This window comes from Mucilaginibacter sp. (assembly GCF_041663085.1).
Lineage (GTDB): Bacteria > Bacteroidota > Bacteroidia > Sphingobacteriales > Sphingobacteriaceae > Mucilaginibacter.
Genome location: NZ_JBAZRC010000007.1, coordinates 1 through 57671 on the forward strand (window position 1 = coordinate 1; position 57671 = coordinate 57671).

58 protein-coding genes, 1 tRNA gene and 1 pseudogene (1 of these 60 running past the window's edge) are annotated in these 57671 nt (G+C 42.5%); 33 read left to right on the forward strand and 27 right to left on the reverse strand.

What is annotated here, in order from left to right; all coding sequences use genetic code 11:
* Positions 1-341 (reverse strand): lipocalin family protein (locus WC615_RS03400; RefSeq protein WP_372976739.1); only part of this gene is annotated, 341 nt, incomplete at its 3' end.
* A gap of 232 nt (positions 342-573) precedes the next feature.
* Between WC615_RS03400 and WC615_RS03405 the strand changes: the two genes are divergently transcribed.
* The 3 genes from WC615_RS03405 to WC615_RS03415 are packed head-to-tail and all read left to right on the forward strand — an operon-like array spanning position 574 to position 2896.
* A complete protein-coding gene (locus tag WC615_RS03405) occupies positions 574-1242 on the forward strand; it encodes a hypothetical protein (RefSeq protein WP_372976740.1) in 669 nt (222 codons plus the stop codon).
* Between the two features lie 37 nt (positions 1243-1279).
* Positions 1280-1756 carry a hypothetical protein gene (locus tag WC615_RS03410; RefSeq protein WP_372976741.1) on the forward strand — a complete coding sequence of 159 codons (477 nt, stop codon included), beginning with the start codon at positions 1280-1282 and terminating at the stop codon, positions 1754-1756.
* 48 nt (positions 1757-1804) lie between these two features.
* Positions 1805-2896, forward strand: a complete 1092-nt coding sequence (locus WC615_RS03415) for a metallophosphoesterase (RefSeq protein WP_372976742.1) — start codon at positions 1805-1807, stop codon at positions 2894-2896.
* An 86-nt stretch (positions 2897-2982) separates the two neighbouring features.
* Here the strand turns inward: WC615_RS03415 and WC615_RS03420 are convergent, their stop codons facing one another.
* From WC615_RS03420 to rsfS, 3 genes are all read right to left on the reverse strand, one after another.
* Positions 2983-3621 carry a lactate utilization protein C gene (locus WC615_RS03420; RefSeq protein ID WP_372976743.1) on the reverse strand — a complete coding sequence of 213 codons (639 nt, stop codon included), beginning with the start codon at positions 3619-3621 and terminating at the stop codon, positions 2983-2985.
* Positions 3622-3697: 76 nt separating this feature from the next.
* Complete coding sequence (ftsH, locus tag WC615_RS03425) at positions 3698-5809, reverse strand: ATP-dependent zinc metalloprotease FtsH (protein ID WP_372976744.1); 2112 nt, start codon at positions 5807-5809, stop codon at positions 3698-3700.
* A gap of 60 nt (positions 5810-5869) precedes the next feature.
* The gene (gene rsfS / locus WC615_RS03430; RefSeq protein WP_372976745.1) at positions 5870-6244 is read right to left on the reverse strand and encodes a ribosome silencing factor; all 375 of its coding nucleotides are present in this window, start codon (positions 6242-6244) and stop codon (positions 5870-5872) included.
* Positions 6245-6336: 92 nt separating this feature from the next.
* On the opposite strand from rsfS, the gene WC615_RS03435 reads away from it, so the two are divergent.
* From WC615_RS03435 to pfkA, 4 genes are all read left to right on the forward strand, one after another.
* Positions 6337-7062, forward strand: a complete 726-nt coding sequence (locus WC615_RS03435) for a biotin--[acetyl-CoA-carboxylase] ligase (RefSeq protein ID WP_372976746.1) — start codon at positions 6337-6339, stop codon at positions 7060-7062.
* Position 7063: 1 nt separating this feature from the next.
* On the forward strand, positions 7064-7516 hold the full coding sequence (locus WC615_RS03440) for a protein-disulfide reductase DsbD N-terminal domain-containing protein (RefSeq protein ID WP_372976747.1): 453 nt from the start codon (positions 7064-7066) through the stop codon (positions 7514-7516).
* Between the two features lie 5 nt (positions 7517-7521).
* Positions 7522-9264: a protein-disulfide reductase DsbD family protein gene (locus WC615_RS03445; protein WP_372976748.1), complete on the forward strand. Its 1743-nt coding sequence runs from the start codon at positions 7522-7524 to the stop codon at positions 9262-9264.
* A gap of 118 nt (positions 9265-9382) precedes the next feature.
* Positions 9383-10360: a 6-phosphofructokinase gene (gene pfkA, locus WC615_RS03450; RefSeq protein ID WP_372976749.1), complete on the forward strand. Its 978-nt coding sequence runs from the start codon at positions 9383-9385 to the stop codon at positions 10358-10360.
* Between the two features lie 250 nt (positions 10361-10610).
* Here pfkA and WC615_RS03455 read toward each other — a convergent pair whose 3' ends face one another.
* Positions 10611-12506 carry an SPFH domain-containing protein gene (locus WC615_RS03455; RefSeq protein ID WP_372976750.1) on the reverse strand — a complete coding sequence of 632 codons (1896 nt, stop codon included), beginning with the start codon at positions 12504-12506 and terminating at the stop codon, positions 10611-10613.
* Between the two features lie 273 nt (positions 12507-12779).
* Positions 12780-13136, reverse strand: coding sequence for an endonuclease domain-containing protein (locus WC615_RS03460; protein WP_372976751.1), 357 nt, complete (start codon positions 13134-13136; stop codon positions 12780-12782).
* Between the two features lie 278 nt (positions 13137-13414).
* Here WC615_RS03460 and WC615_RS03465 point away from each other — a divergent pair, with 278 nt between their 5' ends.
* The 8 genes from WC615_RS03465 to rplS all read left to right on the forward strand — a co-directional run bounded on the left by WC615_RS03465 (position 13415) and on the right by rplS (position 18061).
* Positions 13415-13963 (forward strand): 30S ribosomal protein S16, encoded by a 549-nt coding sequence (locus WC615_RS03465; RefSeq protein WP_191175155.1) that lies wholly within the window; start codon positions 13415-13417, stop codon positions 13961-13963.
* A gap of 77 nt (positions 13964-14040) precedes the next feature.
* On the forward strand, positions 14041-14568 hold the full coding sequence (gene rimM / locus WC615_RS03470) for a ribosome maturation factor RimM (RefSeq protein ID WP_372976752.1): 528 nt from the start codon (positions 14041-14043) through the stop codon (positions 14566-14568).
* Between the two features lie 193 nt (positions 14569-14761).
* Complete coding sequence (locus WC615_RS03475) at positions 14762-15205, forward strand: hypothetical protein (protein ID WP_372976753.1); 444 nt, start codon at positions 14762-14764, stop codon at positions 15203-15205.
* A gap of 27 nt (positions 15206-15232) precedes the next feature.
* Positions 15233-16129, forward strand: a complete 897-nt coding sequence (locus WC615_RS03480; protein ID WP_372976754.1) for a hypothetical protein — start codon at positions 15233-15235, stop codon at positions 16127-16129.
* Positions 16130-16139: 10 nt separating this feature from the next.
* Positions 16140-16340: a helix-turn-helix transcriptional regulator gene (locus WC615_RS03485; protein ID WP_372976755.1), complete on the forward strand. Its 201-nt coding sequence runs from the start codon at positions 16140-16142 to the stop codon at positions 16338-16340.
* A gap of 23 nt (positions 16341-16363) precedes the next feature.
* Complete coding sequence (locus WC615_RS03490; protein WP_372976756.1) at positions 16364-16747, forward strand: VOC family protein; 384 nt, start codon at positions 16364-16366, stop codon at positions 16745-16747.
* A gap of 90 nt (positions 16748-16837) precedes the next feature.
* Positions 16838-17512: a tRNA (guanosine(37)-N1)-methyltransferase TrmD gene (gene trmD / locus WC615_RS03495; protein WP_372976757.1), complete on the forward strand. Its 675-nt coding sequence runs from the start codon at positions 16838-16840 to the stop codon at positions 17510-17512.
* A gap of 201 nt (positions 17513-17713) precedes the next feature.
* Positions 17714-18061 (forward strand): 50S ribosomal protein L19, encoded by a 348-nt coding sequence (gene rplS / locus WC615_RS03500; protein ID WP_191175150.1) that lies wholly within the window; start codon positions 17714-17716, stop codon positions 18059-18061.
* 284 nt (positions 18062-18345) lie between these two features.
* Here the strand turns inward: rplS and WC615_RS03505 are convergent, their stop codons facing one another.
* The 5 genes and pseudogenes from WC615_RS03505 to WC615_RS03525 form a co-directional block, all read right to left on the reverse strand.
* Complete coding sequence (locus WC615_RS03505; RefSeq protein ID WP_372976758.1) at positions 18346-18537, reverse strand: hypothetical protein; 192 nt, start codon at positions 18535-18537, stop codon at positions 18346-18348.
* A gap of 248 nt (positions 18538-18785) precedes the next feature.
* A pseudogene (locus tag WC615_RS03510) lies at positions 18786-19439 on the reverse strand (phosphatidylserine decarboxylase family protein); the annotation flags it as partial.
* A gap of 27 nt (positions 19440-19466) precedes the next feature.
* Entirely contained in the window at positions 19467-20306 is an 840-nt protein-coding gene (locus WC615_RS03515; protein ID WP_372976759.1) for a phosphatidate cytidylyltransferase, read from the reverse strand.
* Positions 20303-20515: a hypothetical protein gene (locus WC615_RS03520; protein ID WP_067056593.1), complete on the reverse strand. Its 213-nt coding sequence runs from the start codon at positions 20513-20515 to the stop codon at positions 20303-20305. The genes WC615_RS03515 and WC615_RS03520 overlap by 4 nt, the downstream gene beginning before the upstream one ends.
* On the reverse strand, positions 20496-21413 hold the full coding sequence (locus tag WC615_RS03525) for a lysostaphin resistance A-like protein (protein ID WP_372976760.1): 918 nt from the start codon (positions 21411-21413) through the stop codon (positions 20496-20498). Before WC615_RS03525 ends, WC615_RS03520 begins: the two co-directional genes overlap by 20 nt.
* 62 nt (positions 21414-21475) lie before the next feature.
* Between WC615_RS03525 and dusB the strand changes: the two genes are divergently transcribed.
* The 4 genes from dusB to WC615_RS03545 all read left to right on the forward strand — a co-directional run bounded on the left by dusB (position 21476) and on the right by WC615_RS03545 (position 24508).
* Positions 21476-22468, forward strand: a complete 993-nt coding sequence (dusB, locus tag WC615_RS03530) for a tRNA dihydrouridine synthase DusB (RefSeq protein WP_191175147.1) — start codon at positions 21476-21478, stop codon at positions 22466-22468.
* 48 nt (positions 22469-22516) lie between these two features.
* The gene (gene apaG / locus WC615_RS03535; protein ID WP_191175146.1) at positions 22517-22903 is read left to right on the forward strand and encodes a Co2+/Mg2+ efflux protein ApaG; all 387 of its coding nucleotides are present in this window, start codon (positions 22517-22519) and stop codon (positions 22901-22903) included.
* Between the two features lie 74 nt (positions 22904-22977).
* Entirely contained in the window at positions 22978-23961 is a 984-nt protein-coding gene (locus WC615_RS03540; protein WP_372976761.1) for a DNA cytosine methyltransferase, read from the forward strand.
* Complete coding sequence (locus tag WC615_RS03545; RefSeq protein ID WP_372976762.1) at positions 23912-24508, forward strand: HNH endonuclease; 597 nt, start codon at positions 23912-23914, stop codon at positions 24506-24508. The genes WC615_RS03540 and WC615_RS03545 overlap by 50 nt, the downstream gene beginning before the upstream one ends.
* A 250-nt stretch (positions 24509-24758) precedes the next feature.
* On the opposite strand, the gene WC615_RS03550 is transcribed toward WC615_RS03545, so the two are convergent.
* On the reverse strand, positions 24759-25418 hold the full coding sequence (locus WC615_RS03550) for a hypothetical protein (RefSeq protein ID WP_372976763.1): 660 nt from the start codon (positions 25416-25418) through the stop codon (positions 24759-24761).
* A 105-nt stretch (positions 25419-25523) separates the two neighbouring features.
* The gene (locus WC615_RS03555) at positions 25524-26240 is read right to left on the reverse strand and encodes a zinc metallopeptidase (RefSeq protein ID WP_372976764.1); all 717 of its coding nucleotides are present in this window, start codon (positions 26238-26240) and stop codon (positions 25524-25526) included.
* Positions 26241-26370: 130 nt separating this feature from the next.
* Here WC615_RS03555 and WC615_RS03560 point away from each other — a divergent pair, with 130 nt between their 5' ends.
* Positions 26371-27534: an NAD(P)/FAD-dependent oxidoreductase gene (locus WC615_RS03560; protein ID WP_372976765.1), complete on the forward strand. Its 1164-nt coding sequence runs from the start codon at positions 26371-26373 to the stop codon at positions 27532-27534.
* On the opposite strand, the gene WC615_RS03565 is transcribed toward WC615_RS03560, so the two are convergent.
* The 4 genes from WC615_RS03565 to recQ form a co-directional block, all read right to left on the reverse strand.
* Entirely contained in the window at positions 27503-27724 is a 222-nt protein-coding gene (locus tag WC615_RS03565) for a Txe/YoeB family addiction module toxin (RefSeq protein WP_372976766.1), read from the reverse strand. The two genes, WC615_RS03560 and WC615_RS03565, sit on opposite strands and share 32 nt — an antisense overlap.
* Before the next feature lie 28 nt (positions 27725-27752).
* Positions 27753-27965, reverse strand: a complete 213-nt coding sequence (locus WC615_RS03570; protein WP_372976767.1) for a DUF2683 family protein — start codon at positions 27963-27965, stop codon at positions 27753-27755.
* A 507-nt stretch (positions 27966-28472) separates the two neighbouring features.
* Positions 28473-29801 carry a UDP-N-acetylmuramoyl-tripeptide--D-alanyl-D-alanine ligase gene (murF, locus tag WC615_RS03575; RefSeq protein ID WP_372976768.1) on the reverse strand — a complete coding sequence of 443 codons (1329 nt, stop codon included), beginning with the start codon at positions 29799-29801 and terminating at the stop codon, positions 28473-28475.
* 22 nt (positions 29802-29823) lie between these two features.
* On the reverse strand, positions 29824-31965 hold the full coding sequence (recQ, locus tag WC615_RS03580) for a DNA helicase RecQ (protein WP_372976769.1): 2142 nt from the start codon (positions 31963-31965) through the stop codon (positions 29824-29826).
* Between the two features lie 97 nt (positions 31966-32062).
* Here recQ and WC615_RS03585 point away from each other — a divergent pair, with 97 nt between their 5' ends.
* Positions 32063-34564: a M14 metallopeptidase family protein gene (locus WC615_RS03585; RefSeq protein WP_372976770.1), complete on the forward strand. Its 2502-nt coding sequence runs from the start codon at positions 32063-32065 to the stop codon at positions 34562-34564.
* Positions 34565-34694: 130 nt separating this feature from the next.
* Here the strand turns inward: WC615_RS03585 and WC615_RS03590 are convergent, their stop codons facing one another.
* The 4 genes from WC615_RS03590 to WC615_RS03605 form a co-directional block, all read right to left on the reverse strand.
* Positions 34695-37139, reverse strand: coding sequence for a TonB-dependent receptor domain-containing protein (locus WC615_RS03590; protein ID WP_372976771.1), 2445 nt, complete (start codon positions 37137-37139; stop codon positions 34695-34697).
* 227 nt (positions 37140-37366) lie between these two features.
* The gene (locus WC615_RS03595) at positions 37367-37579 is read right to left on the reverse strand and encodes a hypothetical protein (RefSeq protein WP_372976772.1); all 213 of its coding nucleotides are present in this window, start codon (positions 37577-37579) and stop codon (positions 37367-37369) included.
* Positions 37579-39252, reverse strand: coding sequence for a PspC domain-containing protein (locus WC615_RS03600; protein WP_372976773.1), 1674 nt, complete (start codon positions 39250-39252; stop codon positions 37579-37581). The genes WC615_RS03595 and WC615_RS03600 overlap by 1 nt, the downstream gene beginning before the upstream one ends.
* 23 nt (positions 39253-39275) lie before the next feature.
* Entirely contained in the window at positions 39276-39611 is a 336-nt protein-coding gene (locus WC615_RS03605) for a PadR family transcriptional regulator (RefSeq protein WP_372976774.1), read from the reverse strand.
* Between the two features lie 185 nt (positions 39612-39796).
* On the opposite strand from WC615_RS03605, the gene WC615_RS03610 reads away from it, so the two are divergent.
* From WC615_RS03610 to WC615_RS03625, 4 genes are all read left to right on the forward strand, one after another.
* Positions 39797-42907, forward strand: coding sequence for a SusC/RagA family TonB-linked outer membrane protein (locus tag WC615_RS03610; RefSeq protein WP_372976775.1), 3111 nt, complete (start codon positions 39797-39799; stop codon positions 42905-42907).
* Positions 42908-42926: 19 nt separating this feature from the next.
* Positions 42927-44717, forward strand: a complete 1791-nt coding sequence (locus WC615_RS03615) for a SusD/RagB family nutrient-binding outer membrane lipoprotein (RefSeq protein WP_372976776.1) — start codon at positions 42927-42929, stop codon at positions 44715-44717.
* Positions 44718-44739: 22 nt separating this feature from the next.
* Positions 44740-45612, forward strand: coding sequence for a DUF1735 domain-containing protein (locus tag WC615_RS03620; protein WP_372976777.1), 873 nt, complete (start codon positions 44740-44742; stop codon positions 45610-45612).
* A 126-nt stretch (positions 45613-45738) separates the two neighbouring features.
* The gene (locus WC615_RS03625) at positions 45739-46074 is read left to right on the forward strand and encodes a hypothetical protein (RefSeq protein ID WP_372976778.1); all 336 of its coding nucleotides are present in this window, start codon (positions 45739-45741) and stop codon (positions 46072-46074) included.
* A 32-nt stretch (positions 46075-46106) separates the two neighbouring features.
* Here the strand turns inward: WC615_RS03625 and WC615_RS03630 are convergent, their stop codons facing one another.
* Both WC615_RS03630 and WC615_RS03635 read right to left on the reverse strand, forming a co-directional pair.
* Positions 46107-46514 (reverse strand): DoxX family protein, encoded by a 408-nt coding sequence (locus WC615_RS03630; RefSeq protein WP_372976779.1) that lies wholly within the window; start codon positions 46512-46514, stop codon positions 46107-46109.
* Positions 46515-46516: 2 nt separating this feature from the next.
* A complete protein-coding gene (locus WC615_RS03635; RefSeq protein WP_372976780.1) occupies positions 46517-47434 on the reverse strand; it encodes an LD-carboxypeptidase in 918 nt (305 codons plus the stop codon).
* A gap of 132 nt (positions 47435-47566) precedes the next feature.
* On the opposite strand from WC615_RS03635, the gene metG reads away from it, so the two are divergent.
* From metG to WC615_RS03655, 4 genes are all read left to right on the forward strand, one after another.
* On the forward strand, positions 47567-49633 hold the full coding sequence (metG, locus tag WC615_RS03640; protein ID WP_372976781.1) for a methionine--tRNA ligase: 2067 nt from the start codon (positions 47567-47569) through the stop codon (positions 49631-49633).
* Between the two features lie 75 nt (positions 49634-49708).
* Positions 49709-50554, forward strand: coding sequence for a hypothetical protein (locus WC615_RS03645; RefSeq protein WP_372976782.1), 846 nt, complete (start codon positions 49709-49711; stop codon positions 50552-50554).
* A gap of 71 nt (positions 50555-50625) precedes the next feature.
* Positions 50626-50697, forward strand: a tRNA-Arg gene (locus WC615_RS03650).
* Positions 50698-50820: 123 nt separating this feature from the next.
* A complete protein-coding gene (locus tag WC615_RS03655) occupies positions 50821-51327 on the forward strand; it encodes a hypothetical protein (protein WP_372976783.1) in 507 nt (168 codons plus the stop codon).
* Between the two features lie 198 nt (positions 51328-51525).
* Here WC615_RS03655 and WC615_RS03660 read toward each other — a convergent pair whose 3' ends face one another.
* Entirely contained in the window at positions 51526-51924 is a 399-nt protein-coding gene (locus WC615_RS03660; protein ID WP_372976784.1) for a DUF1398 domain-containing protein, read from the reverse strand.
* A gap of 64 nt (positions 51925-51988) precedes the next feature.
* Positions 51989-52753: a helix-turn-helix domain-containing protein gene (locus WC615_RS03665; protein WP_372976785.1), complete on the reverse strand. Its 765-nt coding sequence runs from the start codon at positions 52751-52753 to the stop codon at positions 51989-51991.
* Between the two features lie 245 nt (positions 52754-52998).
* Between WC615_RS03665 and aqpZ the strand changes: the two genes are divergently transcribed.
* Entirely contained in the window at positions 52999-53706 is a 708-nt protein-coding gene (aqpZ, locus tag WC615_RS03670) for an aquaporin Z (RefSeq protein WP_372976786.1), read from the forward strand.
* Positions 53707-53717: 11 nt separating this feature from the next.
* Here aqpZ and WC615_RS03675 read toward each other — a convergent pair whose 3' ends face one another.
* Both WC615_RS03675 and WC615_RS03680 read right to left on the reverse strand, forming a co-directional pair.
* On the reverse strand, positions 53718-54503 hold the full coding sequence (locus WC615_RS03675; RefSeq protein ID WP_372976787.1) for a type II CAAX prenyl endopeptidase Rce1 family protein: 786 nt from the start codon (positions 54501-54503) through the stop codon (positions 53718-53720).
* Positions 54504-54594: 91 nt separating this feature from the next.
* Positions 54595-55311 (reverse strand): hypothetical protein, encoded by a 717-nt coding sequence (locus tag WC615_RS03680; RefSeq protein WP_372976788.1) that lies wholly within the window; start codon positions 55309-55311, stop codon positions 54595-54597.
* A 74-nt stretch (positions 55312-55385) separates the two neighbouring features.
* On the opposite strand from WC615_RS03680, the gene WC615_RS03685 reads away from it, so the two are divergent.
* From WC615_RS03685 to WC615_RS03695, 3 genes are all read left to right on the forward strand, one after another.
* Positions 55386-55850, forward strand: coding sequence for a hypothetical protein (locus WC615_RS03685; RefSeq protein ID WP_372976789.1), 465 nt, complete (start codon positions 55386-55388; stop codon positions 55848-55850).
* Positions 55850-56773: a 23S rRNA (adenine(1618)-N(6))-methyltransferase RlmF gene (rlmF, locus tag WC615_RS03690; RefSeq protein WP_372976790.1), complete on the forward strand. Its 924-nt coding sequence runs from the start codon at positions 55850-55852 to the stop codon at positions 56771-56773. The genes WC615_RS03685 and rlmF overlap by 1 nt, the downstream gene beginning before the upstream one ends.
* Positions 56774-56862: 89 nt before the next feature.
* A protein-coding gene (locus tag WC615_RS03695; RefSeq protein WP_372976791.1) for a glucoamylase family protein crosses the window boundary here: on the forward strand, positions 56863-57671 show its 5' portion. The gene runs 619 nt beyond the window's last position; the window shows 809 of its 1428 coding nt (coding positions 1-809); the start codon lies at positions 56863-56865; the stop codon falls past the right edge of the window.

Here is a 57671-nt window from a genome sequence, read left to right on the forward strand (position 1 = left end):
GACATCACAAGCTCACTACTGGTTAATTTTTCTACAGTGGCAATATTGGGTTTGCCATCAACAATAAGAGTTATTTTATTGCCGGATAGCGTCCATTGTGCATTGTCATCATCCATGCTGTCGTAAGCTGTACCATCTTCGTTAAGCTGAAAATATTCGCCATCCTCAAAAGTTTCGGTATCTCCGTTTTCAACAAACTTTACATAAAGCCATTTGCCAACCAGTTTGCTTTTTGATATAGATGTTGAAGAGGAACCGTCTTCGTTGTTTTTTTTGCTGCAGCCGACAAATAGGGTAAGCCCGCCAATAAGTAGTAATGCGATAAGTAATAGTTTTTTCATGATCGTGATAATTAATGTTTAAATGATGATTTGTGACTGCTAAATTATTTGCATCGCAGGCGTATTAGCCCCGTGTTTTCACGGTATTTGCACGGCTTAAACACAGGGTAATTTGGGTGATATGCGCGTTGATGTGCGTTGCCGTTAAACAGAGATTTGTATTAAGCAATTGAAGTTAATTGTGGCCGGGAAAGCCGAAAACGGAACAGAGTAGGCAGCATATATTTTTGATATGAATAACCTTAACCTTTCAAAACTTTTATTTATCCCTCTATTGTGTGCCGGCATAACCGCTGGTGCGCAAACTAACAGCCTTACCGGCATTACCCCGCCGGTTACCAACCCAAACGCTACGGTAGTGTTGGTAAACAGGCCGGTTAACTTAAGCCCTATGGCAAACGAAAAACAGCGCTTTGAGCAAAACACACCCCTGAAAAATGTAACAGCGGCTGATGCTTCCTCATCAACCTTCAATTTTGGGCTGGAGCTTGAAGGCTTACTACCGGTAGGCAATTTTAAAAATTCCGTATCGGCAGGGCTTGGTGTTAACGCGGTAGGTTTATACCACATAGGCGATATTGGCGCGGTTACAGGCAGCGTTGGCTATAACTACTTTTTAGCAAAAGATGAAGTTGACCTTAAATATTCGGGTATTCCAATTAAGGTTGGCTTTTTAGCAAAGCTTAACGATATGTTTTTTGTTGAGCCGCAAGTTGGTGTTTATAGCCTGCGTGTATCTGACGATGATGATAACTCCAGCAGCAGTACCAATTTATTGCTGGCCGCTAAGGTTGGCATTAACATAGGCGAAAAATCTCATTTGGGGGTAGGCTATAACTACATCAAAGTAACCGGCGGCTCATACGGTTTTGCCGGCCTTAGCTACCTGTTCACATTCTAACACATTTATATACAATAGATATTAATACATAAACATTATGAAAACTCTAAAAAGAAATTTATTTGTAAAAAGCCTGCTGCTTTTAATGGTGGTGGCCTTTTTGGGCAGCTGTAAAAAGGATGATAGCGGAGACGACGATATTGGCGCAGGCGCAACCGGTACGTTTACCATAAAGGGTACAAAATTTAGCGGGCCCTGCCAGTCAATACCTGCTACAAGCGGGGTGTCGGGTAATATTGATGTGGTTATCGCTTCAAGCACAGGCGCATCTTTTACTGTTTACAATATGCCAACGGGCAGCAGTGGTACAAGCAATGTGGTTAATTTTGATGATAACACAGGCTTTTCTTCGCAGCTATATGCTTTATGTGTACCTAATAACGGTAGCGTGCTTTATTCATCAACCGGAGGAACGGTCACCAAAAAAAGTTCGAGTTCGTATGAGTTTTCAATTAACATGATCGACTTATCTACAAACGAAAGTGTTACGATAACCGGCAGCGGCAAATATTAATTCTTAAACCTTATCACACAATTATCAGCGGCGCATGTTACTCCACACATGCGCCGCTTTTTACAACGCCTGCTTTATAAACCCATATCGCGCCTGGCCGATAAATTCTCATCAAGGCCCGATAAGGCAAGGGTTAATAAGGCCTTAAATGCTTTATACAAAAGCATAATTACTACACCGGGCAAAAATGGATTGGTAATACCATTTGATACCCAAAAGGATAAATTCATCATCTTTTCAGATCAGCATAAGGGCGCCCGTGACGGGGCAGATATATTTGCCCTGTCAGAGAAAAACTATCTCACCGCGCTGGATCATTATAACCGCGAAAAATTTATTTACATAAACCTGGGCGACAGCGAAGAGCTTTGGGAAAACCTGTTTATAACCGTTAAACGGCATAATAAAGCCACGTTTGAGAAAGAGAAGATATTTATGGAGCAGGACAGGTTTGTAAAAATATTTGGCAATCATGACCTGTATTGGGGTAACGACCCGCTTGCAATGGTAAGCCTGTTGCAAATTTACGGCAAAACAATCCGCGTTTATGAAGGAATTGTTTTACAAACCCATGTTAACGGAAGGCGTTTAGAGATATTTATGACCCATGGCCACCAGGGCGATATGCAAAGCGATGGTAACTGGTTCAGTAAATGGTTTGTATCGGATGTGTGGGGGCCATTACAGGGATACCTGCGCATAAACCCCAACACGCCGGCGTATAACAACCAGCTAAAAACAGATCATAACCGCATTATGTACGAATGGAGCAGCCAACGCAAAAATACATTGCTGATAACAGGGCACACGCACCAGCCGGTATTCCGGTCGTTAACCGAGCTGGAGAATCTTTACATACGCCTTGATAAAGCTAAAGCCGCTAATGATGTTTCCAAAACAGCGGAGTTTGAAAATAAAATAACCAGCCTGCAACTACAGGGAAATACCCCGCCCGATTTTAATGGCTACCTGGATACTTACTTTAACACTGGCTGCTGTTGTTTTAATGATGGCGATATCACCGGGATAGAGATTGCAGATGGTTATATCCGTTTGATAAAATGGGCTTATCACAAAAAGGCGAGCGAAAGGGTGGTGCTGGAAGAGTGTAAGTTGGAGGAGTTGAATGTAGGGTTGTAGCGTTTTGTCATGGTGAGCTTGTCGAACCATTGCAAACTTTGCGTAGTTCATTAGTCTTCGACAGGCTCAGACTGACAAATTAGATACTATCCATCCAATAAAAATACAAACAACTCTTTAGGCCCATGGGCGCCTAAAACAAGTGTTTTCTCAATATCGGCAGTACGGCTTGGGCCGGTTACATGGGTTATCATAGATGGGATGCCGGTGCCGTATTTTTCCTTCAGCAGTTTAAACCCATCTTTCAGATCGAGCACCAATTGCGAGGTATAGGCCAACACAATGTGTACCGGCGGGTAAATACTTAAACGCCTGCCTGCCGCATTGCCGTTTGAAAGCAGGATAGTACCGTTACGGGCTATCAAAGCCTCGCAAAGGGTAAAGCCAACTTCGGCCTGGTCAAAATCTTTATCGGTTTCAAAAAATGGGTATTCGTACTGTTTAAGCATGTCCTGCAAAGCGGGTTCCCAGCAGTATATTTTATGCCATTTACGTTCTTCGGCAAGCTCCAGCAGGTTTTCTATAAACTGCACCTCGTCTTCACAAAAAACAAACTGGCCACTAACGGCTGTAAACTCTTCAGCAAAAAGCACCTCCAGCATCTCGTCGTTAGGCGGATACATGGGCAGGTCTTCCATGTTTGGATAGGGGTTATCACGTTTCTCTAAAAGCGCTTTACGCACCTTTTTTAACAGCTTTTCTTTAGATGTAGTAATATCCCTCATTTTGTAGCAAAAAGCAAAAAGCTTAAAGCTAAGACTCATTTTGCTTTGGTCTTTCTGCTTTAAGCTTTTTGCTATATTATTCTTTAGTTGTATCGGTTTCTTCGGGGTTCCTGTCAAAGGTACCAGAGTGGTCGCCAACGCCTTCATGAACCAGGCTTTGTGCAGCCGGGTCCTGGTTTGATTCCGGGCCATTCACAAATTCATCATAAGTGGTGCGGTTATCAAACGGGCGCTTGCCCAATATCTCTTCCAGATCCGACTGGAATAAAATCTCTTTTTCGATCAGCTTATTGGCCAGTTTCTCTAAACCGTCACGTTTTTCGATCAGCAAACGTTTGGTGCTTTGGTAAACATCGCCAATAAGGGCACGTACTTCATTATCTATCAGTTCAGATGTTTTTTCTGAATATGGCTTATTAAACTGATACTCGCCCTGGGTATCGTTAAATGAAACGTTACCTACTTTTTCATTCATACCATATATGGTAACCATGGCGTAAGCCAGTTTGGTAATACGTTCCAAATCGTTTTGCGCACCGGTTGAGATCTTACCGAAAGTAATATCCTCGGCAACACGGCCACCCATTGTCATGCTCATGCCGTCAAGCAATTGCTCAGTAGTATACAGGAATTGTTCTTTCGGCAAATACTGGGCATAACCCAAAGCAGCAACACCACGCGGAACGATAGATACCTTCACCAACGGATCGGCATGCTCCAGGAACCAGCCTGCAATAGCGTGCCCTGCTTCGTGGTAAGCCACAATACGTTTTTCTTCAGGAGAGATGATCTTGTTCTTTTTCTCTAAACCGCCAATAACACGGTCAATAGCATCCTGGAAGTCCTGCATATCCACCGCCTCTTTGTTTTTACGGGCAGCAATCAAAGCAGCTTCGTTACAAACGTTGGCAATTTCTGCACCCGCAAAACCCGGGGTTTGTGCTGATAGTTTTTTAGCATCAACACCTTCTGCCACCTTAACCGGTTTTAAGTGAACTTTAAAGATCTGCTCGCGGCCAATCAAATCGGGTTTGTCGATAGATACCTGCCTGTCAAAACGTCCCGGGCGCATTAATGCGCTATCCAGTACATCAGGGCGGTTAGTAGCAGCAAGTATAATGATACCGCTATCGGTACCGAAACCATCCATTTCAACCAGTAATTGGTTCAGGGTGTTTTCACGTTCGTCATTGCCACCCATCATCGTGTTTTTACCACGGGCACGGCCAATAGCATCAATCTCATCAATAAAGATGATACAAGGAGCTTTATCTTTTGCCTGTTTAAACAAATCACGAACACGTGATGCACCCACACCCACAAACATTTCCACAAAGTCGGAACCCGACAGCGAGAAGAAAGGTACCTGTGCCTCGCCTGCAACGGCTTTGGCCAATAAAGTTTTACCGGTACCCGGCGAACCTACCAGCAATGCGCCTTTTGGTATTTTACCACCCAGGTTGGTATATTTTTTAGGGTTTTTAAGGAAATCTACAATCTCCATAACCTCCTGTTTGGCTTCTTCAAGGCCGGCAACATCATTAAATGTAACCGATACCTGGGCTTCTTTATCAAACAAGGTAGCTTTGGATTTGCCAATGTTAAAGATCTGGCCACCTGCGCCACCACCAGCACCACCGCCCATGCGGCGCATAATAAACAACCATACACCAACAAGCAGTACTGCCATTATAACACATTGCACCAGCCAGTTGCTTAACAGGTTTTCTTTACCTTGTTGGTATTCAATAGCGGTTTTTTGCGCATCAGGTACATCTTTTTGTGCTGCCGCGATAGATTGCTTTAAGCTTTCGTAAGAGGCATCAGTAAAATTATACTGGGGGTCGTTAGATACGCCCAGGCCGCGTTGCCCTTTACCGGCATCAGCGTACTCTGGCTTTGTTAAACTGTCTTTTTTAATAAAAACTTCGGCAGTTACCAGGTCGCCGTTTTTGTAAGCCACAATGTGGTCAACATCGCCGGTGCGCAGCATCCTGGTGCTAAACCTTTGAAAATCTATTGATTTGCCGGTGCCGCCGCTCATGAGTGTAGGCACTACCAATATACCAATAATAGCTATGGCATAAAGCCACATCAGGTTAAACTTTGGTGGTTTTGGCGTAACTTTTTTATTCGGAACCTTGCGTAAAGGTTTTGGGGAATCTGACTTCTTATCTTTAATTTCCATGTTCTACAAGCTCAAGTATCAATCTATTAGTAATTTAAAAGGGCATTAATTGAGCTTTTTTTAAGCGCTTTTATAGCTTTTAATTTCAGCATCACCCCATAGGTCTTCAACACCATAAAACTCTCGTTTGTCGGTCCTGAAGATGTGTATGACAACATCTATATAATCCAGCAGTATCCATTCGCCATACTCAAGCCCTTCTTTTCTCCAGGGTTCCTGTTGTACAGCTTTGTAAATTTCTTCCTCAACACTATGTGCAATTGCTTTTACCTGTGTGGCCGAATCGGCATGGCAAATTACAAAGTAATCTGCTACCGAACTGTTTATATTACGAAGATCAAGCCTTACCAGATCATTCCCCTTTTTTTCCTGCATGCCATGTATGGCAAGTTCAGAAATATAGGCGGATTCATTTATCACTTTACTTTTTACCATTAAAAAGATTTAGTTTTGAACGATTTCGGGTTTAATAATATTATACGTTGCAAAATAACATATTTTCAGGATTATTTGTTGGACAAAATTTAGTGACACTAAAAGAAGTTGACTCTACAAACACATTCCTTAAAAATATCCTGTCAAATTCCAAGCCAGTACCTGATGGAACGGTCATTATGGCAGAACACCAGTACGCGGGGCGGGGCCAGCGCGAAAACACCTGGCATGCAGAGCCGGGCAAAAATTTAACCTTCAGCATATTGTTACGCCCATCTTTTTTATCGGCATCGCAGCAGTTTTACCTTACCTGTGCCGTTAGTATGGGTGTATATGACGCACTGTACCCCCTGTTGCGTGACAGCCTGAAGATAAAATGGCCAAATGATATTTATTTTGGTGATAGCAAACTTGGCGGGATGCTTATTGAAAATATATTGCAGGGCAGCCAGATAAAGCACTCGGTTATTGGTATTGGTATAAACGTAAACCAGGAAATTTTTGCTGCTGATGCGGTTAATGCTACTTCTATAAAGAAGATATTACAGAAGGATTATGAATTAAAAAATATATTAGCAGAAATTTGCAACCATATTGAGGGCTATTACCTGCACCTTAAAGCCGGAAGGCTGGAGTTTGTAAGGAATATGTACTTAAGCCGACTATATTGGTTAAACGAAGTGCGGCAATTTAAGTCGAACGGACATATTTTTGAAGGCACTATAATAAATGTTAAAGAAAATGGTTTGCTTGTAGTAAAGCAGCAAAACGGCGAACAGGAGTATAACTTAAAGGAAATAGAATTTTTAAACAAATAAGATGAAGAGATTATTTTTAGCGGTTACCGCATTATTAATAACTATTGGTGCAAAAGCACAGGTAGAAGCGCACGTAAAATGGTCGTACGCGGCTAAAAAAACCAGCGCGACAGAGGCTGTTGTATTGATAAAGGCCACTATTGACCAGGGCTGGCATATCTATTCACAAAATGTTAAAGAAGGCGGGCCGATTAAGACGAGCTTTACTTTTGCCCCGTCAAAAGAATACGCATTGGTTGGCAAACCCAGCGAACCAACGCCTATAACCAAGTACGAAAAAACTTTCGGTATGAATGTTGGCTACTTTGAAAACTCAGTTGTATTTCAACAAAAAGTAAAACTTAAATCGGCAAAAGCTTCAGCGGTTAAAGGTAAGCTGGAGTTTATGACCTGTAACGATTCAAAATGTCTTCCACCAGACGAAGTAGAGTTTTCTATCCCGTTAGGTAAATAATTATAATGAAGACAACAGCCATTAACCGTACCCTACTGCGCGGCGCATTCTTATTTTTAGTAACCCTTTTTGCTTTTGTGGTTTTAGCACCGCAACAGCTTAAGGCACAGGCCGCTGATACCGTTTCTACAAACGATGTGGAATTTACGGATGTGCCATCGGCCTCCCAACAGGTCATCGCCAACAAAAAAAACGCTGATTCGCTGGCGAAAATAAAGGCAGATTCTGCTGCAAAAGCGGGCGTAAGTAAAACGGATGCCACAACAATTAAAGCAAATACAAACACAACCGATAGCCCAAAAAGCCTTTGGCAATTATTCATTATTGGCTTTTTAGGCGGGTTCGCGGCATTTTTATTGCCCTGTGTTTACCCAATGCTGCCATTAACGGTTAGCTTTTTTACAAAAAGAGGAGGGAGCAGGGCCAGCGCTATCTGGCAATCATGCCTTTATGGCTTCTCCATTATATTTATATATGTAGTTTTTGGCTTGCTGATCACCATTATATTTGGTCCCGCTGCACTGAACGGGCTGGCCACTAATGGCATCTTCAATTTCTTTTTCTTTTTGATGCTGGTAGTGTTCGGTGCTTCATTCCTTGGCGCATTTGAGATAACACTGCCCAGCTCTTTAGCAAACAAGCTCGACGCAAACTCTGATAAAGGCGGCTTTGCGGGGATCTTCTTTATGGCTGCTACGCTGGTAGTGGTGTCGTTTTCATGTACTGGTCCTGCTATTGGCGGGGTGCTTTCAAGCGCCTTTACCAAAGGCGACAGGCTTGCGCCTGCCGTAGTGATGTTTGGTTTCTCGCTGGCTATTGCCTTGCCGTTTACCATATTTGCTACGTTCCCATCGGCTTTGAAAAGCCTGCCAAAATCTGGCGGGTGGTTAAACAGCGTTAAGGTGATCCTGGGTTTTATCGAGATCGCATTCGCCCTGAAGTTTTTATCGAATGTCGACCTGGCTTACCACTGGAACCTGATTGACCGCGAGGTGGTGCTTTCCCTTTGGATAGCCATTGGTGTATTGATGAGCTTATACCTGATAGGTAAGATCAAATTCTCGCACGATAGTGATGTTACACATTTAACGGTTACCCGTACCTTCATTGCCATGGGTATGTTTGCCTTTACTATATATATGGTGCCCGGCCTTTGGGGCGCGCCGTTAAAAGCCATCAGTGCTTTACTGCCACCTTTAAGTACACAGGATTTTGATATCTCCGGTGGAGGGGGCAGTGCTGCTATTGCAACACCCGCAAATACATCAAGCATAAAAGATAAAAAATACGAAGAGCTTTTTAAACGCCTGCCAAAGGTAAAGGGCCTTGATGAATGGTATGATTATGACCAGGCGGTGCAGCTTTCAAAAGAATTGCATAAGCCCGTATTTATTGACTTTACGGGATGGAATTGTGTTAACTGCCGCCAAATGGAGCAAAACGTTTTGCCTGATCCGGAAGTATTGAAAAGGTTACAAAACGACTTTATAATACTGCAGATGGTCATTGATGACAAAACGGAATTGCCTAAAGCAGAACAATATAATTCGCCCGTTCAAAGAAAAGATATAACCACCCTGGGGGGTAAATGGCTCGACCTGGAGATAAGCAAATACGGATCAAATGCGCAACCTTATTATGTTATTACCAATGAAAAGGGTGAGGCCCTTGTTAAGCCAATAGGCGCAACAGACATAAAATCCTTTATTTCCTATCTGGATAGTGGGGTAGCAGCCTATAAAAAATAGGCAGGTAAAAAAATTTAGTGTAAATTCGCGGAACTTTACGAAAACGATGTAGCAACTCTACATCGTCTTTGTAATTTCTTTCTGTTTACACTTACAAAGCGACAGCGCCCTTTTAAAAATGACGCAGATCAAAAATATAGGAGTTTTTACTTCAGGTGGTGATGCACCAGGCATGAATGCCGCCATCCGCGCGGTAGTACGTTCGGCAACTTATTATGGAATTGAGGTAACCGGTATCCGCCGTGGATACGAGGGGATGATTAATGGTGAATTTTTTACCATGGACAGGAAATCTGTTTCCAACATCATTCAGCGTGGGGGTACCATTCTTAAAACAGCCCGCAGCGAACAATTCAAAACAACCGAAGGCCGCAGATTAGCCTACGACCAGCTAATAAAGCATAACGTTGATGCCCTTGTTGCTATTGGTGGTGATGGTACTTTTACCGGTGCACGTATATTCGGTACAGAGTATGACATCCCGGTAGTTGGTTTACCCGGCACTATTGATAACGACCTTTTAGGCACCGACTTTACCATCGGTTACGATACCGCTATTAATACTGTAATTGACGCGGTTGATAAGATCCGCGATACAGCAGAATCTCACGACCGTGTGTTTATTGTTGAGGTAATGGGCCGCGATAGCGGACTGATTGCCCTGCGTACCGGTATTGCATCGGGCGCGGAAGCCATTGTGATCCCCGAAAGTAAAACCAATATTGATGCCCTTTGCGAGCGCCTGGAGAATGGCCGTAAGGATAAGCTGTCAAAAATTGTAATTGTTGCCGAAGGTGACGACGCGGGTGGTGCTTTCGAAATCGGTCGCCACGTAAAAGAACGTTTCCCGCATTACGATACAAGGGTTTCTATATTAGGCCACATCCAGCGTGGTGGCAGGCCATCATGCCAGGACAGGGTGTTGGCAAGTCGCGTGGGCGTTGCCGCTGTTGAGGCTTTAAGGGATGGGCACCGTAACGAAATGATAGGCGTTATCCATAACGAGATCTCATACACCCCGTTTGAGCATGCCTGCAAGCACAATGTTGAAATAAACCCCAACTTTTTAAAGATAGTAGAGATACTGGCTATTTAAGGTTGGTTGAATATAAAAGGGAAAAGCCGCTCAATTTGAGCGGCTTTTCCCTTTTAGCCTATCCGTCATTGTGAGGAGCGATAGCGATGTGGCAATCTTCGACATACGGGTGAAAATTAGAAGTGCAGGCCTTGTGCGATTCCTTCCCTTGGGAAGGAGGAGGAAGGGGTTTAACAAAGTGACTTCATTAAACCCCTCCCTGCCATCACACGTTTCCGACACACCCCTCCCAAGGGAGGGAATTATTGCATTACTCCCCTTTTTGCGTTACATCCACCACTTTAGTATCGCCTTCGCGTTGCAGCTTTTTAAGCATTTCGCTGCCAATTAAAGCATCTATCATGCCGTTGCCTCCGCCGTTTTGGCCGTTAACCAAAATCTCGGGCACCAGTTTTATGCCATTGCTGGCTAAAGCTTCGGCCACGCGGACTATTGCGTATTGCTCCGTACCCATGGCTTCGGTTTTTTGTTTGGTAACCTCGGCTTCGGCCAAACCTATGGCCTTTATTTTACCAGCATCGGCAGCACCATTAACCTCGGTTGCATTGGCATCCGCTTTAGCGTTAATAGTTTTAGCTTCTGCATCGGCTTTGGCGATGATGGTTTTGTTCTCTGCATCAGCTTTAGCGTTAATCACCCTCGATTCGGCATCACCCTTAGCGGCGGCAACTTTTGATGCGGCCATTTGGGTGTTAATCTCTACCTGGCGGGTTGATTTTACCACCTCGGGCTGCATGTCTGCACCGGCTTTTGCGCTTTCAAATTCCTTACGCTCTATTTGGGCGCTTTTTTGAATTTCGTAAGTAACGCGTTCCTGCTCGGCTATTTTACGGTCGGTAAGGGTTTTCATCAGGGCTTCCGGCGGCACAATGTCACCGATCAGGGTGTCTACACCTTCTACGTTATAATCGGCCAGTACTTTGCTGATCTGCGCACGGGCATCTTCCTGCCTTTGCGACCTGTTGGTCAGGAACTCGATCACTCCACTTTTTTGTGCCGAGTTACGGAAGTAGTTGGCAATAGTTGGCTCCAGCACCTGCGATACCAGGTTTTTTGTATTACCGAACCGGGCAATAACCTTTGGCGCATCGTTACGCGGGATGTGGATGATCTGTGATACGTCCAAATTGAATGTAAAACCATCGGATGAACGCACACTAATGGTACACAGGTTTTTATCAAGCTCATGGCTTTCGGTGCGGCTGTTGGCCCAGTTCAACACTATATTAGTAGTAGGAACGATCTCTACCGTGTGGGTGTAAATGTTTACAGGGTGTTTACCGGGGTCTAACGGTTCATCCCAAACCCCCTTGTCGTATTTTTTCACAATGTTACCGTGTGTAAAGCCCACGCCGCTGGTATCCTTACCCTCGGGGCCAACAAATGAGTTAACCACGCCTACGTAACCAATATGTATGTGGATCATCTCTACCTGTTCAACAATGGCAAACCATGGGTTCAGGTAATAGGTACCTGCCAGGATAACGTCCTCCTGCAAACCTTTTTTACCACCGGCTTTTATAAAAGCCATCGGGTCCTGGTAATTGCGGTGGCCGGCAACCGAGCCGCCGGCAATTTCGCCTTTATCCAAAGGCTCACCATCCAGCGTGGTTACAATACCCACCTTGTTTTCGTGGATGCTGGTAGTTGGCACCATCACAATCTCGAACAGGAAGGTGTTGATACGGTAGTTACCCGGCGTTAAGAACGCGGCTTGCGGACCTTTTTGACCGTTATTTTCAAGAAAAGCCTGCGAATCCTGGAACTTGTCGCAATCTACCGGCTTACCCAGCACACGGCCAATATCCATTGGTGCGCCATCCTTAGCTTTTACCAGGCCCAGTTTATCCTGCGGTACAACGGTAAAGGCTTCCATGGTAATTACATACTGCCATGGCCACATGCGCCAGTACAAACCCGGGGCAAGCGGTTTGGCCTGCATACCCGCTTCGCCATTAATGGCTATGATACGGCCATCAGGCAGCCGCTTGCTCCCATAAAGAGTAAATTTTTTAACAACTAAACCAATACGGTCATCAGGAACGATGATCATACCACATAAAACGCGCAATACAAATTTGTACAGCAAAACAGCAGCCACCAGCGGAAATACCCACCAGAACTGGAATAATAAATTTTCAGACATTTTGTTTAAGTGAATTAATTTAACGGAACCCTTAAGGTGCGGGCCCTCACAATAACTTATAGCTTTATAAGACCTTGGCTATATAGTGATATTATGATGCAGGTGAATTATTCTTGTTACAAAAAAACGAGAAAATATTTTTAGGGATCGCTTGGCAATTTTACTCACCCCGCGGCACTACGTGCGCGACCCTCTCTGCTACGCAAAGAGGGTGAAGAGAAAAGCAAAAACCGGGTGAGTGAAATTGCCAATGGGGTAAGTTTGTGAGTTAACTCACAAACTTTGTTTTATTTTTTCCAGCACTATACCCATATTCTTTTCTATCTCTTCATTAGTAAATCGTAGAACAATCAATCCCAGGCTTTTCAATACCGTATCTCTGTTCTTATCGTATTCCTTTTTATAAAGATGCACCGGCCCGTCAGCTTCAATAACCAACTTTGCTTCGTCACAATAAAAGTCCGGGATGTAATATTCGTACTTGACCATTACCGATTTTACGCAAATAGGACGTTGCCTTAAAAACTTTTTGCCCATTAATCCACGGTTTCGTAATATATTCCAAAGTAAGCCTTCGGCGGGCGTTTGTTTTTGCCGTAGTTCACGGCATAGTTCTGTTATAGACGGCATGAGGGAAAAGTACAAAAAATGCGATGTAGTTTACTCACCCCGACATCGCTCCGCTTGTCGACCCTCTCTGCTACGCAAAGAGGGTGAAGAAGTGAGAAGGAAAAAAGGAACCCCCTCTTTGCACATCAGGGAGGGGGCAGGGGGTGAGATAACTAACGAAGCGAACTAAATACCTACCTAATTAATTACAAGCCTTTTATATATAAATAATAATTTATACCTTTGCATCCCCGCAGAAAGAACTCCGGGGACAATGTTGAATACATAAAAATAAAAGAATGGCAACTAAGATCAGACTGCAAAGACACGGTAAAAAAGGAAAACCTTTTTATTACATCGTAGTAGCAGATGCCCGTGCTCCAAGAGACGGTCGTTTTATTGAGCGTGTAGGTTCATATAACCCTAACACCAACCCAGCTACAATCGACATCAATTTCGAAAAAACTCTTGAGTGGGTAAACAATGGCGCACAGCCAACAGACACTTGCCGTGCAATACTGTCATACAAAGGCGTATTATACAAAAAACACTTACAAGGCGGTGTTAAAAAAGGTGCTTTAACCGAAGAACAGGCAGAAACTAAATTTGCTGAGTGGTTAGATCAAAAAGACAGCAAAATAACAGGTAAAAAATCAAATCTTAACGCTGCAAAAGACGAAGCCCGTAAATTGGCTTTAATTGCTGAAGCTAAAAAGAAAGAAGATAAAGCTGCAGCTATCGCTGCTAAAAACGCTCCTGTAGCTGAAGAAGTAGAAGAAGAAGCAACTGAAGCTCCTGCTGAAGAAGCTGCTGCTGATACCGAAACTGAAGCAGAAAGCGCTGAGTAATTATTTGAACGTAAGTTCTAAAGCAAATGGCGAAGTAACCCAACGGTTCTTCGCCATTGTTATTTAAACGTATTATTATGAAAACCGAGGATTGTTTCAGGCTGGGCAGCATTTTAAAAACCAAAGGCCTTAAAGGCGAAATGCAGGTATATATTGATTTTGAAGGTGCGGAAGCCATCAAGATCAAATCGTTATTTGTGGATATTGCCGGCAAGTTGGTGCCTTACTTTGTAAGCTCGATAAAGTTTTTGCAAAAGAACCAGGCTTACCTAAACCTGGAGGATATAGATACCATTGAGAAGGCAACCATGCTGGTAAAAAAGGATATCTATCTGCCTAACAAGGTAAAACCCAAAAAGAAGAAGGAAGAATTTACCCTTAAAGATGTAAAAGGGTTTATTGCGGTTGATGAAAACCACGGCGAGCTGGGCGAAATACTGGATGTGGTTGAATACCCGCAGCAGCTTATAGCATCGGTAAACTTTAAAAACAAAGAGGTGCTGTTCCCGCTGAATGTTGATATTATAAAAGGGATAGACGTAGAAGGCGGCGAAATTTACATCGCCCTGCCAGATGGTTTGTTGGATGTTTATTTGAGCGAGTAAAAAAATCTGATTTTATTTCAGGCAGAGACGCTAAGACGCATATGGTTTGCAGTTTTAGCGTCTTTTTTATTTTATATAGGCCGATTTTTCATTGCCCCTCTGCGAGAAAATCTTAATAGACAAAAATAAAATGTCAAATATATTTGACATTTGTAAAGTTTGTTTTACATTTGGTAAATCAAACTTTACAATTATGAAATCACGATTTTTATTTCCACATTATTATCGAAGAGTAGGCTACTTCTGTTTTATAGCGGTTATTCTATTTGGCATTGTTTTTAAAATTTTGCACCCGCATGGTTTTGCACAGGAGTTGCATCATGATGCACAGCCGGGAATGAAGCTCTCGCATGATACTACCGCATTGCTCTTGCTTTTCGGATTAATCTTTATCGCCTTTTCTAAAGAAAAAATAGAAGATGAGCATATCTCGCTCATCAGGTTGGAATCATTGCAGTGGGCGGTATATTTAAATTATTTTATACTGGCCATTTGTGTTGTATTTACCAATACAATCGAGTTGATGTATATAATCTTAACAGCGGTATGGGCGCCACTGATATTCTTTATTATCCGCTTTCGCTGGATGATCTTCCGCCTTAACAGGGATGCCGCAAAAGAAGTTGACTTATCATAACAATGTGCACCATTAAACTTTACAATTATGAAATCACGATTATTATTTCCACACCGTTTTAGGCTATTAGGATGGCTTTTGGCGGTGCCGGGCTTTGTGCTTGGCTATATGGTTGTTTACAACGACTACAAAATTCCGGGTTTTGGTATGCAGCTTAGAGAACAGAGCCAATTATTTTTACCCGCTTACGAGAATTTCACAAATGAACTTGCCTTAACATTGGTTGTGGGGGGCTTAGTTTTCATCGCATTTAGCAAACAGAAAATTGAAGATGAGCTTACGGCAAATATTCGCCTAAATGCGTTGTATTGGGCCATATTGGCTAATTATGTAATGTACGCGATGTTTTTAATTACAGCAGCCATAAATAATGTTTTGCAATTGCGATTGATAGAGAACGCGATTGAAGTTATTGCCGGTGGCTTTACTTTTATGACGTATAATTTGTTTACGCCGTTGGCTATCTTTATGGCTCGGTTTTATTACCTTTTATATAAACGTAACGATGAGTACGAAATAAAAACCATCAGATTTTTACCCAATAAGCCCTATCGCCTTATTGGGCAAACACTATCTGTTGCTTTTGCTGTGATGATCATAGCTCAAAGCATTAAGCGGGAAGATATCACCTGGTTGTTTTATACGCTGCCTTTACCAATGTTAATATGGGTATTCTCTAAAGAAAAACAGGAAGACGAGTATATTGGCGCTATAAGACTCGATGCGATGCAACTTTCGGTGTATGCAAACTATATCATATTATTGATAGCAAATTTTGCTTTTTACAGCACCGGCTTTTTATTTGTTATGGCCTTCAACTTTGCTACTATCCCTGCCATTTTTTTAATGGTATTTCACTACCGATTATACAAAATCCGTAAATCGGATGTCGCTTCAGCAAAAAGCAACCTAAACCTGTTATAATACACGCATTATGAAAAACACCTTGCGTGTAGAACGCGCTATAAAAAATATAACCCAGGCCGAACTTGCTGAGGCCATAGGTGTATCTCGCCAAACCATTAATACTATTGAGAGTAATAAATACGTGCCATCAACCGTACTTGCTTTAAAAATAGCCCGCGTTTTTAATAAACCGGTCGAAGCTATTTTTGAACTGGAAGAAGGTGATTAATAAACTATTACCTAAATTAGCATATGGCAACACCAATATTTGCACCCATGCTTATCATCCCAAATGGGATAAGCGATGTGAGTTTTTATACAAAGGCCTTTGGTGCGGAAGAAATACGCCGCTTTAGTAATGATGATGGCAGCATCCACGTGGTAGAATTTTCTATAGACGGAGCAACGTTTCATTTACACGAGCAATGGGAAACCAGGTTGATAAGCCCGGCGAAGGCAGGGGCAAGCACTGTATCAGTAAATATCTTTGTTGATGATGTTGATGCTGTGGTTGCCCGGGCTGTTACGGCCGGGGCAAGGATCACCTCACCTGTACAGGATTTTGACTATGGCTATCGCCAGGGCGATATCATAGACATCTTTGGCCATTGCTGGCAAATACAGAAGAAGATATAAAAGAGAACGAGAGGTAAGAATCAAGACATAAGAGAAAAGTCTTGGTTCTTGCCTCTTTACTCTTGCATCTAATAAAAGTATCTTTGCCCCATGCGTTTTGATATCATCTCTGTTTTGCCTGGTTTGTTAGAAAGCCCCTTTGCTCATTCTATTTTACAGCGTGCGCAAAAAAAAGGCGTTGCAGAAATAGTGGTGCATAACCTGCGCGATTACGCCACCGGCAAGCAAAAAAGTGTTGACGATTACCCGTATGGCGGCGGCAGCGGCATGGTGATGACCATACAACCTTTTGCAGCCTGTATAGAAAAGCTGAAAAGCGAGCGCGAGTACGATGAAGTTATTTTCATGAGCCCCGATGGCGAAACGCTGAACCAGAATATAGCTAACCAGCTATCCATCAAACAAAATATTATAATACTTTGCGGCCATTATAAAGGGATTGACCAACGCATCCGCGACATCTACGTTACACGCGAGATCTCGATAGGTGATTATGTGCTCTCGGGCGGCGAACTGCCCGCAGCGGTGCTGGTTGATGCCGTAGTGAGGCTGATACCCGGCGTATTGAACGACGAGACTTCGGCCCTGTCTGATTCTTTCCAGGATGATATGCTGGATGCCCCTGTTTATACGCGCCCTGCCGATTGGAACGGGCATAAAGTGCCCGACATACTGTTAAGCGGCAACACACCTGAAATAGAAAAATGGCGTTTTGAGCAGGCCCTTGAGCGTACCAAACAACGCAGGCCCGATCTGTTGGAATAATTAGAGGGTAGTTAATTGGTTGAATAGTGAAAGGTTTAAAACCACTCTCATAATCAACTCAATCAACCAAAAACCAACACAACTTGTGGACAAAATACAATTTGTGGAAATTTTAAAAATAGGTTTTTATATTTCAAATAATATCCTTATTATTGCACTCCGATTTTTACGGGTTAAAAATCGCTTTAAGAGCTAAAAATCATGGATTTAGTAAAATTTGTAGAAGAACAAACAGTAGTTAAGAATACCTTCCCGTCATTTAAGGCCGGTGATACTGTTAGTGTGCATTATAAAATCAGAGAAGGTAATAAAGAACGTATCCAAGTTTACCAGGGTGTTGTTTTACAACGTAACAGCGTTGGTAACAGCGAAACCTTTACCGTACGTAAAGTTTCTAACGGTATAGGTGTTGAGCGTATCTTCCCTTACAATTCTCCAAATATTGATAAAGTTGAAGTTAACAGCGTTGGTAAAGTACGTCGCGCTAAACTTTACTACCTGCGTGCCCTTACCGGTAAAGCAGCTCGTATCAAATCAAAAAGGGTTTAATTATCTTTCGCCGCAAGGCGGATACATATACAGCTTACAAGAACCTGCACTTTTCAGTGCGGGTTTTTTTGTGTTGAGGCAGATTAAATATTCACTTTGAAAGGCGGTCAGTTTTTTACCACAGCGTACACAAGGGAAGGAGACACAGAGAACACAGCGTTTTAACAGTTAGTTACTTAACTCTTTGTGCCTTCTGTGAAATCTCTGCGCCCTCTGTGGTTAAAAATAATAAGCACAAAAAGCCCCGATGTAAAACATCAGGGCTTTTTAATAACAATAGGCTATTATTTTTTCTTTGCCTCGTCAGCGCATTTCTTGGCGCATTTAGCTTTCGCAGCGGCGCTTAAGCCTTTCATGTCTTTACAACATTCTTTACCCGCTTTACACTTAGGTGCTTTTTTGCCCTTATCAGCAGCAAATGAATTTACGGTAGCTAAAGAGAACGCTACAGCAAGTACTAAGGTTAATTTTTTCATCGTTATTTAGTTTTTTTGGTTTCGTCCTTCTTAACCGCTTTTGGTTTTGCAGCAGTTTTTGCCGCCGGTTTTTTTGCCGGGGTAGCCTTAGCCACAGGCTTTTTTTCAGCTGTGGGTTGCTCTTTCTCTATATCGTGTTCAATAACCAGTGTTTCTTCGCCATGCTCGTCAGTTAAAGGCTCGGTATGGTCAGGGATGGTTTCGTTGATCACATCCGATGTTTCATCGGGCAGCGCTACGTTGTTGGTTAATTGGGCCAGTACAGTGCGCCCGCCTTTAACAACCTGGTTAAGCTCAACGTTTATTTTGGTACCCAGCGGCAGGAATATATCCACTCTCGATCCAAACTTAATAAAGCCAAATTGCTGGCCCTGCTCAACCACGTCGCCTTCTTTTACATACCAAACAATGCGGCGTGCAAGCGCGCCTGCTATCTGGCGGAACAATACCTGTGTGCCCTCGCTGTTTTCGGTTACAATGGTTGTACGCTCGTTCTCGGTTGATGATTTTGGGTGCCATGCCACCAGGTATTTACCCGGGTGATATTTAAAATATTTTACAACGCCGCTTATAGGGTTGCGGTTTACGTGCACATTTACCGGCGACATAAATACCGATAACTGTATACGCCTGTCTTTTAAAAACTCAGGCTCATCGGTTTCTTCAATTACCACCACCTTGCCATCTGCAGGGCATAGTACCTGCGATTCATTTTTGCTGATATGTAGTATGGGGCTGCGGAAAAATTGCACAATGATTAAAAAAAGCAAAAACGACAGGATGTAAACTATCCATTTTACAACATGCGCATCCGGGAAATAAAATGAGATGAGCGCGTTCAATACAAAAATGAACAGCACCGTTAATGCAAGTGATGTATATCCTTCTTTATGAAAAGTCATTATATAGGCTAATAAGTTTTTACAAAATTAAACATTTACAACGAAGTACAAGTATGTATAAACAATAGGTGCGGCTATCAGTAAGCCGTCAAACCTGTCAAGCAACCCGCCATGGCCGGGTAATATGCTGCCGGAGTCCTTGATGTTGATGCTTCGTTTAAACATGGATTCTACCAGGTAGCCAAGGGTGCCAAAGCACGAGATCAGGATCCCTACAGACATCCAGTGCTTCCAGTTCAGCTCCGGGAAGTAAAGGCTAATAATATAACCAACCCCTGCGCTGATAACTACACCGCCAATAAAACCTTCCCAGGTTTTTTTAGGCGAGTGGCGCTCAAACAATTTGGTGCGGCCAATACTCATACCAACCAGGTAGGCACCGGTATCGTTAGCCCAAAGCATCAGCAAAAAGCCAAGAGGGATGTGAACAGTATATGGGCCGCTAACATAAGCCAGTGCATGAAAAAACGTAAAGGGCACTATTACAAACACGATGCCCAAAAGGGTATAGCCAATGTTGGCAAAAGGGGCAACGGATATTTTAAATAACTCGAAAATAAACACCACAATTACAGCAAGGGGAACTAAAAACAGCAACGTATAGCCTATGTGTTTGCTGCTTTCGCCGGCTGGTGCTAAAGATGCGGCATAAGTAATAAATGCAAACGCGGCGTAAATAAGCGCCCCGGTTAATAAGCCTGCAGGTATATTAGGGGAGGCAGTATCTTTCTTAATAAGCGTATAAAACTCATACAGGCAAAAGCCACTCAGTAATAAATAAAATGCCCCGAATACATTATGCCCCAGCAAAAAGGAGCCTATCATCACTATAGTAAAAAAGAAGCCTGTTATGGCGCGTGTCTTCATAAATTAATTTGGTTCAATATCATTATTTCGATAGCGCTGCTAAAGTTTTCCTGGTGCACGTAAACCTCAATATCGCCAAATGCCTGGTGCGATGATGCCTGCCGGTTAAGCAATACGGCATCAATCTGGTACCCGGTAAGTACCTGTTTCACAATTTCTGACTGATAAAAGTTTGACGATGTAAAAATTTTAACCCAGTTCTTCTCCATTTAATGCGGGCTGTTTTTTGCCCAATGCTATCTTTTTATAAACTAACAGCAAAATTATAATAATAATCAGGCTAAATATATACTGCCACCAACTAAATACATTCGTATCATCGGGGTTTAGCTTAATATATCTTTTTTGATACAGGTAAGTTATAACAACCGCCGAGCCATTATTTAAAAAGTGCCCCCAAACCGCCGGCCAGATGCTGCCGCTCCAGGCAACAAAATAGCCAAACAACGCACCCAGCAGCAGGCGGGGTAAAAAGCCGTAAAACTCCATGTGGAAAGCGCTAAAAATTGCCGCTGTAACCCAAATGGCAACGTGCGTGTTTTTAGTCCACTTTTGCATAATGGTTTGCATACCGCCACGAAACAAAAACTCTTCGGCAATTGCCGTTAACAAGCCTATCAGTAATACATTTTTAATACAGTCCCAAAGGGTTTGCATATTCAGTAGAACGGCGGTCATGCGACGCGCGCTTTCCTCACTTTCCTTCATCCATCTTTCAAGTCCGCCTAACCATTCCGGCAAAACCATTTGCTGGTTGATGTTGCTCAAAAACTCTATCAATGGCGATGATATCAGCATCACAAAAAAGGCGACGACAAAAAGCATCCAGGGTATGCGGATGGTTGGTTTTATATATTCTGCCGGGTCTCTTGCAACCCAATAGCCAAAAATAACAGGCGCTAAAAATATGGGGATGGTAGTGGTTACTACTTGCAATATATATAAAGCGGGAATGCTTTGCGGGTTGGTAAAGTTTAGTTGCGCTATCTCCATTACCATGTTAAGGCCATACACAACGGTAATAATGGCTATGCCCAATAAATTACCAATGATAAATATCGCCGTAAAAACAACCACAAAAAGCAGGAATTGTAATCCCGGTGACATTTGATTTACAGGCGTTTTCATCATATAGCTTAAATTGCGTAAATTTGCGACGAATATAATCCATGTCTGTACAAATAGGAAATATTGATTTAGGGGAGTTCCCGCTGCTGCTGGCACCGATGGAGGACGTGAGCGATCCGCCTTTCCGTTACGTGTGTAAGCAAAACGGCGCGGATATGATGTATACGGAATTTATCTCATCCGAAGGGTTGATCCGTGATGCTGCCAAGAGCCGCAAAAAACTTGATGTTTTTGAATACGAGCGCCCTATTGGCATCCAGATATTCGGCAGCGATATCGAGCACATGCGCGAGGCTACCGAAATAGCATCATTGGCAGGGCCCGACCTGATGGATATTAATTACGGCTGCCCCGTTAAGCAGGTGGCATGCCGCGGCGCAGGCGCAAGCCTTTTGCAGGATATTGACAAAATGGTGGCCATGACCAAAGCGGTTGTGGAAGCTACACATCTGCCGGTTACCGTTAAAACCCGCCTTGGCTGGGATGATAACACCAAAAATGTTTACGAAGTTGCCGAACGCCTGCAGGATGTAGGTATTAAGGCGTTAACCATACACGGTCGTACCCGCTCGCAAATGTATAAGGGCGTTGCCGACTGGAGCCTGATCCACGCGATTAAGAAGAACCCTCGCATCAAGATCCCGATTTTTGGTAACGGGGATATCGACTCGCCCGAGAAGGCCGCCGAATGGCGTATGCAGTTTGAGGTTGATGGGATGATGATAGGCCGCGCGGCCATAGGTTACCCGTGGATCTTCCGGGAGATAAAACACTACTTTAAAACCGGCGAACACCTGGAGAAACCCACCATTGCCGAACGGATTGAGGTTTGTAAAACCCACCTGGAAAAATCAATGGAGTGGAAGGGCCCCAAAACCGGTATTTTTGAAATGCGCCGCCACTATAGTAACTACTTTAAAGGCGTTCCCGACTTTAAGGAATACCGCATGAAACTGGTTACCGCTGCTACGGTTGAAGAAATTATGGATATTTTAGCACAGGTAGACAAAAAATATGCTTTTGAAATGGCGTAATATTTGTTTGCATGCTATATATTTGAATATAACGATACAATAAGAACAATGGCCACTACTATAACTGAAGGTGTTAAGGTTTCAGTGGAAACAATTTACCAGCCCGAATACTCTAACCCGATGAACGATCATTTTATGTTTGCCTATAGGGTGAATATTGAAAATATGGGTAACTACGCCGTGCGTTTAGTGAGCAGGCACTGGTATATCTTCGACTCAAATGGCGCCAAGCGCGAAGTTGAAGGCGAAGGTGTTGTTGGCCTGCAGCCTGTTATTGAGCCCGGCAGCTCGCACGAATACGTAAGCGGCTGCAACCTGAAAACCGATATGGGCAGCATGAAGGGCGAATACCAGATGGAGCGCCTGCTGGACAATTCAGTATTCAACGTACAGATCCCCGAGTTTTATTTGATCGCACCTTACAGATTGAATTAATCAATTTAATATTGATTTATAATATTCAGATACTATATTTGTTTGCTAAAAAAATTAGTCAATAAATTATAAGCATGACAAATAAATACAGATCAATAGAAATTTGCGCAGGTGCTGGAGGCCAAGCAATAGGTCTTGAACAAGCCGGTTTTGAACATGTTGCTCTTGTTGAATTAGAACATCTGGCTTGTCAAACGTTAAGATATAATCGCCCTAACTGGAATGTAATAGAGAAAGATGTTCGTGCATTTTCAGCCAAAGGGTTTAAAAATATTGACTTATTTGCGGGGGGGGTTCCCTGTCCCCCTTTTTCAATTGCCGGAAAACAACTCGGACGAGATGATGAACGAGATCTTTTCCCAGAAGCATTAAGATTGATTAAAGAATGTAATCCAAAAGCAGTAATGCTTGAAAATGTTAAGGGAATACTTTCTAAAAAGTTTGATGTTTATAGAAAACATATCATAAGTGAGTTAAATAGCTTGGGTTACAGATGTAGTTGGCAGCTGATTAACTCTTCAGATCATGGCGTATCACAACTTCGGCCGCGGGCAATATTGGTAGCATTAAAAGAAGATTTTTTTGATTTTTTTACTTGGCCTGAAAAAAATATTGCTAATAGAAAATCAATAGGAGAATTATTATTTGATGAAATTACTTCATTAGGGTGGGATGCAACAAATTGGATTAATCAGGCTACTGGCATAGCCCCTACATTAGTTGGAGGGTCTAAAAAACATGGTGGGGCAGATCTTGGCCCAACTAGAGCAAAACAAGCATGGGCTGAAATAGGAATTAATGGGAAAGGGCTGGCGGACTCACCTCCATTACCAGGATTCGACCTAATGCCAAAACTTACTTTACAAATGACGGCTTTAGTACAAGGATTTCCCTCTAATTGGAAATTTGTCGGTAAAAAAACACCAGCATACAGACAGATAGGAAATGCTTTCCCTCCGCCGGTAGCCAAAGCTATTGGACAATCGATTTTTAATGCATTTGAGCTATATGAAAGAAAAAAAGATCAGAGAAAAGGGGTCGAAGAAAAAGCTGCGTGAGTTTTTTGTTGAAAACGTCGGTATTGTTTTAGATAAAGATATTCTTGGGAAGGTCGCGGGGAAAAGTGAGTGGGGAAGAAGAGTGCGTGAATTAAGAAATGAAGAAGGAATGAATATCGTTACTCATAACGATAGAAGTGATTTAAAACCTGGACAATACCTTTTGGTAAATTTAAAGCCTCTTCCAGCATTTGACCGGGGGATTTCTAAAGAAACCAGGGCATTTGTTTTAGATAGGAATGGATTTACATGCCAAATGTGTGGCGCTGCCGCAGGTGAACCTCATCCTTATGATGCAAATCGTAAAACCAGACTACACTTAGGGCATATAATTGATAAATCAATGGGTGGCAATGACGATGCAAATAATCTTCGGGCAATTTGTTCTGTATGTAATGAAGGGGCATCAAATTTAACTTTAAACCGTCCTCAAGCAATTAAATTACTCGCACAAATAAGAAGGGCGCCGTCCGCAGACCAAATAGATGTGTTAAAATGGATTATAAAAAAATTTCCGGAGCAAACTAAAAAGATATTAGAGGAATGAAAAAAACAAAAAGCCCCTACAGAAATGCCGGGGCTTTTTTGTTGCCGAATTTCCCCACCCTGTCATCTCGAACGAACAATGCCGGGGAAAGGTGAGGAGGGAAATCTTCACTTTACACCCCGTATTAAGTTAATTAACACATGGCCCCATTCTGTTATTTCTGATTCCTATGTGTTCACACCCAAATATTTTAATCCACAAGCATGTGAAGCTACTCTGGGGTGGCCTTTACAAACCGATTAAAATTAAATTATTTTTCGCCTGCAATAATATCGCCGCCAGGTATTTTGCTGTAAGCATACTCGCTTACTATAATTTCATTTGTAGTAGTTTCGTGGCTTAATTTTATCCATCCAAAATAAGGTTCGCCATTAATTTTTAGGGCGATGCCTAAATATTTGTCGGCTTTGTTTGCCCATAAGCCTTCAACAGAGGTTTGCGATCCGGCGGAAACAATACTCATAATAGAGGCTTTTTGCTGATTAGAGGTCCATTTAATATTGTTTTCTTCAGTCGGCTCTATTAATTCGTTTTTATTGAAAGGGTATGCCCATAAACTACCGTTAACCAATTGTTCTCCGTTTTTTACGAATAGTTTGTTGCCACTGTTGGTTTTTCCGTAAGCGGATAAGTATAAATGTTGTTTCCCGTCATGCATGATCAGTACGCTCGAAAAACTTATATCGGTTGTTCCATCCGCATTAGCATCCAAAAAAATGGGTTTATTATAACCAAGCTTTATGTTCAGCTTGCGGTAAACTATCATAGCCGATGATGGCTGGGTTTCCCCGCTTACAGGCATGGTTTCAACCGGGTCGGCTGGTATAACAATTCCGCCCGTGTTTTTATCTTTTTTACATGCGTTGAGTGCCAATACTACTGCCGCATATAGCAATATATATCTTTTCATAGTGCATACATGACGGTGCTTTATGGGGAAATGTTACAGCCAAACAAAAAAATGCCCCGAAATCTTCGGGGCGTTCTATATTTTCGTCCTTTATCAAAAAACTGCTTAGTTACGGCGGTTAAACAGGAATGATGCATAGTAAACCAATGTAGCCAGGGCGCTTAATGCGGCAACCACATAAGTCATGGCGGCCCACCAAAGGGCATCTTTTGCCTGCGCATGCTCTTCACGGGTTTGCATAATGGTATAATTGTTATTTAACCAGGCCAGTGCGCGCTGGCTGGCATCAAATTCAACCGGCAGGGTAATAAAACTAAACAGGGTTACCAATGCCAAAGCGCCAACACCAACGGCCAGTACAAGCGGGTTATGTGTAAAAAATAACAGCATAATACCAATCATCAGTGTCCATTGCGTAAGGGTTGATGCCACATTAACTACCGGTACCATTGATGAGCGGAAGCTTAGCCAGCTGTAAGCCCTGGCGTGTTGTACTGCGTGCCCGCATTCGTGCGCGGCAACAGCGGCAGCAGCAATACTGCGGCTATGGTACACATCGGGGCTTAGGTTTACAGTTTTATCTTCGGGGTTGTAATGATCGGTTAGCTGGCCTTCAACAGATATTACACGTACATCGTAAATGCCATTATCTTTCAGCATGCGCTCGGCAACATCTTTGCCGGACAGGCCCGACAGTAAAGGCATTTCGGAGTATTGCTTAAATTTGCTTTTAAAACGCCATTGCACAATAAAGCTTACCAATGCTATCACAATCATGAGCAGCAAGGCCGAATTGTAGGATACAAATAATAGGTTCATCATTTTCAATAGTTTTATAAAAAGGAGTATTTCAAAAAGTATTCCAGTTTAAGGTAAAAGGCAAAATTCAAAAGTCAAAAATGAATCTGCCGATATGCACTTTTTTGATTTTTTACTTTTTAATTTTGACTTAATGGACAACCGGAACTTTTCCTACTGGGAGCGCACCGCTTTTATTGATAACGCAGATGTAATCATCATAGGCAGCGGCATAGTGGGCCTTAGTGCGGCCCTGCATTTAAAAACACGCGAGCCAAATTTGAAGGTGCTGGTTTTAGAGCGGGGCTTTTTACCCAGCGGGGCCAGTACAAAAAATGCAGGTTTTGCCTGTTTCGGCACAGTTTCTGAACAATTGGAAGCCCTTAAACATACTCCCGGCGAAGAGGTTGCCCGCCTGGCCAATTACAAATGGCGGGGATTGCAGCGCTTACGTCAAAACCTGGGCGATAAAAACATCGACTATCATCAGCATGGCGGCCATGAGCTTTTTATGCGTGACGAAGATGCATGCGCGAATGAAGCCATAGAAAATATCAGCCGGCTGAATAATTTATTAAAACCCGCTATTGACGGGCATGACATTTATGCAGTTGCAGATGCTAAAATTGCAGATTTTGGCTTTAATGGGGTAAGCCACATGATCTATAACCCTTATGAGGGCCAGATACATACCGGTAAAATGATGCGGGCGCTGCTCAATAAATGTTACCAAAAGGATGTACTGGTTTTGAATGGGTGCGAAATAAAAGAGATCAGTAATGATAATAACGGGGTACGTTTAACATCTCCGCAGGGAAACTTTAAAGCTGCGAAGGTGATTATGGCTACAAACGCCTTTGCAAGGCAACTATACCCCGGCTTGCAGGTTGTTCCCGGGAGGGGGCAGGTGCTGGTTACCAAACCTATACCTGGTTTAAAGCTAAAGGGTACGTATCACTTTAACGACGGGTATTATTATTTCAGGAATATTGACGGCCGGGTGCTTTTTGGCGGAGGCCGGAATATAGATTTTGCTGCCGAAGAAACCTCCGAATTCGGCCATACAGCCGCCGTTAAACAAAAACTAACCGGTTACCTGCATAACATGATCTTACCAGGGCAAAATACCGAAATTGATTACTGGTGGAGCGGCATTATGGGTTTTGGTGGAGAATTAAGCCCCATAGTAAAACAGGTAGAACCTAACATATTTTGCGCTGTACGCTGCAACGGTATGGGCGTAGCCATGGGAAGCCTGGTAGGGGAAGAGGTAGCGGAACTGGTGCTTAATAATGAAAGCGTAAAGCAAGTATTGTAATTTCAGTATCACTTACAGTGTAAAGCAACCGATGTTCCTGGTTAATTCGCCTGCTCCATGTGCCGGATAGATTATATTTTAGCGCCTCGGGTTTGCCAATTCCCTCAAAAGGAGTTTCTTGTATTGAAAATAATAAAGCTTGTATTCTCTTTTGGATGATCTTATTGCCGGATTTAGTCCAGAATTGCAAATCCTCAATAGCTTGAGGTGTGCAAACACTATTTCCATAGGTTGTTTATATCAACCTTTACTCCTTTTCCATCTGCGATGTCTTTTTCGGCTTGTTTAAGCTTAGCAATCATTTCAGGAGAAGAATTAATATATTCTGTTTCATCAATCTCTTCCTCAAAGCTTACATGAAGTGACTCAAGCGCGGCCTTAACAGCTTTTTCCTGTTCTTCTGTTTCTGTATGTACTACAATAGTGCTCATACCCAAATTTACGAAATATTTTTGCTCAAAACATAAGACGAATATATCAGAAACAAATCGCCATAAAATATAATAAGTATTCGGTCATCTCGATCTGAAAATATCCGTTCTACGTCAACCAAAAATGTTCCATTTTTGTTCCATTCGGGAAAAAGTGGGACAGGGCTTAAAATTACAATGTGCTTTAAATCAGTTGTTTAAAATTTCCGGTATGTTTCGCTTAAAGTTTTTCTACTTCCTGAAAAGGTCGTTTCAAGGGCGAAAAAAGGCGAATGAAAGACAGGTTTAAGCGCTATATTATTTTATCATTTTTTGTCGCATTTTAAAAAAAACGGAACAAAATCGAATTTTTGTAACCTGTTGAAAATGAGCGTTTAGTTGAGAAACTATAAAGTTTTTATTGAGATACTGACACGATTTTGTCAGTAATAACTATTTGAATATCAACATGTTCCATTTGTATCGCTTGTTCCATTTTAAAATGGAACAGAACAAACAAATACTATTTTAAAATAACTCTACCAACCGCTCCAGCGCCATGCCCCTCGATCCTTTGATCAGGATAGTGGCATTGGTTATCGGGTTTGTTTTTAGCCCGATGATAGCATCTTCGGCGGTCATGTAAAATGTGGTGTTGATTAAATTGGTATTATCTACTTCGGTTTGCTGGCTGGAAAAATCCTTTCCGATAAAGATCCGTTCATCCACATTGGCGCTCAGGGCTTTTTCAATAACCGCCGTATGCTCCACAGCCGATTCTGCCCCCATCTCGAACATATCGCCCAGTATCATCACTTTATGGCCGGCCTGCACTTTATCCATATTGTCAATAGCTACAAACATGCTGCTGGGGTTGGCGTTGTAAAAATCGCAGATAAGCGTGTTGGTTGCGGTTTTGGTGATCTGCGAGCGGTTATTTTTTGGTTGATAGCCCTCAATACCCTGGTTTACCTCGTCAGAATCCAATCCGAAAAAGCAGCCGATGCATGTCGCCGCCAGTATATTATCCAGGTTGTAAGAACCCGTAAGCTGCGACCTTACGTTGTGTGATAAACTTTTCTTGTCGTGCCATTTAAAAGTGAGGAACGGTGAGTTATCCAGCAGCCGGCCACTAACCAGATTGTCGGCGTTGCCATTTTTGCCGTAATAAACCACATTGTTTAATCCCCGGGCTTTTTGCATTTCCAGTAAGGTTTTATCATCACTGTTTATAAAGGCAATCCTGTTTTCCAACATCAGGTAATCATACAATTCGCCCTTGCCTTTCTTCACACCCTCAACCCCGCCAAAACCTTCTAAATGTGCTTTGCCCACATTGGTAATAAGGCCATGGGTAGGCTGTGCAATGGTGCAAAGCAGCGCAATTTCTTTCTGATGATTGGCGCCCATTTCTATCACCGCCATTTGGTGCGAGCTATTGATAGTTAGGATAGTAAGCGGTACGCCAATATGGTTATTGAGGTTGCCCTGCGTGGCCAGTGTTTTAAATTTTTGCGATAATACAGCGTTGATCAGTTCTTTGGTTGTGGTTTTCCCATTTGTGCCGGTAAGGCCTATAACAGGGATATTTAGTTGGCTGCGGTGATGCGCGGCCAGGTTTTGTAAAGCGGTTAGCACATCATCAACCAATAAAAACTTTTCGCCTGTTGCATATTCCGGGTTATCGACAATTGAGTAAGCCGCACCCGCTTCAAGTGCTTTTTGGGCGAAAGTGTTGGCGTCAAATTTATCGCCTTTAAGGGCAAAAAACAGGCTGCCCGGTGTAATTTTACGGGTATCTGTACTGATAACAGGGTGCTGCAGGTATAGTTGGTATAGTTGGTTTATGCTTGTCATGATTCAATTCTGTTATTTAAAATTACGCTTCCTTATTCATCCACGCAATAACGGCTTTTATTTCGCCGTAGGTATAGGCATCGCCCAAAACCTCTTTTAATGGCGACAACATTTCGCTGCCATAGCTTTCAACCGCGTTTTTTATGGCCGGTATCTTAGCTTCATTAACAAATTCATGCACATCCAGTTCGCCGGTTTGTACAAAACGGCTTAAATGGCCTTCAATAGTAGTGGGCGAAAGGCCGCGCTCGTTAGCTATTTCGGGAACGGTTTTACCTTGCTTATACAGGTCGAAAGTAACCTTAAATGTATCCGAGATCTTGCTTGTTTTTGATTTCGATTTGCGCTCGCGTTTAACCGATTTTTGAGTAATGCGCGATGTAAGGCCTTTTTCAACGCTGTAAGCATTAATAACAGCCAGAAACTCGCGCCCGTATTTGGCCAGTTTTACATCGCCGAAGCCGGATATCAGCCTTAGTTCGTCCATTTTTTGCGGCAGGTAGGTAGCAATTTCCAGCAAGGTAGCGTCTGATAGTATGATGTATGCCGGCAGGTTTTCACCCATGGCTATCTCCTGCCGTTTTGCTCGCAGATCGGCCAGTAGTTCAGTCTCGTAGCTTAATGCTTCCTCTTCATGCTCGCTAATAACTTCTGATGCTATCAGCTCAACCTTTAAATCGCCTCTTAAAACAGCTTCGCTTTTTGGGGTAAGTTGTATGGCCGAGTAACCATCTTCGCTGATGCGTAAAAAGCCCTGTGCAATCAGTTCGCGCAGGTAGCGCTGCCAGTCGGCCTTGCTGATGTCTGCACCGGCACCGTATGTTTTAAGTGCTTTATGGTCGGCCCAGATCTTTTCACTTTTCGACCCGCGAAGAAAATCAATTATATAATTGGCGCCAAAGCGTTCCTTTACCCTTGCTACTGCAGATAGTGCCTTTTGGGCGATAAGCGTACCATCAAACTTGACGAACTCGCTCAGGCAAAAGTCGCACGATCCGCAATTATCCGGAAAGGGCTCGTCGAAATAATGCATTAAAAACTGGCGGCGGCAGGCGTGTAGCTGGCAGTAATTCACCATGTCGTCCAGCTTTTTCAGCATAATGGCGCTTTGTTCCCGGTTGTTCTCAACCGTGGCAAAGCTGCGTAGTTTTATCGCATCGCCGGGCGAATAGAGCAGCAAGGCATCAGATGCCAAACCATCCCTACCGGCACGACCGGTTTCCTGGTAATAGCCCTCAATGTTTTTGGGCAGGTCCATATGCACCACGTAGCGCACGTTACTTTTATTGATACCCATACCAAAGGCAATGGTTGCCACCATTATTTTCACTTCATCTTTTAAAAAAGCTTCCTGATTGCGGGCTTTTACCTCGTTGGTGAGGCCTGCATGGTAGGCTTCGGCGGCGTAGCCTTCATCCTTCAGGTCGGCGGCTAATGATTCGGTTGACTTCCTCGATAAGCAATAAATAATACCCGAATCCTCTTTACGAGCATCCAAAAAGTTCAACAACTGATTAAAACTGTTCTTTTTTGGATTGACACGATATGTAATGTTCTCGCGGTTAAAAGATGAGATAAAAACCGCGGGTTGATGCAGGTTTAGTTTCTCCAGTATGTCTTTTTGGGTGAGCTTATCGGCAGTAGCGGTAAGAGCTATTACCGGCACCCCGGGGAATTCTTTTTTTAATCCGGCCAGCATCAGATACTCGGGCCTAAAATCATGGCCCCATTGCGATATACAGTGCGCCTCGTCAATGGCTATCTGCACCACATTCAGCGTATGCAAAAAGGCCATCATTTTATTATCGCCGCCAAATAAACGCTCGGGGGCTAAATACAACAGGCGGATCTCGTTATTACGCAGTTGCAGGGCAATATCGCGCTGCTCATCGGGGTTTTGGCTTGAATTTAGAAAAACCGCCGGGATGCCGCTCAGGTTAAGGCTATCAACCTGGTCTTTCATTAGTGCAATAAGCGGCGATATCACAATGGTTAGCCCATCCAGCAGTACGGCGGGTAGTTGGTAGCAAAGCGATTTACCGCCGCCGGTAGGCATCAGCACCAGTGTATCCTGTTTGTTTAAAACATTGCTGATGATGGCCTCCTGCGAGAGCCTGAACTGCGAGTAACCGAAATATTTTTGAAGGGCTTGTATGGATGTCATGCGATAAATGCAAAAGTGCAGATTTGAATTAATAGCCTGATGGTGAAACCTCAAAAAAATATATTTAGATTAGCGTTACTGATCTAATTACTAACGTATGTTAAAAAAGCTACTCTTTATATTGTTAACTGTTTTTGGCTGCACTACTGTTTTTGCGCAGCAAATCCAATCGCCGGCCGAGTTTTTAGGCTATAAACTTGGCGAAAAATTCACCCCGCATTATAGGGTGGTAGATTATTTTAGATATGTTGCCAAAACCGCAACCAATGTAGATCTAAAGCAATTTGGCACCACCAATGAGGGCCGCCCGTTGCTGGCCATGTTCATCGCATCGCCCGAAAACATTAAACGGCTGGAAGAGATACGGCATAATAACCTGCGCCTTGCAGGGGTAGAAAGCGGTACAGCAACAACAAACACACCTGTTATTACCTGGCTAAGCTATAACGTGCATGGTAACGAGCCGTCATCAAGCGAGGCTGCTATGTGGACATTATTTGACCTGGTTGACCCAGCTAACACCAAAGCTGCCGAATGGCTCAGGAATAGCGTTGTGGTGATAGACCCATGCCTTAACCCGGACGGGCGCGACCGTTACACCAACTTTTATAACTCGGTGCGCGGTATGATGCCGGATGCCAGCCCAACCTCGCGCGAGCATATGGAACCATGGCCGGGCGGGCGTGTAAATCATTACTATTTCGATCTTAACCGCGATTGGGCATGGCAGGCACAAAAAGAGACACAGGCGCGCGTGGCTTTGTTTAATCAATGGTTGCCCGAGGTTCATGTCGATTTTCATGAGCAGGGGTACAATAATCCATACTACTTTGCCCCGGCTGCTGAGCCTTATCACAAGGATATTACCCAATGGCAGCGCGATTTCCAGGTGACGATTGGTAAAAACAATGCTAAATATTTTGACCAAAACGGTTGGATGTATTTCACCAAGCAGGAGTTTGATTTACTGTACCCATCGTATGGAGATACTTACCCGTTATACAATGGCTCTATCGGGATGACGTATGAACAGGGGGGGATAAGCGCGGGCCTGGCCGTAGTTACCCGTAGCGGTGATACGCTTACCTTAGCGCAACGTGTTTCTCACCATCATACAACAAGTTTAAGCACGGTAGAAATTGTATCGGCTAACGCCCAAAAGGTTGTTGATGAATTTAAGAAGTTTTTTGATAACAGCCGCCAAAACCCGCCGGGCATTTATAAAACCTACGTTATTAAAAATGATAATAACGAAAAGGTGAACGAGCTGGCCAAAATGCTTACCCGCAACGGCATACAATTTGGGTATGGTTTGGCCAATAAATCGGTTACCGGGTATAATTATTTTACAGGGACAACAGATCAGTATAATGTTGATGCGAATGACCTTGTGGTAAACGCCTATCAGCCAAAATCGGTATTGCTGCATGTATTGCTGGAACCCAAAACCTTTATTCCCGACTCAAATACTTATGATATTACCGCATGGGCGCTGCCTTATGCCTATGGGTTAAAGGCTTACGGGATAAAAGAGTCATTTAAGCCTGCAACAACCAGTTGGGGCGTTATAAAGCCCGCGCCCCTTACCAATACCAGGGCTTACGCCTACGTATCGGCATGGCAATCTATAGCAGATGTTAAATTCCTTTCGGCCTTGCTGAAAAAGAAAATAAAGGTGCGCTATTCAGAAACGCCATTTGAGGCCGGAGGCAAAAAGTTTACAGCCGGCTCGTTATTAGTTACCCGCGCAGGTAATGAAAGGATTGATTTTGACCGTGTAGTTAGCCAGATAGCTGCCGATCTTGGCCATGAAATTACACCGCTGTCATCGGGCTTTGTAGATAAGGGATCGGATATTGGATCGTATGACGTGAAGTATATTAAAGAACCGCGTGTTGCGTTGGTTAGCGGTGATGGCATCAACTCGGAAGCAATGGGCGAGGTATGGCACCTTTTTGAACAGCAGATAGGTTACCCCATTAGCCTGATCCGCTATCAGGATATTAACCGTATAAAACTGGCCGATTTTGATGTGGTTATAATGCCCGACGGCAGGTATAACGATCTGTCGTCAGACAACCTGCAATCATGGGTGCGCGATGGGGGCAAGCTGATAGCGTTAGAAAACGCGGTTGCTGCCCTGGTTGACAAAAAAGGCTTCGAAATAAAAAAGAAAGAAGCTAAAAAAGACGATAAGGCAGATGCCAAAACAAAAACTGCGGTAAAAATTTATGCCGACCGTAACCGCGATGCTATCCGGTCCAGCATTCCAGGTGCTATTTTTAAACTGGACATGGATAATACCCATCCTTTGGGTTTTGGTTTCCCTAACTATTACTACTCGTTAAAATTAAGCGACGATATTTATGAAATGCTTGGCGAAGACAACTGGAATGTGGGTACCATTGCCAAGAATGGCTATGTAGCAGGTTTCGCGGGTTTCCAATCTAAACAAAAAATAAATAACGGTATGCTGCTTGGTGTGCAATCGCTTGGCCGCGGCTCGGTTGTTTACCTGGTTGATGATCCGCTTTTCCGTAGTTTTTGGGAGAATGGTAAGTTGCTGTTTAGTAACGCTGTATTTATGGTAGGGCAATAAGAAGAGAAACAGGATTTTTAGAGTCAGGAGTCAAGACAGAAAATAAACTTTGTTATACAAAAGCCCCTTTAGGAATAAAGGGGCTTTGTGTTTTCTTGTCTTAACTCTTATGTCTTGATTCTTAAATCTGTTATCCCCCGCTTTTCACCCGGCCTTTTTCATCTTCGGCGCCGGTTTGGTGCTGGCGGGCTTTTATTTTGCTGTTACCAAAGTTATAGGTAAAGGTTATACGGGCAATGCGTGTTTCGTTTTTCTGTACCAGGTTAAGCTGGGTATCTGAATAGTTGGTGCTTACCCTGCTTTTGCGGGTGTTAAATATATCGCTTACAGCAAGCTTAAGGTTCATTTTTTTCTGGTAGAAAGAATGGCTTACCCCTGCATCAATTGCATACTGAGATTTCATTTTAAAGATGCTGTAACTTTGTGCCGACTGATAGTTGGCTGTAAGCTCAAATTTATATCCCGGTACTATAAATGTTTGTGTGGCGCGGCCCTGGAAAGCGAACTGACCGTTATTTAGCATCTGCCCCAAAAGCGCTGCCGATTTAAAGCTTTGGTAAAAGCCATCTACATTAAGGTTTCCTGTCCACCATTTGGTAATAGTATAAGGCGTATTGATGTTGATGTTGTAGTTATCCCGTGTTTGCAGGTTTTCGGTAGTCTGGAAGGTTGCTTTCCTCACGGTATCGGTATATAAAACATCTACGCTTGCATCTGTAGTGCGGCTGTATCCCAGTGTAACATTAAGGGTTTTATTATAAGTGTAGGCTAATTCAAAGGTATTTGTGTACTGTGGTTTCAGGAAAGGGTTGCCTTTTTCGTAAGTGTACTGGTCAAGATAGTAAGTAAAGGGGTTAAGGTTATCATAGCTTGGGCGGTCTATCCTACGGCTGTAGTTGATCCCCAGTTCGTGTTTGTCGGACAGGGTTTGATTGATAAATACACTCGGGAAGAAATCCAGGTATGAACGGTGAACAACCTGGCTGTTGGTGATCAAATTGCCGGTAGATATGGTGTTCTCGGCACGTAACCCTGCCTGTATAGTTGTTTTTTTAAATGTTTGGCCCAGGTTTATGTAAGCCGCGTTCACTTTTTCATCATACACAAAACGGTTAGTGCGCGATACATCGTTCACAAACACGCCACCTTGTTCAATTTCGGCGCGCAGGTCATTATCCGTTTTTACCGAACTTGCTTTTACACCCGTTTCCAGTTTCAGGCTTTTGCTGAGCGGATAAGTGTAATCGGCCTTTGCGGTATAGATACTGATGGTTGATGGCGTTTGGTTGCGTAAAAAAATTGGGGGGTGCTGTGTACTGCCATCCGGAAAGAATAAGTAAGTGTCATAGTTGGCGAATGAGTTGTTATTAAACTTAGAATAATCCAGATCGATGCTCAGTTCCTGTCCGGTAGTATCTATTACCAGCTTATCATTAAGGTTAACCGCTATATTACGGTAGGTTTGTTTAATGCCCGATAGGGTGTTCTGGAACGAATCGATACCCATAGGCTGCGAACCAATGTTTGTTCTGCTGGTGTTGTTGTTTACCTCGTTGGTATAATCGCCGCTTACTACAAAGCCCAGCGTGTTTTTGGCCGATGTGTTATAATCGGCACCTACGCGGTAGTTATTATAATGTACGGGTTTTTTCATCAACGTGCTTTGGGTAAAGTACCGTGTTGTTGGGCCGCTTACAACAGACCTGTTTATATCCAGCACATTCTCGCGGGTAATATCGCCGTGGGTTAACGTACCAAACAAATTAAGGTTGCCGGTTTTGTGGTTAAGTGTAAGGCTTGTGTTATCCCTAAAGTTTTTGCCATAGCCGCCACCCGTGGTTAAACTGCCGTTTGTGCCGCTTTGCTTATTCTTTTTTAGTTTTATGTTGATGATACCCGAGTTGCCGGAAGCATCGTACTTTGAAGAAGGATTGGTTATCACCTCGATAGACTGGATAGTGCTACCATCTGTAGACCGTAATAAAGCTGCCAGTTGTGCCGATGAAAGATAAGTAAGCTTATCATTTATCATTACGGTTACGCCCTGTTTACCTTTCAGGGTAATGTTATCATCTTTATCGATGGTAACACCGGGTGCACGTTCCAGAATTTCTAAAGCGTTGTTGCCCGCCGCAAGTACGCTGTTTTCCACATTCATTACAGTACGGTCAAACTTGCGTTCAATAAGCGGTTTAGCCGCGGTAATGGTAACCCCCTGCAGGTTACGGCTGCTTTGCTGCATTTTTATAACCGGCGCGCTGATAACCTCATTGTCAACTTCAAGTATAGTGCTAAAGGTTGGTTGGTAGCCTACGGTTGTAGCTTTGATGATGTAGCGACCGGCAATAAGGTTATCAAACCGGTATTTGCCGGCATCGTTGGTAAGCGTGCTTTTAACTACCGAGGAATCTTTGCCCCTTAGCAGCGTTACTGTGGCGTAGTCCATTGGCTTTGCCTGTTCGTTTTGCAACTGCCCGGATATGCCGGCTGTTGGTTTGGTTCCCTGTGCGCTAACTGTGGCAGGGCCTATTAATAGGAATATTATATATAGTAGTTTAGTGATGTGCGTTTTCATGATGTAAAAATTTAGGCAATAAAAGTCCGGCAAGGGCTTACCCCTTGTTTTTTTGAAATGGCATTAAAAATTTGTTTAGTTGCGGCGGCTAATTGCGCTGTCTATATTATATATAGTGTAGATGTTTGCATAGGTACAGGGTTTATGTGGTATGCCGGCACAGGCAGGCATGTAATTGCTTTTTTATAGTAAGATGTTAAAAGGGGGCTTTAGGTTACAGATTATTTTCAATTTGTAAGCTCGGGAAAAAATATTTTGGCAAGTTCCTGATAGATAAAGAAATGTGTTCGCTCTGTTTTAGGCTGAGATTGTTCAATAGTCGGCGCAATGGCTTTGGAGCTAACCTGATCCATGTTTTTTTGTAACCTGTTGGCATTATAAAATGGTAATATAAGCCCGCTGAATAGCAGCAGGCTTATATACTTTATAATAGGTTTCATTATTCTCCGTTGTTTGCCCTTGCAACACTATCTGCAATTGCTTTTTGTTTGGCTGTTTGCGGTATTACCAGGGTATCAACCTTACATTGCAGCCCGTTATCGGTCATGATGAATTTGGCAGATGATTCGCCTTCTTTTTTATTATCGCGTTTGCAATCATAAACGCTCACACCTCTTACAAAGCGATCTATCTGATCATCAATTACCACTTTAGCGTTTAAAGGTATTTTTAAAGTTAGATGTAACTCTTGCGCACGCCATAACCTGTTGATCTGTTTTTCGAACCTGCGGTTAAATTTCAATACATTGCCCTGCTGTTCAAAATGGTAAGTTGTACCGCGTGCATTAAATAAGGCATCGTCATAATCAGAACCGCGCGCACTGAACGATTCTACCAGTACCGGTTGTGCTACATCGCTTTTCTCGATATACAGATCGATGTTTTTGTCGGGCATATCCATGTTATTGTCCTCGTCGTCGTCTAATATAACGCGGCCCCTAAAATCGTCTTTAACTTTTAAACGGATGCTGTCCTCGGCAGTAAGGTATTTAATATCATTAAGCTTTAAGTAATAAGTGCTATCGGCACTGGGCTTGATATTTATGGTTTGGCTAAAGCTGGCGCCCGATTTAAAATCGGCAGATGTTTTGGCGGTATAATATACAACCACACTTAATGCAACAACCCAAACCATTAATAAGGCCGAACCTGCGGTACGGTTAATTACATTACCCTTGAATACATAATTTATTATAGCCAGGATAATAGCCAGCAACGGTATTATAAGCATTAATAATGAGCATATAATAAATATGTTATTTACCTGCTGGTTAACTATGTTAAACGGAAAGATGCGGTATATATTCATATTGTGGTTGCCATAAAAGAATGCGGATATGGTTATTACAATAAGAAATATGATACCGGCAAAGCAGCTTGCAAGTATGGCTATCGCAACAAGTTTACCCAGCATTTTACCAGCGCCTCCTACAAAGCTGCCGATGTGCCCAAAAAGGTCACCTGCAAAATCGCGGGTTTTATATACAAGTGGGCGAGCCTCGTTATGGAAGTTATGAAGGTTGCCTTTTACGGTGTTCAGTTCCTCCTCAAAATTGTTTTTGAAGCCCTGCAGGTCCAGTTTCTGGCCTTTCATGGCCATACGATCAGCACGGGTAACGGCCTTTGGTACAACTATCCATAATATAATATATAATATAAAGCCCGTGCCGGCAAAGGCTATAGCAATGGCAAACAGTAAACGTACCCACACCGGGTTAAAATCAAAGTAATTGGCAATGCCTGAGCACACACCTGCAACGAGGTGGTCGTCCGGGTCGCGGAAAAGGCGGCGAGGCTCTGTACCGTAGGTAAATGCCTGCTGTGCATGTGGTTTTGCACCTTCTTCAACGGTTTCAAAATCTTCAACCGAGCCCATTTGCTCAACAACTGTTTTAACATCCTGTAAAACAACAACCTGTTTGCCCTCTTTAAGCAGTATTTCGTTAAACATCTCGGCTATGCGGTTCTCTATATCCGTTGTGATCTCCAGGCTATCAGCCGAGTTGAGGAAATGGCGCTGTACATCGGTCATGTAGCTTTTAAGTATCTCGTAAGCATCCTCTTCTATATGAAAAACGATGCCGTTTATATTTATGATGATAGTTTTATTCATGATTGGGTGATAATTAGTGGTTTTTAATTGTTTCTGTCGCCAATTGCGGTTTGTACGGCAAATGCCAGTTCCTGCCAGGTGCCATCAAGCTGCTCAAGCACTTTGCGGCCTTCGTCGCTCAGTACATAATACTTTCGCGGCGGGCCCGATGTCGACTCCACCCAGTTGTATGAGAGCAGGCCATTATTTTTTAAGCGGGTTAATAAAGGGTATAACGTACCCTCAACTACAAGCAGACGGGCCTTTTTTAGCTCAGCTATAATATCTGAAGCATATATCTCGCCCTTTGCTATAATGGAAAGTATGCAGTACTCCAGTATGCCTTTCCTCATTTGGGTTTGTGTATTTTCAACAATCATAATACAAAGATATATGTTTTGGAATGTATTATGCAATACATAGTACTATATTTTTTATTTTATTTTGATTTTTAGAATTTATTTTATGAAAATTCATCTTTTTTTACTTTTTAATTTGATTTATTGATAACGTAACACTACTTTTATGACTAATTAACTATTAACTGATCTTATTATTAACAAACATGAAAAAACTTCTACTAGTAAGTTTGTGTTTCCTGATGTTATGCATAACACAGGTATTTGCACAAAATCGTACAATTACTGGTACAGTTACTTCAAAGGATGATGGCTTGCCATTACCAGGAGTAAGTGTTACAGTGTCTGGAACTTCAATTGGTACCCAAACCAATGCTTCCGGAAAATTCAGTCTAAGCGTGCCTGCATCGGCAAAATCATTAAGCTTCTCATTTATCGGGTTCCAGAAACAGGAATCGGTTATTTCTGCAAGCGGTGTTGTAAACCTGTCATTAGAATCCAGCTCCAGCCAATTAGGTGAAGTGGTTGTTGCGGCTGCGGGTTTGCAGGTGCAGAAAAGTACACAAGGTTATGCTACTACCCAGCTTAAAAGCCAGGCTATTACACAAGGTAAAACCCCAAGTGTTGCAGCAGCATTATCTGGTAAAGTTGCAGGTTTGCAGGTTAACGTTGTAAGCAGCGGTGTTAACCCACAGGTACGTATCGTACTACGTGGTAACCGTTCATTACTTGGTAACAACCAGGCTTTAGTAGTTTTGGATAACATTATTGTTCCAAATGCTGTACTTACCAACTTAAACCCTGAAGATATCGAAGATATCCAGGTGTTAAACGGTTCATCAGGTGCTGCACTTTATGGTTCTGATGCATCAAACGGTGCGTTATTGATCACAACCAAAAAAGGTAAAAAAGGACAAACCGCTATCCGTTTCTCAAATACTACAAGCTGGGAGCAGGTTAGTTACTTCCCTAAAGTTCAGAACAAATTTGGTTCTGGTTCTAACAATGATATCCAGGCTTACATTCCTTACGAGAACCAACAATACGGTCCTGCGTTTGATGGTGTAATGAGGCCTGTAGGTAGGGTGTTAGAGAATGGCGATCAGCAAATGTTGCCATACGCTGCTACCAATTCTAAAAATGATTTCTGGAATACTGGTGTAATGAACCAATCTGACTTCACCTTAACTTCAGGTGATGATAAATCAACTGTTTATTTATCTGGCCAGTACGTAACACAAAATGGTACTACTCCTGGTGATAAATATAACAGGGTATCATTACGTTTAAATGGTACACGTGATCTTGGTAACAAAGTAAGTATTGATTACGGTGCTAACTACGTTCAAAACCGTTATGATATTACTTCGGCTACAGGTACAATTTATGACAACTTGTTAAACCAGCCGGATAACATCCGTATTACAGATTATAAAGATTGGCAAAATAATGAGTTTGCTAACCCTAATGGTTTTTATAACGACTATTATAACAACCCATACTATACCGCAGCTAATAGCCGTCAAAAAACCAGAAATGATTATTTGATTGGTAGGTTAGAGCTGAAATGGAGGCCGATTGATGAGTTAACGTTCACTGGTCGTGTGGGTATCTCTACTTACAACACTTCATACAAAACGTATTCAAATAAATTTGTTTTCACGCCATACACTTTAGCTAGTGGTAAATTCAATGGTAAAAGCAATGTTGCTGGCGGTGTTGAAGATGGTAGCTCATATACTACCCAGTTATTATCCGAATTCCAGGGTACTTATGCTAAAACCTACGGCGACTTTAAGGTGTCATTTACCGCAGGTGGTCAATTACGTGGAAATAATGATAATGCGCAAACTATTAATGCAACAGGTTTGATTCAGCGCGATCTGTTTAACGTAGCGCAACGTTATACCCCAACCCCAGACGGTGGACAAAGCTCTGCTGTTAGAAGGCAGGTTGGTGTGTATGGTGATTTAAGGGTAACTTACAAAGATTACTTAACATTAGAAGGTACCGGCCGTAACGACTGGACTTCAGTTTTAGCGGTAGCAAACCGTTCATTCTTCTACCCTTCATTAAGTGCATCATTTGTACCTACTCAGGCTTTCGAGTCATTAAAAAACAATCGTATATTAAGCAGCTTAAAGATCCGTGCTTCGGTATCTAAAGTAGGTCAGGCTAACATTGGCGCTTATGCTAACGTACCTACTTACAGCCAGGCTGCTGGTTATCCATTCAGCACAGGCCCTGGTTACAGGGTCAGCGGTCAGTTAGTATCTCCAAGCCTTCGCCCAGAGATCACCAAAGGTTTTGAAGGTGGTTTCGACGCGTTATTCCTTGATGAGCGTATCAGCGCGAATGTTACCTACTACAGAACAAATACTACTGACCAAACAGTACCTACAGGTTTATCTAACGCTACCGGTTATACACAATTCTTAACCAATACAGGTAACGTTAAAAACGAAGGTATCGAGACAGTGTTAAGCTTTATCCCATTGAAAACATCAAACGGATGGCAGTTAACATTAGGTGGTAACTATACTTACAATGATAACAAGGTTACAGAAATAAGCGCCGACCTTAAACAATTAGCTTTAAGCTCTGGTGCACAGGCACAAGCGTATGCTATCACCGGATATTCTTATCCAATGTTACAAGGTTCAGATTACCAACGCGATCCACAAGGCCGTGTAGTTATCGACAAAACAACAGGTTACCCTATTGCTAACCCAAATCAAACTATTTTAGGCAATACTAACCCTAAACACCGTTTGGGCTTAAACTTCGAGGTTAAATACAAAAACTTAAGGTTATTTGCTTTAGCTGAGTACCGTGGTGGTTTTGTTGTATACAACAGCGGCGCGGGTACTTATGATTTCTCTGGTTCAGGTATCAGAACTGCATACTACAACCGTGAGCGTTTCGTATTCCCTAACTCATCATATTATGATGCAGCTACAGATTCATACATCGCAAACACAAATATCACAGTAGCTGATGGTGGTGCAGGTTTCTTTGCTGATAACAACCGTAACATGAACATTGCTACCAACTACATTTACAGTGGTGCATCATGGAAAATACGTGAGGTATCATTAACCTACGATTTACCTAAATCAGTACTTGCAGGTCAAAAATATGTTAAAGGTGTAAGCATTAGTGCACAAGGCCGTAACTTATTCTTATGGGTTCCTAAATCGAACTTGTACACTGACCCAGAGTTTAACTTTACCGACGGTAACGCAATCGGTATCCAATCGTTAAGCCAAACGCCTCCAACCCGTTACTACGGCGCTACCTTAACAGTAACATTATAATTTTTTTAACAGAAAAAAGATGAAAAGGATAAAAATATTTAGTATGATACTTATGGGGGGCTGTTTAATTGCGGCAACTTCATGTAAAAAGTATCTGGATGTTAATAACAATCCAAACTCACCAACAGATGTAACCCCGGACTTGATTTTGCCTGCGGCTGTAGCGCAAACCGCTGCTACAAACGTAACCTTTAACAGCTATGCTGCATGGGCAGGTGGTTATCAGGCTAACGCAGGTGGTTACGGTGGTTTCGGGTCTGTTTTAACTTACAACTATTCAACCAGCGATAACAATGGTTTATGGTCTCAAAGTTTTAACAACCTTAACGATTACCAAACTATTATAAACAAAACCGATGCTACAGGCCCATATAAAAATTATAATGCCATAGCTAAGATCATGAAAGCGTTTTGCTACTTACGCTTAATTGATGTTTATAATGATGTTCCATACTCTGAAGCATTAAAGGGCTTAGGTAATCTTAACCCCAAATATGATAAAGCAGAGGATGTTTACCGCGGTTTATTTAAAGAGATCAATGAAGCTATCGCTTCTTTAGCTCTTCCAAATGATCCACAAGTAACAATCAAAACAGCAACAAGCCCTAACAGCCAAAGGATAGACATCGTTTATGCCGGTGGTGAAGGTGATGCAGCTAACTTTACAAACTTTGAAGCTTCAACAGGTTTCCCATCTGCAAGATGGACCCAGTTTGCAAATACGCTGAAATTAAAAATGCTTGTTCGTACCCGCGAAGTACCAACTTTTAGCGCAACTTTCAACGAGGAGAAAACTAAATTGGCTGGTGCTACTTTTGTTACTTATGATGTAAAAGTACAACCAGGGTATGCCGCACAAAGTGGTAAACAAAACCCACATTGGAACTCTTATGCATGGGATGCTGCCGGTAACGTTCAACAGTTAACAACCCTGCCAACATTTTATGCATACGGTTTTTATGATGGTACTAAAATTGAAGATGATATCAGAGGATATGGTAAAGCAAATGCACCTGTTGTAACATACAAAGATTATGATACAGGTAACCAATTAGGTGTACAAAACCAGTTTGTGGCACTATCACCCAATGGTACTCCTTGGTTTACAGGTTCAGGTAGCTCAACTTCGGGTTCAGGCCTTGGTGTTTTAAAAGGACCAACCATGTCTCAGCCATTAATGCTTGCTGCAGAAAGCTATTTCTTACAGGCAGAAGCAAGCTTATTTGGTATTATTGCTCCTGGTAGTGATGAAACTTACTTTAACTTAGGTATACAAGCTTCAGACAGGTATTTATACACCAAACAAGATGAAAGCATTGATGCATCACGTGTTGCTGGCACATCTGCAGGTGCTCCGGCTGGCCCGGGTGGCACACCGCCAGCAGTGAAAATGAGTGATTTTTATTATTATCAGCATGAAGGTAACAACGCGAATAACTACTTAGTAGTTTACGGTTTGCCGAAACAACCAGAGTCGGTTAACCCGAATGATAAGTATAATACAGATGCTATTCAGCGTAAGCTTGAGGCTATTGTTACTCAGAAATGGATTTCGGTTAATTACATCCACAGCAATGAGGGATGGTCAGATTACAGAAGAACAGGGTACCCTGTAACAGGTGCGCAATTTGCTCCTCAAGGTGCTCACCTTGAGTATTATAACTTTGCTTCTACGCAATCTACATCAACTCGTCTTGATAAATTACCAGTTAGGGTTTTATATCCACAGTCGGAGTATGCACTTAACCCAACTAATGTACCGCAGGGAATCAACGCGTTTACATCACGAGTGTTTTACGATTTAAATTAACATCCCATTTAAATTAAACAAAATGAAAAAATATTTTAGCATTATCTTATTCACCGCAGCTGTAGGTTTTACAGGGTGTTTAAAGGATAACAAAACTAACCTGACGCCTAATAACTCACCGGCGGTTGTTGAGTGGTCTACCGCTGTTACAGGAGATGCGCCAATATCGCCATCAGGAAGTACTTTCCCATTATACTTAAGAAGTTTGGAAATCAACCCAAGTATAGACCTTACTTTCGAAGTAAACTATACAGGTGGTGAAGCTGCTCCGGAGGATATCACGGTAAATTTCGGTATTGATAACACAGCTCTTACACAGTATAATCAAGAAAGACTTGACCGCGACCATGAAACTGTAAACTTAGAGCCAATGCCAACAAGCTGGTATAGCATAGAGGGTACAAGCGTTGTGATCAAAAAAGGCGAGAGAAAAGGCGTGATAAAAGGTAAAGTTAATACTACCAATATTACAGACTTTAATAAACAGTATGTTGTTGCTTTGAAGATCACTTCAGTTAGCCGCGGAACAATCAGCGGTAACTATGGCACCATTTTAATGCAAATTGGCGCTAAAAACCCATATGATGGCACTTATACGCATACATACACAAGTACTTTAGGTAACGGTACAAACACTCTTGATCTGGTAACAACTGGTGCTAACACAGTTGCATTAGATCCGGGATTGTTAGGTGTTTATTCAAATGCTCAAACACTTACTATTGATCCGGCAACTAATAATGTTACCGTTTCTATGTCAAGCTTATTACCTATTGGCAACACTGGTCCAAGCACTTGGGACCCGGCAACCAAAACATTCCATGTTAAGTGGACAAGTAACGGCGGGGCACGTACTTTCGACGAAACATACGTGTTTAAGTCGCCTAGGAATTAATAAAGCCTAATATTGTTAAAAGCCGCCCTTTTATAGGGCGGCTTTTTTTGTAATTATTTTTTTGCATTGTAATTAGCATTTTAGGTATATTGCTTGATAGTTAATCATTAACCAAATCAAAGTATTATGAAAAAACAAGTATTGTGTTTAGTGCTATTGGCATTTATTTTGCCAATGGCATCATTTAAAGCTCCTCTAAAAAAAGGGATTGTTCATAAACATTTAGCGAAACAAACAGATTGGTTTATTGGGTATTTTGACCAAAATGGCCATACTTTTGCTGTTACAGGAGATAATTTTGGAGGATCCTCGGGTAATATAGTTTCAGTCACCGAAAACGGTGTGCCATGTATTTTACTTACCGGTACATGGGGTAATGCTTCTGGTGGTAATTATGTTAAATATAGAAGAAACTCTAGTTCAAGCGTGTCTATATATGAGGGGTTGTTTTACACATTATAAAAACTAATAAAAGCCGGTTAATTAATCGGCTTTTATTTTTTATCAACACTATATTTACCTGGCCCAACAAATATTAACCCTGCAAATACAAAAGCCAGTTCAACTGCGTGTGCGGCACCATCCAGGCCGTCGCCCTGGCCAAAATGTGTAGCCGCTGCTACAATAAGGTTAATTAATAAGAAAAAAGCTGCGGGCCTGAATGCTAAACCTATAATTAGCAGGAAACCTCCAAGCGTTTCTGTCAATGCAGCTAAAAAGCCCCATATTACCGGCCAAAAATGGATGCCAATATATTTGGTTGATGCGCCTAAATCAGCCCAACTATGTGTGCCACCTATTAATTTCGGGTACCCGTGATAAATCATCATTGCGCCTAAACCAACCCGGAGTATCAATAAGCCGGTATTACGATAGTTATTCAAGTTACTTAAGTATGCCATATCTATTTATAATCAATATTAACCCCACTTGTTTTTACAGATAAATTTAGTTTTTTACCCAAAATCAGGCTGCAGTTATTAGGTATATGCCCTGCCGGGAAGTCAAAGCAAACCGGGTAATTATATTCTGCCACAACATCCATCACAATTTGGGGCAGTGTTTGGCCAAAGGGGATCTCATTATCTTTCAGATCGGTAAAACCACCTACAATAAGGCCTGTAAGGTTTTTAAGTTTTCCGGCTCGTTTCAGCGCACGTAACATCCTGTCTATAGCATACAGGTATTCGCCTACATCTTCAATAAACAAAACCTTACCTGAGTAATCCATATCACTCACAGAACCGGACACCGCAATTAATAAAGATAGGTTGCCGCCTATCAGCATCCCGCTACATTCTCCGGGGCGGTTAAGCGCATTGGGCGCTATATTATAAGCCAGTTCATCGCCAAATAGTGCCATCCGTAAGGTTTCTAACGAATATGCAGACGCATCGGGAATATTCAGGGGCATTTGCCCGTGTATACAAGGCAAGTTGTAGTTAGCAATTACATGAGCGTGCAACAGGGTTATATCGCTAAAGCCTATCAGCCACTTAGGGTTTGTTTGTAGGGGGCTAAAATCAACTATATCAACCATGCGGATGGTGCCATAACCACCGCGTGCGCAAATGATAGCCTTTATGCTGTCATCATCAATAAAACGCTGCAGATCTGCCGCCCTAAAGGCATCATCGCCGGCAAACTGATGGTACGAGGCATTTACGGTATCGCCTAATACAACCTCGAGGCCCCAGCCGGTTAGCAGGTTCACAGCATCCGTCATGGGGATAGGTAGCTTTTTGGCCGGGCAGGTAATAGCTACCTTGTCGCCTTTTTTTAAGTATGGTATGGTAGTGTCCGAAAGTCCGTTAGTCGGCATAAGTCCGAAAGATTAAAATATACTATTTAAAGCTAATTTATATTCCGTCTTCCGGTCTTACGGACTTTCCGTCTTTCCCAACTTTCTGACTTAAAAAAATTATCTTTGCAAATTAATAAACATCCCTGTTTAATGTCGCAACTTAATAAATATAAAAGATACACCATAACCTCGGCGCTACCGTATGCAAACGGGCCGCTGCATATTGGCCACCTGGCTGGGGCATACCTGCCTGCAGATATTTTTGTACGTTACCTGCGGCTAATGAAAAAGGATGTAGTGTACATTTGCGGATCTGACGAGCATGGCGCAGCCATCACCATAAAAGCAAAAAAGGAAGGCACCACGCCACAGGCTATTATTGATAAATACCATAACCAGATTAAAGATAGTTTTGAAGAATTTGGGATAGCGTTTGACATCTATCACCGTACTTCATCGGCTATTCATCATGATCTGTCGCAGGAGTTTTTCCTGAACCTTTATGAAAAAGGGGAGTTCATTGAAAAATACTCTGAGCAATACTACGACGAAGAGTTCGACCAGTTTTTGGCCGATAGATATATTACAGGTACCTGCCCCGTTTGCAGCTATGATAAAGCCTACGGCGATCAGTGCGAAAATTGCGGCACATCGCTAAACCCAACAGACCTGATAGACCCAATATCAACCCTAAGCAGTAAAAAGCCGGTGTTAAAACCAACCAAACACTGGTATTTGCCTTTGGATAAATACCAGCCATGGTTAGAGAAATGGATTGATGAAAAAGAAGGGGAGTGGAAGGTAAACGTATTTGGCCAATGCCGTTCCTGGTTAAAATCGGGCTTGCAGCCACGCTCTATGACCCGTGATTTGGATTGGGGAATTGACGTACCCTTAGAAGAAGCAAAAGGCAAAAAATTATACGTGTGGATGGATGCGCCGATAGGCTATATATCTGCCACTAAACAATGGGCGATAGATAATGGTAAGGACTGGCAGCAGTACTGGAAAAAGCAAGCTAATACCGAAGATGATGCCTGCCTGATGCATTTTATTGGTAAGGATAATATTGTATTTCATTGTATCATATTCCCGGCGATATTAAAGGCGCATGGCGATTATATATTACCGCAAAATGTACCGGCCAACGAGTTTTTAAACCTGGAAGGCGATAAGCTATCTACATCCCGCAATCACGCGGTTTGGCTGCATGAGTATCTGGAGGAGTTCCCCGGTAAGCAGGATGAACTGCGTTACGTGCTTACATCGATATTGCCGGAAACAAGCGACAGTGAATTTACCTGGAAAGATTACCAGGCCCGTGTAAATAATGAGCTGGTTGCCATTTTGGGTAACTACGTTAACCGCGTAATGATACTGATGCATAAATATTACGACGGCAAGGTAGAGAGCGATAACGGTATAATTAAATTAACCGATGCCAAAGTAGATGCGGAGTTAGGCGGTTACTACGATGAATTGGGCAAAAACCTGGAAAGCTATCGTTTCCGGGCGGCCCTGCAGAACGTGATGGATATGGCCCGCTTAGGCAACCGTTACCTTACCGAGCAAGAGCCATGGAAAACGATTAAAAGTGACCCTGAAGCGGCTAAAACAGCTTTACATAACAGTTTGATACTGATAGGCCACCTGGCTACATGCCTGCAACCGTTTTTGCCGGCGACAGCAGCCAAAATATTCGGTATGCTTAATTTGGACGCAGTTACTTTTGATCAGGAACTTAAATTTGCCAATGGCCATCAGTTAAACCCTGCAGCTTTGTTATTTGAAAAGGTAGAGGATGAAGCGATAGAAAAACAGATACAAAAGCTGGCGGATAAAAAAGCCGCATCGGCCGTGGTAACACAAGCTGTGGTTGCACCTGCAAAAGCAAATATTACTTTTGATGAGTTTGTAGGGTTGGATATCCGTACCGGTACCATCTTAACAGCCGAGAAAGTAGCCAAAACTAAAAAACTGTTAAAACTTACTATTGATACAGGGATAGACCAGCGCACGGTAGTATCGGGCATTGCCGAGCATTACGAACCTGAAGCCATCATAGGCAAACAGGTGAGCATTCTGGTTAACCTGGAGCCAAGGGAGATCAAAGGCATCATGTCGCAAGGAATGATACTGATGGCTGAGAATGGCGAAGGCAAGCTGAGTTTTGTTGCCCCTGCCGATGAAATGCCGAATGGATCTGTGATCAGGTAACAATTTTGTTAACTATTAAACTGTGGGTTAGTATTTAAGTCACAGTTTATATTTGACACTTAGTACCATATCATCATGAAACCTTTACTTTTTACAGCTTTAGTATTTTGCTGCTTCGTTATTACCTCATGCAGCAGGTACCAGTTAAACGTTATTAGCAGCACAAACGGGACAAAAAATCAGCAAACGGGCGATTTTGAATTTGAGAATGATTCTGTTAAGGTAGCCTATTCTTTTTACGGCCCAGACGCACCTGTTACCGTTAATGTTCAAAATAAGTTAGATAAGCCTTTATACATCGACTGGCAAAAATCGGCCATGATAATTGACGGGAAGGCAGTTAGTTATGCGCCCAATAAAGTTGCCATAACAGGCAGCATTGATGCCCAAACAGATTCTTATCATTATAATAACAACCCGTCATTCAGTAATCCCGGCTACACTACCGGCAGCATTAATGCGGTGGCTGGCTTGCCAAAAAACACCACCTTTTTGCCGCCCCATTCGCAAAGCAGTAATACCAGCGTGAGGCTAACAAAAGGGTTTTTAAACATACCCGATAGTGTTTTTCACAAAGTAAGAATGGTTTATAAATATCAGGATACCGTTAGTTTAACAAAAGTTAAGTCGGCTGATTTTAGCGATCAAAACTCGCCGCTAAGGTTTAAAAGCTACCTAACGCTATACATTGTGAATGGTAATGAGGTACAACCGGCAACGTACCAGCACGATTTTTTTGTTTCGAGATCACTAACCACAACCATGAACCCGAAACAATTCAGAGAGTTTAACCAAAAGCGCGGCAACTACTTTATCAATTCAAAAGCAACGGGTTATGCCAAGGCGATGGCGGGCATAGGTGTTGCCACTGCTATTGGTGCAGGCGGGGCAATAAGCAATTCGCAGAATAATAGTAAATAATTGTATTTAATGTTCGCCGTTAATTGGCGGGGTCAGGTAAAATTTGCAAATTTGCATTTCCTAAAATAACTGGTCCCGTAGTTCAACGGATAGAATAGGAGTTTCCTAAACTCTAGATATGAGTTCGATTCTCGTCGGGACCACAAAATGCCCCAAGGTATGACAAGCATGGGAATGAAATTCAAAAGCCTTTAGATGAAAATCTGAGGGCTTTTTTATGTTGAAGGCTTTTGAGTACCTTCGTAGATAAGCCACCGAAACGCCAAATGAACTTTAGAAGCTTATATGCTGAATATCAGAAATTGGACTCTAAGGATCCATTCATCGCAAATTCTTTTTTTGATAGAATTCCTCGATCAGCGAAGAAATTTATATCGGAAATCCATAATATTATCAATGAAGCGATAGCTCATCAAGACAAAGTTCAATTACAATTTGCTTTAAATATTGCATATAGGGACGGAATTGATAATAGCTACATAAAACTTATTGCCCAATTGTTAACGGCAACTTGGCATGAAGAACACGAAGATTTGATAAATACCATTTATTTAGACAATCTAAATGATAACATTTTCACGGATCCCTTATATAAAATTGCGACTGAACCAGACAGATATAGGAAGAATGACGATGAAATGGAATCGACATTAAGAAAATGTATTCACGCGCTAAAAATGATTAATTCTGGAGAAGCTAACACATACATAGAGAAATTGAAAAATGCTAAAAACAGCAATGTCGATATGGCGCTTTCGGTTTATAACAAGTAATCTGTTAGTTATGTCTTCGATATTAATAGTTGTCCTCCAAACCCGCTGCACAATGCAAATCACCCATAAAAGAGTTCGATATTTGTAGTCTAAGGACCACTATAAATTTCGATAGTACCGAAATTTGCTCAACAAGCCCCACGTATTTATACGTAGGGCTTGTTTTTTAACTAACCTTGGTAATATTGTGTCAAAAAATCAATAACCATTATCCGGAATGGGTTCAGCTACCATAGGATTACCATCCAGGTCATAATAACTGCAAAGCATAGTTTGAGTATCCACCACCCATTTTTCTACACCAGCATTGGCTGCCTGGGTACAGAATGTTAAAAAGTCGGTTTTGCCCTGCTGATGATCAATTATGATTTGCTTTACTGTTGCTGGAGACGAAATTTCCGAAATTGTTTTTTCGACATAGATTGCTTCGCTGTTTACCTGAATATTATTTGCTCCATGATAAACGGTCTGTCCGTTTTTAACCAGGTATTCATACCGGAGTAATCCTAATTGTTTAATTTCCTGAACATAAACGGGAAAGTCTGCACCGGTTTTTACCTTGGCGTGTGCCGCCTTAATTTGCTGTATTGTAAACATCTTTTTTAAAATTTGATGTCTCAAAAGTAATTTTACCGCGCAGCGTATGATTGTAAAAATCCGTTTATTTCAACGTTTTTAAGTATTGTTCGGGAGTTATCGAAGCGAATTTTTTAAAATCTTTTATAAAGTGAGCCTGGTCATAATAGCTGGAAAGGTATTCTGAATAGTGTTGTTTGCCATTATCCATAGCAGCTAAAACATTTTGTGCACGAACGATCATTGAAAATTTTTTTGGCGATGCCCCAACTTCTTGCCGGAAGCGTTTTTCCAGCGGACTTGCACTGGTGTTGAGCAGAGTGGCGAGTTCATTTATGCGAATAGTGCCTTTTGACGCATGGATATGCTCCAATGCATGGGCAATCAAAATGTCTGGCTGGCGGTCATTTAGTTGATCGATAAGAAATCCTTCAATCAATTTGATCCTTGCCTTGTCATCTGCTGCCAAAGCCAACTGCTCTTCTATTTCAGATAAGGTTGAACGATCAAAAAAATGGTCTAAAGAAAGGCTTTCGTCAAATAATTCGTGCAAGGGTGCGCGAATAAACCGAGCTGCACCATTCTCACGAAAAACAACCAGAACGGATCCTATTCCGGCTGTATTATTAAATATGCGGTAGCTATCTCTTAAGCCAGTTATGCCCGAGGTTGCAAGTAAGGTTTCCCGGCCGTTATCGATATAACTCAATTTTCCGCGATATTGAAATCCGATAACCAATGCCGTATCGGGTAACACTTTATAAGCAACTGAATTTTCATTTTCTGAAATAATCAAATGCTTAACGTAGGGCAATAATTGATTACAGGGTAAATGGACCTCAAACTTCATGTAATTAAAGTTAAGATTTTCACTTCAATATATTCTTTCGCAACCTGTTGTACAATAAAATAAGCTTGCAGAGTTTCAAACTTTATAGTCTAAAACGCTCTCATTGCCTTTCTGTCGTTAAAAATCAACAATCTGTCGAAGGTGTTAAACAGCTTGTTTGCAATTCAATTCCTTTGTATGCACACAAGACTTATTAGCATTAGTTTGTGCGGTTAAGTGTTTATTAACAAGCGGTTTGAATATTTATGAAAACAAATATTTTATCAAAATTTTTTGCTGAGTTTTTAGGCACAGCAGTATTGGTTTTAATGGGTTGCGGCAGTGCGGTAATTGCCGGCCCAAATGGTACAACAGGCGTCGGCCTACTGGGGATAGCCTTCGCCTTTGGCTTATCGGTTGTGGCCATGGCTTATGCCATTGGCCACATATCCGGTTGCCATATTAACCCCGCTATAACCATTGGTATGGTTATAGTTGGCCGCATGAAAACCGGCGAGGGTATCATTTATATTATAGCGCAAATAGCCGGGGCCATTACCGGGGCCGGGCTTTTGCTGCTCATTGCATCCGGTAAAGAGGGGTATAGCATAGTAGCTAACGGCCTTGGCCAAAATGGATATGGCTTATCATCACCGGGGCATTACAGCTTGCAGGCGGGCTTTATTGCCGAAGCCATATTCACCTTTATATTTTTGCTGGTTGTATTTGGGGCTACCTCTACAAAAAACATATATGGCAGTTTTGCAGGTATAGCCATAGGGTTAAGCCTCGTACTTATTCATATTGTGGGGATACCGGTAACAGGGGTATCTGTAAACCCAGCCCGTAGTATAGGCCCAGCCTTGCTTTCGGGTGCTACGGCTATAGATCAGCTATGGCTTTTTATTGTGGCGCCAATTGCAGGCAGCGTGTTTTGCGCGATAACATGGCGTTATATATTTGCAGAGGATTAAGCAGGGCTTTTTTACTTTTTCTTTTGATTAAAATACCATAGCAGCAATATGGCTAAAATGGCGCTCCCAACCCTGATGGAATTACCAATCCAGCCGGTTGCGGCGGTATCTGAAACTGAAAACATGGTCCATGCGGCATTTAGCGACGCATGAAATATAAAACCGCTCCAGATGGTATAACCATCCATGGCATCTAATATCACAAATACTACAGCGCCCAAAAAGGTAATCCCCAAAACCTGCAGGGCAATTCCGCTTGTATCGCCGCCTGCCGAAAGCCAATGGATCCATCCAAATGCAATAGCCTGCAGCAGTATGGCCGGCGCCCAATGCCAGCCCAATGCGCGGCGTGTAAACAAAGACCCAAATCCGCGAAACACCAATTCTTCGGCAAAGGGGAATACGATAGCCAGCATCAAAATATCCAGCAGGGAAATATCTTTTACAAGGGGGCCTTGTAAGGCCAGGCCGATCCAGCAGGGGATGGTGGCAACAAGGGTAAGTAACGGCCCCTTAAAGCCATTCCAGGTAACCCCCAATGCTTTAACCACACTACCATTAGGGCGTGGGATGAGTATAATTGCAGCTAAAATTGTAAATAAAACCGCGCTTAAATTATCTACAATGGCACCACCGTAAGGGATTGGGAAACCCGGTATTTTTACGCCAACCAGTTTTGCAATATCACGAATGTTTAATGCGCAGAATAACACAATTGCTACAAGCAGCCAGGAGGCAGTTTTTTTGCCTGTATTAAATTTAGCTATTGCTTCAGCCGGATAGTCGTTTTGTTTCATGCAGTTTTAAAGTTTTGGTATTAACGTTTAAGACGGCAATTTTTTGAAAAGGGTTGCAAGCTCAATAACTGCAAACGATACAGGCCGATCTCTATCTGGTATAAAGCGCAAATTTTTCGGCTTTGCCGCTTACCGGGGTCATCCATTTAACGCTATTGCGTTTTATAACGGTGTTCAGTTTATTTGCTGCAACTGTATTTTTTTTGTCGATAGCTACCAGGTCGGTTTCAGAGGTTAGCTTTATCCAACCGGTGTTGTTAACCAAATAAAACTGGTTGTCTATCTGTATAAATACGTCCTGATTATCGGCTTTGGCTTTGGCAAGTTTATCGTTAAAGGTTTTCTCTTCCTTTACTTTATCAAAGTTGCGCAATACGTTATCATAACTAAGGTCGTTGCTATTAGCAATACTATTAGGTGATGATGAGAATGCTTTAGCGGCGGAACCATTCAACCCAAAATACATGATAGAGCTGATCTTGCCCGATAGGTTTCCCCAATGTTCGCGCCGGATGAATTTTTGAAAACCATGCTTTACTATCCTTAGTCCAAAATAGATCTCGCCCGGTTTATTGTAACTGATAGTGACTTTAAAATAACCGTTTTTGTCGGTGGTGCCCAGTATATTGTTCCCGCTATCATAGATGGTAGCCGAGTCGATTGGGCTGAGGGTTTCAGAATTAAATATCAATCCGGCTATGTTAATGTCGCGCACTTCGGGACTTTTGGCTGATGCAAACGAAAAGGCATTTAAAAGAAGGGCGAAGGCAATAGTTAAGATCTGTTTTGCGGCAGCAGGGGTTTTCATAGTTTAAAATTATCCCGAAAGATACAAATAGAATTAAATACCATAATTTTACAGCAATACATTTTTAATATAACATGGAAGAACCAAGAGCATTAAACCAGGTAGCTGAGTTTCATAAAACGTTTAAACATCCGGTAGTTGATAAACCTGCTATCCCGTCAAAAGAAAGAAGCGCCTTAAGGGTGTCATTACTGGCCGAAGAAGTGAGAGAGCTGCAGGAAGCCATTGATGATAATAACCTGGTAGAAATTGCCGACGCCCTTTGCGATATACAATATGTTTTAGCCGGCGCCATACTTGAATTTGGACTTGGCGAAAAGTTTAAGGAACTGTTTGATGAGGTGCACCGCTCAAACATGAGCAAGGCCTGCAAAACCGTTGAGGAAGCAAACGACACCATTGCGCATTACAAACAAAGAGATGGCAGCGAAGCCCATTATAAAGAAGAAGATGCTTTGTTTTTGGTTTACCGTACTAACGATAACAAAACCTTAAAATCTATCAATTATTCGCCTGCGGATTTAAAAAGCATCCTGTAATGGCAGATCAGACACAAAACAGCAGCGAAGAAAAAACAAACCTGCACCCGCGCAATTTGCACCGGGGGCGGTATGATTTCCAGTTGTTGATAAAGGCATTGCCGGCGCTTCGCGAATTTGTTGTACAAAACGAACGCGACGAGCTATCCATCAACTTTACCGACCCCGAAGCGGTGAAAACGCTTAACAAAGCATTGCTAAAACTGCATTACGGTATAGCGCAATGGGATATCCCCGAAGGTTTTTTATGCCCGCCAATTCCCGGCAGGGCCGATTATATCCATTACATAGCCGATGTTTTAGCCGAAGGGAATAACGGCGTTGTGCCTACGGGTAATAGCGTTAAAGTATTAGATGTTGGTGTTGGTGCTAACTGCATTTACCCGCTTATTGGCCATAAAGCCTACGGCTGGAATTTTGTTGGCAGCGAGGCTGATTATATTGCGGTAGCAGCAGCCAAAAAAATAGTAGATGATAACAACCTTACTGGCGCTATAGATATCCGCAGGCAAACATCTTATGCAAATATTTTTGAAGGGATCATAAAACCCGGCGAAAAGTTTGATATAACGATGTGTAACCCGCCGTTTCATTCATCATCAAAAGAGGTGAAGGAAAAATCGAGCCGCAAGTGGAAAAACCTGGGGCAGGATAAAGGCACCGAACTAAATTTTGGCGGCCGCAATAACGAGCTTTGGTGCGAAGGTGGCGAACCCCGTTTCCTGAATAAAATGATGAGCGAAAGCAAAGAGTTCGCCAGGTCGTGCAAATGGTTCTCGTCATTGATCTCGCAAAAAACAACGCTGCCCGGCTGCTACAAATCGCTGGATTATCTGGGTGCGAAGGAAGTAAAAACCATCAACATGTCGCAGGGCCAAAAAACAAATCGCATTTTGGTGTGGACGTTTCAGGATATAGCTTGATCATAAGATACAATCCCTTTTCTTATCAATTTAGAAAGTACTACATTAGATAACCAATTACAATCGGAGTATCTAAAAATTTATTGCTTATGAAAAGGAAGATCGGCTGCACACTTGCAGGGCTGCTATTGGTTTTTTGCGCAATCGCACAAAAAAAGAAAGCCGTTACACCTGTCGAAAAAACTTCAATAGCGCCGGTTGGCATCATCAAAAACATCAGCGACTCGGCTTTGCTTGATATTGTGCAAAGGCAAACCTTCCGTTTTTTCTGGCATTATGCCCATCCCGTTAGCGGCCTGGCAAGAGAACGCGACAATACGGCTAAAGCACAATACTACTGGGATTATATAAACGAGGCTTATGATGAGCCTAACCTAAGCAAAGGCACATTTGGCCCCGAAGCCTGTGCCATTGGTGGGACGGGTATGGGCATATTAAGTACAGTTGTTGCCGTTAACCGTGGGTGGATTGGGCGTGATACGGCACTGAACCGCCTCATTAAAATAGTGGACTTTTTAATTAAAGCTGATTGCTATCATGGCATATACCCACATTTTATGAACGGCGCAACGGGTAAAACCATCGCGTTCGACAGGATTGATGACGGGGCAGATATTGTAGAAACATCATACCTGCTGATGGGCTTGTTAGGCGCTAAAGGATACTTTAACGGTAGCACAATTAAAGAGAAATATTTTCAGAAGCGTGTGCAGCAAATGTGGGATGCCGCCAACTGGAACTGGCATAGCAACGGCGATAATAAGAACCTGTACTGGCACTGGAGCCCTAATAACGATTTCCAGATGAACTTCCCTGTGTTTGGATATGATGAGGCATTGATCACCTACATCATGTCGGCATCGTCGCCAACACACCCCATCTCAAAAGAACTTTACGA

What these genes read in the sequence shown, in the direction of transcription:
- WC615_RS03405 (WP_372976740.1), top strand. Translation starts at nt 574, where the DNA reads ATGAATAACCTTAACCTTTCAAAACTTTTATTTATCCCTCTATTGTGT.
- WC615_RS03410 (WP_372976741.1), top strand. Translation starts at nt 1,280, where the DNA reads ATGAAAACTCTAAAAAGAAATTTATTTGTAAAAAGCCTGCTGCTTTTA.
- WC615_RS03415 (WP_372976742.1), top strand. Translation starts at nt 1,805, where the DNA reads ATGCGCCGCTTTTTACAACGCCTGCTTTATAAACCCATATCGCGCCTG.
- WC615_RS03420 (WP_372976743.1), bottom strand. Translation starts at nt 3,621, where the DNA reads ATGAGGGATATTACTACATCTAAAGAAAAGCTGTTAAAAAAGGTGCGT.
- ftsH (WP_372976744.1), bottom strand. Translation starts at nt 5,809, where the DNA reads ATGGAAATTAAAGATAAGAAGTCAGATTCCCCAAAACCTTTACGCAAG.
- rsfS (WP_372976745.1), bottom strand. Translation starts at nt 6,244, where the DNA reads ATGGTAAAAAGTAAAGTGATAAATGAATCCGCCTATATTTCTGAACTT.
- WC615_RS03440 (WP_372976747.1), top strand. Translation starts at nt 7,064, where the DNA reads ATGAAGAGATTATTTTTAGCGGTTACCGCATTATTAATAACTATTGGT.
- WC615_RS03445 (WP_372976748.1), top strand. Translation starts at nt 7,522, where the DNA reads ATGAAGACAACAGCCATTAACCGTACCCTACTGCGCGGCGCATTCTTA.
- pfkA (WP_372976749.1), top strand. Translation starts at nt 9,383, where the DNA reads ATGACGCAGATCAAAAATATAGGAGTTTTTACTTCAGGTGGTGATGCA.
- WC615_RS03455 (WP_372976750.1), bottom strand. Translation starts at nt 12,506, where the DNA reads ATGTCTGAAAATTTATTATTCCAGTTCTGGTGGGTATTTCCGCTGGTG.
- WC615_RS03460 (WP_372976751.1), bottom strand. Translation starts at nt 13,136, where the DNA reads ATGCCGTCTATAACAGAACTATGCCGTGAACTACGGCAAAAACAAACG.
- WC615_RS03465 (WP_191175155.1), top strand. Translation starts at nt 13,415, where the DNA reads ATGGCAACTAAGATCAGACTGCAAAGACACGGTAAAAAAGGAAAACCT.
- rimM (WP_372976752.1), top strand. Translation starts at nt 14,041, where the DNA reads ATGAAAACCGAGGATTGTTTCAGGCTGGGCAGCATTTTAAAAACCAAA.
- WC615_RS03475 (WP_372976753.1), top strand. Translation starts at nt 14,762, where the DNA reads ATGAAATCACGATTTTTATTTCCACATTATTATCGAAGAGTAGGCTAC.
- WC615_RS03480 (WP_372976754.1), top strand. Translation starts at nt 15,233, where the DNA reads ATGAAATCACGATTATTATTTCCACACCGTTTTAGGCTATTAGGATGG.
- WC615_RS03485 (WP_372976755.1), top strand. Translation starts at nt 16,140, where the DNA reads ATGAAAAACACCTTGCGTGTAGAACGCGCTATAAAAAATATAACCCAG.
- WC615_RS03490 (WP_372976756.1), top strand. Translation starts at nt 16,364, where the DNA reads ATGGCAACACCAATATTTGCACCCATGCTTATCATCCCAAATGGGATA.
- trmD (WP_372976757.1), top strand. Translation starts at nt 16,838, where the DNA reads ATGCGTTTTGATATCATCTCTGTTTTGCCTGGTTTGTTAGAAAGCCCC.
- rplS (WP_191175150.1), top strand. Translation starts at nt 17,714, where the DNA reads ATGGATTTAGTAAAATTTGTAGAAGAACAAACAGTAGTTAAGAATACC.
- WC615_RS03505 (WP_372976758.1), bottom strand. Translation starts at nt 18,537, where the DNA reads ATGAAAAAATTAACCTTAGTACTTGCTGTAGCGTTCTCTTTAGCTACC.
- WC615_RS03515 (WP_372976759.1), bottom strand. Translation starts at nt 20,306, where the DNA reads ATGAAGACACGCGCCATAACAGGCTTCTTTTTTACTATAGTGATGATA.
- WC615_RS03520 (WP_067056593.1), bottom strand. Translation starts at nt 20,515, where the DNA reads ATGGAGAAGAACTGGGTTAAAATTTTTACATCGTCAAACTTTTATCAG.
- WC615_RS03525 (WP_372976760.1), bottom strand. Translation starts at nt 21,413, where the DNA reads ATGTCACCGGGATTACAATTCCTGCTTTTTGTGGTTGTTTTTACGGCG.
- dusB (WP_191175147.1), top strand. Translation starts at nt 21,476, where the DNA reads ATGTCTGTACAAATAGGAAATATTGATTTAGGGGAGTTCCCGCTGCTG.
- apaG (WP_191175146.1), top strand. Translation starts at nt 22,517, where the DNA reads ATGGCCACTACTATAACTGAAGGTGTTAAGGTTTCAGTGGAAACAATT.
- WC615_RS03540 (WP_372976761.1), top strand. Translation starts at nt 22,978, where the DNA reads ATGACAAATAAATACAGATCAATAGAAATTTGCGCAGGTGCTGGAGGC.
- WC615_RS03545 (WP_372976762.1), top strand. Translation starts at nt 23,912, where the DNA reads ATGAAAGAAAAAAAGATCAGAGAAAAGGGGTCGAAGAAAAAGCTGCGT.
- WC615_RS03550 (WP_372976763.1), bottom strand. Translation starts at nt 25,418, where the DNA reads ATGAAAAGATATATATTGCTATATGCGGCAGTAGTATTGGCACTCAAC.
- WC615_RS03555 (WP_372976764.1), bottom strand. Translation starts at nt 26,240, where the DNA reads ATGATGAACCTATTATTTGTATCCTACAATTCGGCCTTGCTGCTCATG.
- WC615_RS03560 (WP_372976765.1), top strand. Translation starts at nt 26,371, where the DNA reads ATGGACAACCGGAACTTTTCCTACTGGGAGCGCACCGCTTTTATTGAT.
- WC615_RS03570 (WP_372976767.1), bottom strand. Translation starts at nt 27,965, where the DNA reads ATGAGCACTATTGTAGTACATACAGAAACAGAAGAACAGGAAAAAGCT.
- murF (WP_372976768.1), bottom strand. Translation starts at nt 29,801, where the DNA reads ATGACAAGCATAAACCAACTATACCAACTATACCTGCAGCACCCTGTT.
- recQ (WP_372976769.1), bottom strand. Translation starts at nt 31,965, where the DNA reads ATGACATCCATACAAGCCCTTCAAAAATATTTCGGTTACTCGCAGTTC.
- WC615_RS03585 (WP_372976770.1), top strand. Translation starts at nt 32,063, where the DNA reads ATGTTAAAAAAGCTACTCTTTATATTGTTAACTGTTTTTGGCTGCACT.
- WC615_RS03590 (WP_372976771.1), bottom strand. Translation starts at nt 37,139, where the DNA reads ATGAAAACGCACATCACTAAACTACTATATATAATATTCCTATTAATA.
- WC615_RS03595 (WP_372976772.1), bottom strand. Translation starts at nt 37,579, where the DNA reads ATGAAACCTATTATAAAGTATATAAGCCTGCTGCTATTCAGCGGGCTT.
- WC615_RS03600 (WP_372976773.1), bottom strand. Translation starts at nt 39,252, where the DNA reads ATGAATAAAACTATCATCATAAATATAAACGGCATCGTTTTTCATATA.
- WC615_RS03605 (WP_372976774.1), bottom strand. Translation starts at nt 39,611, where the DNA reads ATGATTGTTGAAAATACACAAACCCAAATGAGGAAAGGCATACTGGAG.
- WC615_RS03610 (WP_372976775.1), top strand. Translation starts at nt 39,797, where the DNA reads ATGAAAAAACTTCTACTAGTAAGTTTGTGTTTCCTGATGTTATGCATA.
- WC615_RS03615 (WP_372976776.1), top strand. Translation starts at nt 42,927, where the DNA reads ATGAAAAGGATAAAAATATTTAGTATGATACTTATGGGGGGCTGTTTA.
- WC615_RS03620 (WP_372976777.1), top strand. Translation starts at nt 44,740, where the DNA reads ATGAAAAAATATTTTAGCATTATCTTATTCACCGCAGCTGTAGGTTTT.
- WC615_RS03625 (WP_372976778.1), top strand. Translation starts at nt 45,739, where the DNA reads ATGAAAAAACAAGTATTGTGTTTAGTGCTATTGGCATTTATTTTGCCA.
- WC615_RS03630 (WP_372976779.1), bottom strand. Translation starts at nt 46,514, where the DNA reads ATGGCATACTTAAGTAACTTGAATAACTATCGTAATACCGGCTTATTG.
- WC615_RS03635 (WP_372976780.1), bottom strand. Translation starts at nt 47,434, where the DNA reads ATGCCGACTAACGGACTTTCGGACACTACCATACCATACTTAAAAAAA.
- metG (WP_372976781.1), top strand. Translation starts at nt 47,567, where the DNA reads ATGTCGCAACTTAATAAATATAAAAGATACACCATAACCTCGGCGCTA.
- WC615_RS03645 (WP_372976782.1), top strand. Translation starts at nt 49,709, where the DNA reads ATGAAACCTTTACTTTTTACAGCTTTAGTATTTTGCTGCTTCGTTATT.
- WC615_RS03655 (WP_372976783.1), top strand. Translation starts at nt 50,821, where the DNA reads ATGAACTTTAGAAGCTTATATGCTGAATATCAGAAATTGGACTCTAAG.
- WC615_RS03660 (WP_372976784.1), bottom strand. Translation starts at nt 51,924, where the DNA reads ATGTTTACAATACAGCAAATTAAGGCGGCACACGCCAAGGTAAAAACC.
- WC615_RS03665 (WP_372976785.1), bottom strand. Translation starts at nt 52,753, where the DNA reads ATGAAGTTTGAGGTCCATTTACCCTGTAATCAATTATTGCCCTACGTT.
- aqpZ (WP_372976786.1), top strand. Translation starts at nt 52,999, where the DNA reads ATGAAAACAAATATTTTATCAAAATTTTTTGCTGAGTTTTTAGGCACA.
- WC615_RS03675 (WP_372976787.1), bottom strand. Translation starts at nt 54,503, where the DNA reads ATGAAACAAAACGACTATCCGGCTGAAGCAATAGCTAAATTTAATACA.
- WC615_RS03680 (WP_372976788.1), bottom strand. Translation starts at nt 55,311, where the DNA reads ATGAAAACCCCTGCTGCCGCAAAACAGATCTTAACTATTGCCTTCGCC.
- WC615_RS03685 (WP_372976789.1), top strand. Translation starts at nt 55,386, where the DNA reads ATGGAAGAACCAAGAGCATTAAACCAGGTAGCTGAGTTTCATAAAACG.
- rlmF (WP_372976790.1), top strand. Translation starts at nt 55,850, where the DNA reads ATGGCAGATCAGACACAAAACAGCAGCGAAGAAAAAACAAACCTGCAC.